This is a genomic window from Mycobacterium sp. GA-2829, from assembly GCF_001499965.1.
Classification (GTDB): domain Bacteria; phylum Actinomycetota; class Actinomycetes; order Mycobacteriales; family Mycobacteriaceae; genus Mycobacterium.
This window is the reverse complement of record NZ_LQIT01000005.1, coordinates 1-57,671: the sequence shown is the minus strand read 5'-3', so window position 1 is coordinate 57,671 and position 57,671 is coordinate 1. Positions and strand designations below refer to the sequence as shown.

Here is a 57,671-nt window from a genome sequence, read left to right as displayed (position 1 = left end):
CTGCGCGATCCCCGCGTGCAAGATCAGCGATGTATTTGCGTACGCGAAGACCCGGTCGTTCGCGGGCGTCGATAGTTTCGATCGGGAATTCTTTCGCAAGCCGAAGTAGCTGACACGCGAACTACGGGGCTAACGCCAGATGAAAACAACCCCGATAGGCATTTGCTGGCAATCGCAAGAACCTGATGTTGCCACGGCCCGTTGCCCGTCGCTGCGTGAACCGGCGCATAGCTAAATTGAGGATGCAACCATCAGCGGCGTGTCGCTGATGTCACCATCTGGAGTAACTGGTGAAGGCGTTGTCGTAGATGACCCGCCGCACTGCTCGGAACGGGCAGGCAAATCGACGCTACGAGACTTACGGAAAGGTCAAAATTTCCTGAGAAGGGGTGCGATAGTGAGCCCGCGCGCACAGCAAGAGGCGCTCTGGCAGGCATTCGAGGGGGAACTCGGGCAATGACAGCTAACGATCGCAAGGTGACAACGACCTACGCCAAGTACGTCGGACGCGTGGGTGCACTGGCCATCGCGCTCGGTGTGGGGGGCGCCGTGGCAACAACTCCGGGGGTTGCCTGGGCCGACGACACCCCGTCCGCCAGCGCGGACTCGACGAGCGCCTCGACCGACAAGGCCAAGGATCAGGCCGCGAAGGATCAGGCCGAAGCCCCCACCGGTGACGCCGGCACGACCACCGCCGAGACCGACGCCACGGGCGAGGACGACACCGAAGCCGACGAGGCCGGCGAGACGGATCTCGCCGACCAGACGGACCCCGCCGACGAGGACGACCTCGAGGGGGAGAACCCAGAGGAGATCGAGCCCGAGCCCGAGCCCGAGGACCTCGGCGTCGAGACCCCGGTCGACACCCAAGACCCCGCGCCGGTCGACGACACGCCACCGGCCACCACCGAACCCGAACCCGAACCAGAACCCGCCGAGCCGGCCGACACCCAGCCGCAGGCCGTCGAGCCCGCCGTCGTCACCGAAATCGAGGAATCAGCCCACGACGCCGTCGAGACCGAAGACATCCCTGAACAGTCTCGGTCACAGGCACTTTCGACGCAGACCGCGGAGACTTCAGTGCTGGTGTCGGCGGCCCGCACGAAGGTCGCCACCCTGCCGCCGCTGCGCCTGAACCTGCCCACGCCCGCACAGTTCATCGAGAGCATCCCCGCACCGGTGGTCACCTGCCTGTGCGGGGTCATCAACACGGTGACCCACTTCTTCGACAACGTCCTCAAGCCGATGCTCGGCGGTGTGACCGGGGGAGGGGGAGCGGGTGCGGGTGCGGGCGGTCCCGCCGCTCCCGGCGAGTCGCCGGCGCTCTGGGCGCTCGCCGCGTGGGTGCGGCGTCAGGCGACCCAGGCCATCGACGGTTTCATCGCCTCGCCGCTGGGCGCCCCGATCCGGGCCGTGATGACCGCCGCCGACAACTTCGGCGACTCCCCGGACGGCCGCGCGCTCGGTGCCGCTTTCACGAAGTTCCTCGGACAGTGCGACCCCGGAGCGAACCTGCCCGCCGAACTCGACCGCACCATCCTGGTCACCGGGCTCACGGAGCCAACGGATTTCAGGATTCTCAACAAGCATCACAAGAACGAGGTCGACCGCATCTTCATCATCGAGAAGGGCGGCTCGATCAAGATGTACGACCCGGACACCCGGGCGGTCACCACGCTGACGGTCATCTCGACCACCACCGGCGGTGAGCGCGGCCTCACCGGCATCGAGGTCCACCCCGACTTCTGGCACGAGACCGAGTACGGCTATCACACGATCTACGTCGCCTACACAGCCGGAGACACCAATAAGGACACCCTGGCGCGCCTCGTGCTCTCCGACGACATGACCTCGGTCGCGACGACGGAGATCCTCGTCGAATCCACCGAGAACGCCAACGACTTCCACCACGGCGGCGACCTCACCTTCGACAACGAGGGCAAGTACCTGTACTGGGCGGTCGGCGACAACACCCAGGGCGTGGTGAACGCCCAGAGCATGGCCAACATCCACGGAAAGGTGCTGCGGCTCAACCCCGACGGCTCGGCGCCCACCGACAACCCGTTCGCCGACGACGACTACACGACCACCAAACCGGCGGACTACATCTACGCCTACGGGTTCCGTAATCCGTTCCGGCTCAGCTTCACCCCGAACGGCAAGCTGCTCGTCGCGGACGTGGGCGAGGCGAGTTGGGAAGAACTCAACCTCGTGGTCAAGGGCGGCAACTACGGCTGGCCGGGCGCGGAGGGCGACTGCACCGGCTGTGCGTCGATCAATCCCATCTACGCGTACAAGCATTCGGCGCCGCCGGCCAACGCGGGCGCGATCACCTCGGTCACCGTGTTCGACGGCGCCGGGTTCCCGGAGGAGTACCGCAACCGGGTGTACATCGCCGACTACAGCCAGGGCTGGATCCGCGTGCTGCAGTTCGATGAGCAGTACACCAGCCTGATCAGCGCCAAGACCTTCTGGGGTAACGCCGGCGCGACGGTCAACCTGGCCCAGGGGCCCGACGCCAACCTCTACCAGCTGACCATCTATCCCGGTGAGCTGTCGATGATCTCGCCGTCCGGCGGCAACCGCACACCGACCGCGGTCATCACCGCGCCGCAGACGACGACGGCGGACAAGACGCTGATCGTGACCTTCTCCGGCCTCGACTCCCACGATCCCGACGGCGACAACCTCAGCTACAGCTGGGATTTCGGAGACGGTGGCACATCGACCTCGGCGACACCGACACACGAATTCAAGACCACGGCCGCCTACCAGACCTACACGGTCAGGCTGACGGTCACCGACGGTGAGAAGTCGCACACCACCACCGAGAAGATCACCCTGGGCAGCACCCCGCCGGTCGCGGAGATCGTGAGCTTCCCATCGTCGTACAACGCCGGTGACACCATCACTTTCCGGGGCCGCGGCACCGACGCGCAGGACCGGCCGGACGGCGGCGACCTACCGGGCTCCACGTACAAGTGGACGGTCGTGTTCCACCACAACGAGCACACCCACCCCTTCGCCGACAACATCGTCGGGGAGACCGCCACGATCACCATTCCGCGCTCCCGGGACCAGATCGACGGCACCTGGTATCGCGTGCACCTGACGGTCACCGACAGCAGCGGGCTGTCCACGACCACGTATGAGGACATCAGGCCCAACCTGGTCGATCTCACCATCGCCGCAAGCGATCCCGGCGTCCGGTTCACGATCGACGGGTTGCCCTACACCGGGTCCTACACCGAACGGGCGGTCGTGGGCGTCGACTACGTGATCAGCGCTCCCACGACGCAGACGGTCAACGGCAAGCAGCTGACGTTCGAGAGGTGGTCCGACGGCGGCGCGGCGACGCACACGATCCGCGTGCCCGGATCGGCCACCACCTACACCGCCAACTACACCGCAGGCGCGACCGCGAACCTGATCGAGGTGGTGTGACGGCCCTGCACCTCCCGGGGGACGGTGCGGGGCGTCACGCCCCGTCGTCGCCGAGTTCCTCGAGCCGGCGGGCGAGCGCGACGCGCCCGCGGACGCCGAGTTTGCGGTAGATGCGGCCGAGATTGGCCTCGACGGTCTTGATGCTGATGAACAGCGCAGCGGCGATGTCGCGGTTGCTCATCCCCGCCGAGGCCAGTTCGGCGACCCGTTGTTCCGACGGGGTGAGGGCGCGGTCGCGGCTGGGCCGGACGTTGACCCGGGTGAGTTCGTCGCGGGCGCGCTGAGCCCACAGTGTCGTGCCGATGTTCTCGAAGGTCTCGAGGGCGTCGCGCAGGGTCGCGGCGGCGGCCTCCTTGCGCCGCTGCCTGCGTTGTAGCTGCCCGAGAAGCAGTGCGGTGCGGGCCCGTTCGAACGGCATCGGCACCCGGTCGTGGTGGGTCATGGCCGTGGTGACGGCGGCGACGGCGCCGTCGAGGTCACCGCGTGCGGCGAGGTCCATACCGCGTCCGCGTCCGGCCACCGCCGACAGCCACGGCCGGTCCAGCCGCTGCCCGTCGGCGTCGAACCTTTCGATCAGCCGTTGGGCGTCGGCGTTGCGGCCGACTGCGATGAGCGCCTCGACCGCGTCGGGGACGAAGAACGATGCGAAAATCTCGTTGCCCGGCGTGCCGAGGTAGTCGTCGATCAGCGGGTCGAGCACGGTCAGCGCGTGCGGATAGTTGCCGAGTGACACTTCGATGAACGCGAGTAACCCCATGGGCCACCACATCATTCGCATCATCCCGCTGTGCCGCGCCATCTCCAGCGCCGCCTCCGCATCGGCGCGGGCGGCGCGCACCCGGCCTGCGTAGGCACTGACCATGCCGCGCACACCCAGCGCCACCAGCCGCAAGTTCTCCCCGCCGACCTGTTCGGCGCGCTCGACGGCGTCGTCGGCGTAGGTGGCGGCCTCGTCGAGCCGGCCCCGCCACAACTCGACCAGTGTGCCGCTGACCGACAGGGCGAGCAGGTCACGGTCGGCGCCCCGGTCCAGGCTGCGCGTGCGCAGCTCCTGCAGAGTGGTGTGTGCCTCGTCGAGTCGCCCGGTCCACGAGTTGAGCAGACCGGCCACCGCGCGCGCCCGGAAGTACAGCGGCACATCGGCTTCCGGATCCTCGTAGGCCAGGGCCCGCTGCAGGCCGCCGTCGGTGCCGAGGCCGAAGATGAACCGGGTGAACGCCCGGACGGTCAGGGCGTGCCCGACGAGCTGGTCGGGCCCCGTGCCCTCGGCGATTGCGACCGCACGGTCGGCGTGGCGCAGTGCGGGCAGGTGGCCGCCGGCGTTGGCGTGGGCCATGGCCAACGACAGCAGGCAGTGCACCTGCAGGGTCGGATCGGATTCGCTGTCGCCGAGCGCATCGTCGAGCAATTGCAGGCCGCGCTCGAAGTCGTTGTCGTCCATCACGATTCCGGCGAGCTGCATCGCGGCGATGGCGCGCAGCGGCCCGCGTGGCATCCGTGGCAGCGTGGCGGTGAGCAGTTCCTGGGCACGGCGGCTGTCGCCTGCGGTGAAGTAGTGCGCCGCGGCCTGCAGCCGGCGCAGGTCGGTGTCACCGCCGAGGCGCAGCGCGAACTCGAGCAGTTCGGCCGCCGCCGCGGGTGCGCCCCGGCGGCGGGCGGCGTCGGCGGCCGCGTCCAGGGCGGCCAGGGTGTCGTCGTCCTGACTGGTCGCCGCGAGCGCGAGGTGGCGGGCCTTCTGTTCGGGTTGGGCGATCGCACCGGCGAGCCGCCGGTGCATGTGCCGACGTCGCGCGGGACCTGCCTCGGAGTACACCCCGCGGGCCAGCAGCGGGTGTGCGAACCGCACTGCCGCGCCGTCGATCTCGACAAGCCCGCGATCCTCGGCCGTCTCGAGCAGTTCGAGCGTCTCCTCCGGGGTCTTCTCGGTGGCGCTGGCCACCAGGTCGACGGTGGGGGCAGCCACGCATGCGGCCGCGAGCAGGACGTCGCGCACGACCTCGTCGACGTCCTGGATGCGCCTACGCACGACGTCGGCCAGCGAGGCCGGTAGCGCGGGTTCGCCTGCGGCGGTCTGTTCGGACAGAGCCCGGGCCAGTTCGAGTGCATAGAGCGGATTGCCGCCGGAGGTCTCTGCGAGACGGATCAGGGTGGGGCGGGGGAAGGAGCGGCCGAGCCGTTCGAAGAGCAGCGCGTGCAGGCCCCCGAGCGTGAGCGGGGCGACGCGGTGGCGTCGCATCCGGTCGGGCTGGGAGAGCTGCAGCCATTCGGAGTGATGGTTGGCCGGATTCTCGGTGCGTTCGGTGAGCAGCAGCCCGACGGGGCAGTCGAGCCGGCGCGCGACGAACCCGAGCACGTCCCGGCTGCACACGTCGAGCCACTGCACATCGTCGACGGCCAGGACGACGGGTACGTCGCGGCAGAGGATTTCTGCCGTGCTCAGGACGGCCGCGGCGGCCACCCGGTGATCGGTGTCGGGGCCGTCGGCGTCGCCGCGCAGCAACAACCGGTCCAGGGCGAGGCGCTGTACGTCCGGGAGCGCGGCGGTGACACCGGCGTCGACATCGTCGAGGAGGTCGGCGATGACGGCGTAGGCCAGCGAGGCCTCCGCCTGCGCCGCCCGCGCCACCAGCACCCGGTATCCGCGCTGGCGGGCCGCCTCGACGGCGGCCAGCCACAGCCGGGTCTTGCCGATCCCGGCGTCCCCCTCGAGGACTAGACCAGCGGGGCCGTCGCCGACGGCAGCGAGGAACTCCTCGACTACCGGCCCCCCGGCCGGGGAGTTTTGGCCCTCGCCCATCCCCTCATGATCGCAAACAGCAAAGCAATCACGAAACCGACCCTAGGTATGAAACGCTCAAATGACCGTGGCCACGGCGTTTTTGACACGTGACTAGTTGCAAGCGCAATATCAAGACCTGCAAACTGTCTTTCGCGTCAGTTCGCCGCCCGCAGTTCGGGGGCGAGTGCGGCGTTGATCCGGCGGCAGTTCTCTGCCATCGCCGCGGTCTGCGGCCGGCTCAGCGGGTCGAGGTAGTGCCTGCGCACGGTCTGGCCGTAGACACCCATCGCCTTGTCGAGCAGGCTGCGCCCTTCGTCGGTGATCGTGGCCAGCACGTAGCGGCCGTCGCGGTCGCTGGAGGCGCGGTGCGCGAGGTTGCGGGCTTCGAGCCGGTCGACGCGCCGGCTGACCCGGCTCGGCGTGGACACCAGCGTCTGCGCAAGCGCACCCATGCGGACCGAGCCGGTATCGGACTTGGCGAGTTCGTGAAGCAGCCGAACGTCCTCGAGCGTCAACCGGCAGGCCTCGTTGAGGTCGTGGTTGAGCTTGGCCTGTAGGCGCAGCGCCGCGTCGAGGTAGTTCTGCCAGGACTTGAGCTCCCCGATGTCCAGGCCCGGCATGTCACTCGGGGTGCGCCCCGTAGCTGTCACTTGGAAGGTTCCCCTATTGCCGGCGCGGCGGTGTCCCCCGTCCGCGCGGTGATCGATATTCGTTCGTCGGTCCGCGACCTGCTGTAACACGTTTCTCCCCTTCATGGTCACTTGCGGACGACCGGGCGTCCCCTTCGCCAGTTCGTTGCCGCAAGTGTCGAACGCAGGGATGCGCCGAGGAATCAGGGGTTTCCCTACCGTTACCAAAATTTGCCATAACCAAACTTCTGCCGCTCGTTTGACGGAGGTGTAGATACGGATGGCGACAACTTCGGCAAAGGTGCGGTAGTTTCAGTCGACACACCGACTGGCCGCTGCCGAGGAGTACGACGGTGGACGCGACACCATTCGGGCACTACCAGCTGCAGAAGCTGATCGGCCGGGGTGGTATGGGGGAGGTCTACCGGGCCTACGACACCCATACCGACCGCGTCGTGGCGCTGAAGGTGTTGCCGCCCCATCTCGCGCAGGACACGACGTTCCAGCGGCGGTTCCGGCGCGAGTCCCAGGCGGCCGCCGGGGTGCAGGATCCGCACGTGGTGCCGATCCACAGCTACGGCGAGATCGACGGCCGGCTCTATCTCGACATGCGGCTGATCGAGGGCCGCAATCTCGGCACGATTTTGCAGGAGACGGATAAACCCCTGCTGCCGTCCTTTGCCGTGAAGGTCATCGAACAGGTCGCGACCGCGCTCGACGCCGCCCACGCCGCCGGCCTGATCCACCGGGACGTCAAACCGTCCAACGTGCTGATCACCGACCGCGACTTCGTCTACCTCATCGACTTCGGGCTGGCACGCAGCGCGGGCGAACCGGGGATGACGACGGCGGGCAGCACGCTGGGGACCCTGGCCTACATGGCCCCCGAGCGGTTCAACGGCGGCACGATCGACCCGCGCTCGGACATCTATGCGCTGACGTGCGTGCTGTACGAGTGCCTGACCGGCGTGCGACCGTATCCGGCCGACAGCCTCGAACAACAGATCGCCGGGCACATCGTGGCACCCGTGCCGAAACCCTCGGCGGTCAATCCCCGGCTGGCGGCGTTCGACGAGGTGATCGCCAAGGGGATGGCGAAGAAACCGGACCAGCGCTACCAGTCGGCCGCGGAACTGGCCGCCGCGGCACGTCGCGCGCTGACCTCGCCGATGCGATGGTCGACCCGCTCGGGCAGGCATTCGGCGCGACCGGCGCGGATCCCGCTGCGCCGCAGACTCACCCGCAGGGCTGCCACGGTGGCGGTGACGGGACTGGTCGTGGTCGTCATCTCGGGTGTGGTCACGTGGCAGTGGAGCGGATGGCCCGAACGGACCAGGGCGCCGCGTCAGGTGGTCGTCGCCGAGGACACCGCCACACCGGCGCCGCCTTCGACGCCCGGCGCGGTTCCGTCGATCGCCGCGACCGTCCCCGCCGAGGTCCGCGAGGCAGGCCGGCTGGTCATCGGGGTCAATGTGCCGTACGCGCCGAACGAGTTCCGCGACGCCTACGGGGAACTGGTCGGCTTCGACGTGGACCTCATCAAGGCGGTGTCGCGCACGCTGGGTCTGGAGCCGGAGTTCCGCGAGACCGCGTTCGAGAGCGTGCTGCCGTCGGTGCAGTCGGGCGCGTTCACGGTCGGTGTCTCCTCGATCACCGACACCCTCGACCGCGAGAAGAACGTCGACTTCGTGACCTATCTCGAGGCGGGCACGCTGTGGGCGCAGCGCGCAGGTGCCACGGTGGACCCCGACGACGCCTGCGGGTTGCGGGTCGGGGTGGCCTACAGCGTCATCCAGGAGACGGAGGAGCTGCCCGCCAAGAGCCGGGCGTGCGTCGCGGCGGGCCGTCCGCCGATCGAGAAGGTGGTGTTCACCGAACAGGACGACGTCACCTCGGCCCTCATCGCCGGCGAGCTCGACGCGATGTCGGCCGACTCGCCGGTCACCGGATTCGCGATCAAGACCTCCGGCGGCACGCTGGAACCCGCGGGGGAGGTGTTCGACTCGGCCCCCTACGGGTGGCCGGTAGCCAAGGGTTCGCCACTCGCGGACTCGCTGCGCCAGGCGTTGGAACACCTGATGAGCACCGGCGAGTACCGCACCATCGCCACCATGTGGGGTGTCGAGAAGGGCATGGTCGACCGGCCGGAGATCAACGGTGCGGTGCGCTGAACGGGACGCACGTCACCGAAAGTGATACCGCCGCTGCGTAACCTGGCCTGACATACTCGACGTCGTCAAGCGAGTAGCGAAGGATTGCGCAGGCATGGCCAAGTTGAGGACCGGCAGCGGTTTCGGCGACGTGGTGGTGACGGCGGTCGCGTCGACCACGGCACTGGCGCCCGATGCCGAGGAGACCTGGCAGCAGTTGCTGGCCGGCGGCAGCGGGATCCGGGAACTGGACTCGTGGTTCGTCGGCGACCTCGACTCGCCGGTGCGGATCGGCGGTCAGCTCCGGGAGAACTTCGACGAACACCTCAACCGCGTCGAACTGCGCAGGTTGTCCTACATGCAGAAGATGTCGACGGTGCTGGGCCGCCGGTTGTGGGAGGCCGCCGGATCCCCCGAGGTGGACACGCGGCGACTGATGGTGTCGATCGGGCTCGCGCTGGGCTCGACCGAGGAGATCCCCGCCCAGTACGACAACTGGCGGCAGAAGGGTCTGCGTGCGGTGTCGCCGCTGGCTGTGCAGATGTACATGCCGAACGCGCCCGCCGCCGCGGTCGGGCTGGACCGGCAGGCCAAGGGCGGCATCATCTCCCCGGTGATGGCCGACGCGTCCGGCGCGGCGGCGATCGCCCAGGCCTGGCGCCAGATGGTGCTCGGTGAGGTGGAGATCGCGATCTGCGGGGGAGTGGAGACCCAGATCGAGGCCGTCCCGGTCGGCGCGTTCACCCAGATGGGCGTGCTGTCCACTGACAACGACGATCCGGCGGCGGCGTGCCGTCCGTTCGACAAGGACCGCGACGGCATGGTGTTCGGTGAGGGTGGCGCACTGCTGCTCATCGAGACGGAAGAGCACGCCAAGGCGCGCGGCGCGCCGATCCTGGGCCGGCTGCTCAGCGGGGCGATGACCTCCGACGGCTACGACCTCGTCGAACCCGATCCCAGCGGCGCCCCCGCGGGCGACGCGATGGCCCACGGGATCGATCTCGCCGGCCTGGCAGCCTCGGACGTCGATCTGGTCAACGCCCACGCCACCGGCACAGCGTTCGGTGATGTGGCCGAAGCCCGGGCCATCCATCACGCGCTGGGTGCGCACCGGCCGGCGGTGTACGCGCCGAAGGCGGCGCTCGGGCACTCGCTCGGCGCCGCGGGTGCGGTGGAGGCGGTGCTCACGGTGCAGGCGCTGCGCGACGGGGTGGTGCCGCCGACGTTGAACCTGCAGCACCTTGACCCCGAGATCGACCTCGACGTGGTGGCCGGTGAGGCCCGTCGGGGTGACTACCGGTACGCGGTCAGCAATTCGTTCGCACTCGGCGGGTACAACGTCTCCCTGGTCTTCGGCGCCTACTGAGCGCGGCGTATGCGTCAAAAGCGCCGCCATAAGCGAACTTTCGCTTTACCCTCGGCCCAGTGTCGCTGATCTCCACCGCCCTGCTGCCGGTCCGTGTCGCCCGCCGCGTCGCCGGCGCGGTCATCGATGCGGTGGCCCCCGCGCCGTCCACGCCGGATCTGGTCGTGATCGACGGGATGCCCGAGGGGGTGCCGCCGGCAGCGCTGCAACGCGAACCGGCTCTGCCCGCACCCGCGGGGTGGCCGTTCGGCGAGCAGTTCCCACGCACCTGCGGCACCGGCCGCTTCGCCGGTGGCGCGCTGTTTTGGACCGACTTCATCTACGACGACCACGGCGCATCCGGTGTCCCCGTGAGCGTGCCCACCGGCGGCGCCCCGCCGCGTGGCACCTACGTCTATCCCGACGGTCCTGCCGCCCGCAACGGCGCCGACATCTTCCGGGTGGCGATCGGGCTCACCCGCACCCACACCTGGTGGCGGATCGACTGGAACACGTTGAAGGACAGATCGGTTCCGGTCGGTCTGTTCACTTTCAACACGGACCGCTCAGCGGTCGGCACCAACGAGTGGCCGGCCAACGCCGGTGTCCGTTCGACGGGTATCGACCTGGCGCTGCTGGTGTCGGGCACCGGGGCCTGGCTCATCGACCTGACCACCGGAACCCGCACCGCCGTCGAGCACCGGGTCGACATGGCGTCACGGACCTTCCTTGCCTCGGTGCCCCGGGGGCTGGTGGAGCCGCGCGGCACGTGGACGGTCCGGTTGGCCGCCGGGCTGGCCGACGAGCGGGGTGACGGATTCGCGGAGGTGCCGTTCATCCGCGGCGCCGCGCCCGGGCAGCCCAACGTCTACAACCTCGCCTTCCGCACCCGCGAACAGGAGAAGGTGCACCTGAACTTCTGGTCCGATCAGGCCCAGGCCGACGCGCTCGACGACGGGGACGTCTCACAGTTCTCCCTGGCCGTGCCGTGGGACGACCTCGCCGACCGGCGCACCGACGACGAGCAGGTGGTCACCGGCACCTCGACACGGTGGTACGTCTCGTCGCTGGAGCTGGGTCAAGGCGTCGGCCCGGGGAACATCCTCGACACCGCACCGCAGTTCCTCGGCAGGGTGCAGCCGTATTCGGTGTGTCTGCCTGCCACGTACGCACCGGGCCGGAAACTGCCGCTGACGTTGCTGCTGCACTCGCTGGCGTTGGGCCAGAACCAGTACGCCGCCTTCGATCCCAAACTGCTGCACGAGATCTGCGACGGCCGTAACTCGATCGTCGTCACGCCACTGGCGCGCGGGCCGGCGAGCTGGTACTTCGACGAGGGTGAACTCGACGTGTGGGAGGTGTTCGCCCGCGCCGTGGAGCAGCTCGGCGCCGACCCGAATCGCACTGTGGTAGCCGGCTATTCGATGGGCGGCTACGGCACCTACAAGCTGGGGTTGAGTTATCCGGAGGTGTTCGCCCAGGCCGTGGTGCTCGCCGGACCGCCGACCTGTGGGGTGCGGTTGGTGCGCGGGATCGAGGCACCCGCGGACTTCGACCCGACATCGCACTGCGCGCGGGAGGGCGACACCTTCCGGCTGCTCGGCAACGCCCGCTGGCTGCCGCTCGTGATCGCCCACGGCGGTCTGGATCAGTTCGTCCCGTTCCCCGGCATCCTGCAGCAGGTGCTCGAGCTCGACCGGCTCGGTTTCCGGTACCGGTTCGCCACCTACCCGGTCGAGGACCACGTCGCGTTCCTGCTCAAGGACGACTTCGACGATCCGATCGCCCACATGGGAACCGGTCTGCGGCAACCGGATCCGGGTCACATCACCTTCTCGTGGTATCCGCAGCTGGTGCGGGAGGATCTCGGTATCGGGCCGCACCGGGTGTGGTGGGTGTCGGAGTTGCGCGCCGCCGACGAGGTGAAGGCGGTGCGCGGGAAGCTCGCGACGGTCGACGCGCGGACCTACGCCCGACCGGACCGCACGCGCACGCTCAGGCGCCGACGCGGCGTCATCCCGGATTTCGATCCGACGCCGGGTCTGTACCGGGAGATGACGTGGCAGTTGGGCGGCGACGTGGAGGCGATGCCGTGGCTGACACTGGATCTCACGGGGGTCGCCGGGCTGGCGGTGGATCTGGTGCGGGCCGGACTGGCCCAGTTGGCCCGCTCGATGATCACGGTGTCCACCGATCATCCGGTCCGGCTGCGGCTGGCGTCGTTGCCGCCGGGTACGACGGTGGAACTCGACGGTAAGCCCGCGGGCGCGGTGGTCGATGTTCCGGTCGGGCGGTCCCAGCTCACGCTGACAGCGGCCGGGTCCCCGTAATTCTCACGTCGGCAGGGGAGGGCCGCGATCATGTTGCCCAACACCACCATCCAGGTCAGCGTGGGCAGCAGGTCGAGGATGCGGTCGTTCATCGTGCTCTCCCACGCGATGTCGAAGACGTACTGCAGCAGGGCGGCCGCGAAGGCGATGCCCGCGACACAGCCGGCGACACGCCACTCGTCTGCCCAGCCCCACAGCGAGATCGCGACCAGCACGGCCACCGCCACAGCGGCGACAACGGGCCGCAAGCCCGAGTCCACGCCGAGAGGCGGCACGAACACGTCCGACAGCGCGGTAGCGACCAAGGCCAGTACGGACGTCGCTGCGACGCCACGTCGGATGGTGCGTTTCGCGTCGGCGGAGACTCCCTCGACGGTGATCTCGCCCGACTTCTTGTCCAGCCAGCGGTACGCCGCGGACACCAGCACCGCCGCGGCGGCGAAGGCCTCGAACGGGACGGCGAGATAGCGCGTCTCACCGGAACCCCAAGGCCACCCCACATCGGCGAGGTGCCACCCGCCGACGGCGATGACCGTCATGGCCAGTAGTCCGGAGGCCGCGCGGTACCGCCCTCGGTCGGATTCGTCGAGGAGCGCCCGCCATGCCCGCCGGTTCGCGTCGTCCGGGGTGATGGTCTTCTTCAATGTGCGCCAATGCAAGTGGATCCGTATCGCACCGACGACGATGGCGATGCCCAACCCGAGGAACGCGATGCCGTAGACCACGTGAAGGGGGCGCGGACTGTCCGCGACGCCGAGCAGCGCCGCGGACAGCAGGACGGTGGCGATGCCCAGCAGTAACCGCAACGGATCGGCGATCAGCGGCAGCGGTACGGCGAACGGACGCAGCAGCGACAGTTGCGCCGCCCACTGCGCGACTTTCGCGGGCCCTCCCGCCGAGTCCCCGGGGAGCACGGCGCGGTAGAGCAGCGGGACGATCCGCGAGGCGAGGGCGAAGCGGTAGTGAGGACTCAGCGCGTCGAGAGTCTGCCCGCCGACGGTGTCCGTGACCAAGCGGCCGTCGCGAGTCACGTCTCCTAAGGCCTCGGCATCGTCGCAGATCGACTTCTGGAGAGCCGCGACGTCCGCTTTGCATTGCTCCTCACGGCTTTTCTTGGTCTCCGACGGTTTCAGACCGTAGCTCTTGTCGATGATGCGGGTGAGGGCGGCCGCGGCGTCGAGGCGGCCCCACTGCCAGTCGTTGCGGCGCCAGTCGGTGAGCAGGAAGCCGCCGAAGCGGGCCAGCACGTTGCCCGCTAGTTTGGCATCGGAGGTCACGAGCTCGTAGGGGTCCATGTCGAGGACCTCCTGTAGCCGTTCGCCCTCCTCCTTTGCCGGTGGACGCCGGACCCATCCGCGCAGAAGTGTTGCGCGCGCGGCGCGTACGAGGACACCGGTGTCGACGGCATCCGAGGTGGGTTCGAGGCTGGTGATTCGGTCGAAGGCCACGATGGACGCGGTATCGGGGATCCCGGTCTGGGTGAACAGCATGGCAAGTTCCGCGACGGGGGCGTCGCGCAGTGGGGCGTCGTAGAACCGTGCGTAGGGCGACTCCTTGAAACGGCGGATCGTGGCCGAGTCGGGCTGCGGCAGCGCGGCCACGACGGGTGCGGTGTCGTCACGGATGCGGACACGTGCGGTGCCCAGCGCGCGGGCGGCGATGTCGGCGAGTGGGGTGCCTTCCGGGAACTCGTCACCGTCGGCGAGGTACTGGTAGAAGGTCGTGTCGTCGCTGACTTCCCCGGCCGTGCAGAGCATTCGGACCAGATCGTCGCTCAGGAGCAGGCGACTCTGCCTGTCAAGGGACTTCTCCAGCCGCTGGGGCAGCGGGTAGTCGTCGAAGGGTGGGCGATCGGTGCGCAGCGGTTCGACCAGAATCTCGTCGACGGCACGGTGTCTGGCCTCGGTGAGGACGGTCAGCCACCGGTACAGCGTGAGCTTCCAACCTCCGATGGCGGCGGCGGCCTTTTGCCGTTCCGCATCGGGGTCGAGCCCTTGGAGCAGGCTCTCGACGCTTCGCACCCACGCGATCAGGATCCTCACCTGGGCGGCGAGCGCCACCACATCACAGGCCAGCCGCTCTTCCATGCCCGGTCGGTTGTACACCTGCGCGACCCCGTCCTTCAGTCGGAGCGCGAGCTGACGATCCAGCGGTAGGTAGTCACCGCCGAGGCGCGGCGGCTGGCACAGCTCCCAGGGGTTGGTCAGCAGCGTCGTGATGCGGGCCGCGTCGGTGCCGATGCGGTACTGCACATAGGCCGACCGTTCGATGAGCGGCGACCGGCACGGCGGGTTCTGTTCCAGTTGGCTGGCCAGCGTCTCCAGGGCGCCCCGGTTGGCCAGTACCGCGTTGTTGTGCTCAATGAGCAACCCCAGTTCGTCCCGCGCCGACTCGGCCCGCTGCTTGAGGCTCAACGAGCGTTTGATCACCGGCACCCAGTTGAGTGCCGAATCGCGTTGTCGGCCAATGCTCGTCGATTTGACCGACGGTGGTTCGGGGTCGAGGTAGAGCAGGAACCGCTCCGACGGGCCGCTGGCCGGGGCCTGCTTGATCGCGCGGATCGCGCGGTCGATCGGGATGTTGTCGAACAGGCCGCCGTCGACGACGTGGAAGGGTGTCTGGACGTTCGAGTCCTGATCGGCTTTCCGCGAGAACCACTGGGCGTAGGGGAAGGCCACCGACATGTTCACGCCCAGCCCGCCCACGGTCCCGTCGGGTCGCGACTCTCGCCCGGTGCCGCGATCGATGTGACCGCGTGGGCTCGGTTCGAAGTACGGCGGGACGGCGGGCCCTTCGGTCTGCGCGTCGGGTGCGCCGGGGGTGACCGAGAAGATGGCCGCGGGTTCGAACGCGCCGGGGAACGACGAGGTCGCACGGGCCGCCAGAGCCAGTCGATCCAAGGCGCTCTCGCCTGCCGGAGTGCCGGCCTCCATGCCGTTGGGAATGGTGCTCTGCCGGGAGCCGAGTGTGCCTGCACTGGTGAGGAACGAGAAGCGGGCGCGGTTGGCGCTATCGGACTCGGACTTGTCGGTCAGCAGGGTCGCGGCCAGCTCGACCGTCAGCCGCCGTGCCGCGAACGCGCCCTCGCTTTTCTTCACGATGCGGTCCAGCGCGTCGCGCATGACGACGTAGAAGCGCTCGTCGCCGCGGAGCACCGACGGCACCCGGCCGAAACCCGGCTCCCGCAACAGCTCCCACATACCGCCGTCTTCGATCCACGTGGAGTGGGCGATGTCGTCGAGCTCGGATCCGCAGGTCTGCGCCAGCCCGTACAGCACCGCGTTGAGCCCGCCCGCGCTGGCGCCGGCGAGGATGTCGATCTCGACGGCGCCGTACTTCTCCGTGCGGCGGAGCATCTTGCGGTACAACTCGGCGCGGCTACCGGGTTCGGGCGTGGGCGCGCCGCTGGTACACGCGCGCCGGAACACGTCGATCTCGGCGATGGCGCCACCGATCCACACCGCCAGGCTGACGCCGCCGCGCATCGCGAGGGCGAGCCGCAGCGTGCGCAGCGGTTTGGTCCCGGTCGTCGGCTGAGTGGACATTGATCCCCCCGGATGGCGATGCTCCGGGTGCCAGTGTTGCTCAGCGCGCGGTCGGGTGCAGGCTCATTCCGCGAGTAGACATGCGGACGGTTGCGTCCGCAACGACCTACTTGACCAGCGTGAACTGCTCGACGTAGCTGACGTTGCGGTTGAAGAAGTCCGCGCAGCCCAGCAGGTACTTCATGTACCGGTCGTAGACCTCTTCGCTCGTCACCGCGATCGCCTGCTCGCGCTGCGCCTCCAGGCTCTGTGCCCAGGTGTTGAGCGTGCGCACGTAGCTGGCCGTCAGATCGTCACGATGGGCCACGGAAAAGCCTGCGGCGGTGGAGTATTCGATGACGTCCTCGTCGCACGGCACGGAACCGCCGGGGAAGATCTCCTTGGCGATGAAGCGCATGAACCGCAGATCGGTCATGGTGATCGGCACGCCGAGTTCCGGCCACCGCTTGAGCGGGTGGCCCATGATCGTCTGCAGCACCATGCGGCCGTCGCCGGGCATGATGCGGTGGCACAGATCGAAGAACGCCTTGTAGCGCTCCTTCGGGAACGCCTCGAACGCCTCGATGCTGACGATCCGGTCGACGGGCTGTTCGAACTCCTCCCAGCCGCGCAGCATGACCTGGCGCGACCGGGAGCTGTCGAGTCCGTCGAGGATCTGCTGACCCAGTGACTGCTGATTCTTGCTGAGCGTGAGGCCGATGACGTTGACGTCGTACTTCTCGACCGCGCGCTTCATCATCGCGCCCCAGCCGCAGCCCACGTCGAGCAGCGTCATCCCCGGCTGCAGATCGAGCTTGCCGAGGGCCAGGTCGATCTTGGCCAGCTGCGCCTCTTCGAGCGTCATGTCCTCACGCTCGAAGAAAGCGCTGCTGTACGTCCGCGAAGGGTCCTGCCAGAGCCCGAAGAACTCGTTGGAGATGTCGTAGTGCGCCTGGACGTCCTCGTAGGCCACCTTCATCTTTGCCGTGGAAGTCGCCGAGTCCCCCGACTCGATGTCCGTCATCTCCGTGCTCCTCCGTTCTCGAAAACCGATCTTGAACCCTATACGCGAATGGCTAGATCGGCTAAGCGGGGGCTTTCTCGAGCGTGAACTGGGCGACGTCGGTGTAGCCCTCGCGGAACAGGTCTGCGCAGCCCTCGAGGTACTTGACGAACCGCTCGTAGATCTCCTCACCTGAGATCTCGATGGCCTCGTCCTTCTTGGCCTTGAGGTTGTCGGCCCACGTGTCGAGGGTCTTGACGTAGTGCGGTTGCAGGTGCTGCTCGCGGGTCACGGTGTAGCCGGCCTTGACCGCGTGCTCCCTGACCATGGAGGCCAGCGGCAGACGGCCGCCGGGGTAGATGTAATCCATGATGAATTTGATGAAGCGCACGCGCGACATCGTCAGCGGCAGGCCCTTGGCTTTGATCTCCTCATCCTCGGGGATGATGATCGTGTGCAGCATCTGCACACCGTCGTCGGGCAGCCAGTCGAAGGTCTTCTTGAAGTAGTCGTCGTACTTGTTGAAGCCGAAGTGCTCGAACGCGCCGATCGAGACGATCCGGTCGACCCGGCCGTCGAAGTCCTCCCACGGCTGCAGACGGACCTCCATCTTGCGGTCGGTCTTGGCGTTGGCGAACCAGTGCTCCTCGATGTGCTTCTTCTGGTTCTCCGACAGCGTCAGCCCGATCACGTTGACGTCGTACTTCTCCACCGCGCGCATGATGGTGGCGCCCCAGCCGCAGCCGATGTCGAGCAGCGTCATCCCGGGCTTGAGGCCCAGCTTGCCCAGTGACAGATCGATCTTGGCCAGCTGCGCCTGCTCGAGGGTGTAGTCATCCTTCTCGAAGTAGGCGCAGCTGTAGACCTGGTTCGGGTCCTGCCACAGCTTGAAGAATTCGTTCGAGATGTCGTAGTGGAACTGGACCTCGCCCTTGTCGGAACCGCGGGTCTGCGAAGCGGACTTCGACAGCCACTTGGACTCTGCCTTGGGGGTTGCACTCGATGTATCTGCCACTGTCCGTCCTGGTGAAATCGCTTATTCGGGCCTGAACACTCGGTGCCTACTGCTCGACACGGTGCCGAGACTACGCCTGCGGTCCATGGACCGACGCGGTACGCCGCCACTATGTCGCGCCCGATTCGGGAATGCCAATCGGGTGGCGAACGGGCAGGTCGGCGGCTTCCTGAGAGCAAATCGCACTCCGGTGCCGTGGCCTTAAGTTACTGCGGGTTCTCGGCAGAGGCGGCGCTCCAGCAAGACATGCGGAAAGCTCGGCGAACAATGCTCGATGTCGAGGATGGCGGGATGCGTGCCCGGGATGGGAGAGCTGACGGCAGCCACTTCGCGAGTGGCCAGCGCGCGCACCTCGCCGACGCCGTGGGCGTTGAGTGCGATGACCCCACCACGCGCGGTGGCCCCCAACACGATGACGGCGGCGCGCAGGCGCCGCCCGTAGCTGCCGGTAATCCCGACCAGGTACATGGCGTGCAGCATCGAGCAGTAGCCGACGAGCTCGTTGTTCTTGTGGAAGATGTGCAGACCGAAGCCGCCGCCGTCGGCCTGCCATGGTTCATCACCTAGAAGGCGATCAACCTCAGACGCCGGTCGATGGCGACCTGGGTCAGCGCCGTGGACACAGTGCGGCCAGCCCTAGGCGATGCGCCTCGGGTATCTGTCGGAGATCTTCGTCCCACAGCTTGGTCAGCAGGATGACGTCACATTCCGTCGACCAGCTGTTGCGCGTGCGGATACCGCCCACGAACTCGGCAAGCCCGTCGTCGGTGGCATCGAAGTCCGCGCGGTAACCGCTCTCGAGGAGGATGCGGGCGCGCAGCCCAGGCGCGATCCGGCTCAGGTGGGCCGGGTGAATCGGCAGGCGGCGTTCGTCGGCTAACGGCTGTGAGTCGGAGCGCCCAGCGAAAGGTGTTCCGCGTCAACGCTTCTTGTCGTCGGACAAGGCGTTGGCCGCGGACGTCTTCGCGTCCGCCTTGGCGTGCTTGGCGACACGTTTCTCCTTGAGCGTCATGCCGGACTTCTTGCTCATGGACGATCGGGGTGACTTGTCAGACATTGTCGGCCCTTTGAATTGGGGGCCTGGATGGTCCCGATCTACTGACCATACCCCGGATGGCGATCTACAGGGGGCGCGACGGTCGAGCGCCGCGCATCCCGAGGTGTAGCGTCGAAGAAGCCGGTCAGCCTTCGGCGCTGACCGCACCGAGCGTCCGCTCACGTCGGCTGCGCCGGTACACCACCGTGAGTCGGGACCTGCATGTCAGCTTCGTCTGTCGTTTTGCCGCAAGATCATTCGCGCCCGCCGAGTTTCGGTGTGCTCAGCACCTTCGCTCCGACCCCGTGCGGTGCCGCGGCGTTCAGCGAGGCGCTGTGTGACGGCTTGGGCTCCTTGGGTGCCGATGTCGGCGTGGTGCGGGTCGCCGATGGGCCGGCCTCGGACGATCCGCGGGTGATCGCCGAGATGGTCGACGGCTCGGCGGGCCGGTGTACGACGGTGCTCGACCATTACGACGTCGCGTTCGTCCAGTATCAGGACTGTCTCTACCGGGGTGCCGCCAGCGGCGATGTCCTCGACGTCCTCGAGGCACTGCGTGTGCCGTCGATCGTGTTGGCCCACACGATCCCGAAAACTCCCACCGCCCGCGAGCAGGCGGTGCTCGAAGCGATCGTCGCTGCCGCTTCTCACGTGGTGGTGATCTCCGAGGCGGCACGCGCACGGCTGCGCACGGGATACCGGGTGGACGGCGCGAAGATCAGCACTATTCCGCACGGTGTCACGCTGCCGCGCGGACCGGCACCGAAACGCGCCGGGCGCCCTACGTTGTTGACGTGGGGGCGCATCGGGCCCGGGAAGGGCATCGAGCGGGTCATCGACGCGATGCCATCGCTGCGCGACGTCGCGGGTCGGCCCCAGTACCTCGTTGTCGGACAGTCGGATCCACGCATACCCGAGGCCGATGCGTACCGGCAGTCCTGCATCGAGCGCGCACAGCGGCTCGGCGTCGCGGACTCGGTGCGGTTCGACGACTGTTACCGCAGTCAGTCGGAGCTGACGACGATGGCGCGATCGGCGGCGGCGGTTGTCCTGCCGTACGACTCGACCGATCAGGCCGCCTCAGGCGTGCTGGCGCAGGCCGTGGCCAGCGGGCGGCCCGTGGTGGCCACGGCGTTCCCGCACGCACTCGAACTGCTCGGGAGCGGAGCGGGAATCGTTGTGGACCACGATGATCCGGGCGCGATGGCGACAGCGTTGCGGCGCGTGCTGACCGAACCCCGCCTGGCCGGCGACATGGCGGGCGAGGGTCGGCGTCTGGCGCCGGCCATGGCCTGGCCGGTGGTGGCGGCGAGCTTCGTGCGACTGGCGCAGAAGGTGGTCGCCGGCCGCCCCGCGCGGGTGTGACCGGGTGCGCGTACCGTGGTCGGTACCGGGTGGCCCGATTTCGGGCGTCACAACCTGGCTATGAAGGACATTCGATGGCTTCGCCCACGTTCCGCACTCCGTACGACATCCGCGTCGATCTGGTCACAGATACGATCACCGCGCATTCCGAGCTCGATGATTCCACGGCCCGCGCGCTCGCAGTGCGCGTTCTGCACGCGCTCAACTCCATCCCCGAGAAGATGCGCTGACATGACCGTCACGGTGACGCTGCCCGGCGGTGGAAGTGACAAATACATGCGCTTCGGCGATGCGTACGTCAAACACAGCGATGGCACGCTCGACGTGGTCCGGCACGGTGCGAAGGAGTGGCACTCCTACGCCTCGGGTGACTGGGTGAACGTGGAAGGCGATGAACGCAAGCGTAAGCCGCGTGGGTTCTGGCGCTGAGACGTCAGCGGGCGAGCCGGTCGACGAGACCGGTGAACACGCCGGGAAACGCCGCGGCGGCCGGGACGACGGTGCGGCGCACGCCGGGTGTGGTGCTCGCGCGCAGGAACCCGGCGGTGAGCATCCGGTAGCGACGCGTCGACTGCCGCCACCGCCGGTCGTAGTCATCGGTGCGGCCGCTGACGATGCAGTCGATCAGCACCTCGGCCGTGGTGAACGCGATGCCCAGCCCCTCGCCCGTCAACGCGTCGATGTAGCCCGCGGCGTCGCCGACTAGCAGCACGCGACCACAGGACCGTCGGCTCACCCGCTGCCGCAGCGGACCCGCGGCCCTGTCGGTCCCGTGCGGGTGACCGTCGACCCGCGCCCGCAGTGCCGGGAACCGGTCGAGCTGACGGTCGAATCCGCCGCGGCCGGACGTGAGGATCGCGATGCCGACGCAATCGTCGGCCACCGGGGTCACGTAGGCCTCCCCGGCTTCTGGTCCGGCGGCCCAGTGCACCTCCACGCAGTCGGTCCAAGGGGCGATCCGCACATGCCGCCGGATACCCCACCGCCTACGCCCGTCCGTCGGCACCTCCAGCCCCAGGGACCTCCGGATGGGGGAGTGCAGCCCGTCGGCGGCGGCCAGGTACCGCGCGCGCACCTCGCCGATCCGTACCGACGACGAATCCTGCTGCACCTCAGTGCAATACCTCTGCACGACGGTCACCCCGGCCGCCCGCGCCGCACCGGACAGCGCCGCGTGCAGCGCTGTCCGGCGCACCCCTCGTCCCATCCCGCACCGGAACGGCGCTCCGGCGTCCCGCACGCCGTCGAGGTAACGGATCCCCCGCAGCGGGACCCCCGGCGGGTCCACGTCGAGCCGGGTCAGGTGCGCGACGGCGTGTGGCATCAGCCCCTCGCCGCACGCCTTGTCGATCGGGCTGCGGCGGCGTTCGAGGACGACGACGTCGAGTCCGGCACGCGCGCCGTGCAGTGCGGTCGCCAGTCCGGCCGGTCCGCCGCCGACGACCAGCAGGTCGATCACCGCAGCCTCGCCAGCGCGGCGTTCTCGACCCGAATCCGGTGCCGCAGCAACGCGGCGTTGCACAGCGAGAACACCAGCGCGGTGCGCCATGCGGCGTGGGCGAGTGGCAGGGCGACGCCCTCGACGACGACCGCGACGTAGTTCGGGTGCGCGAGCCACCGGTACGGCCCGGCGTGCACGCGCGGTGCCCCGGGCACGACGATGACGCGGGTATTCCATTGTCCTCCCAGCGTTTTGATGCACCACCAGCGCAACCCCTGTGCGGCGAGCACCGCGACGACCATCGGCCAGTGCAACGCCGGGATGCGCGGCCGGTGCAGCGCATGCACCTCGAGCAGGCATCCCGCGAGCAGACCGGTGTGCAGCGCCACCATCAGCGGGTAGTGGCCGGCCCCGTACTCGATGCCACCGTGGGCCCTGCTCCACGCCGAATTCCGTTTGGCGACAATTAGTTCGGCGATGCGCTCGGACGTGACCGCGGCGATCAGCGGGTACATCAGCGCCAGCGCAGCAACACGAGTTCGGAACAGAACCCCGGTCCCATGGCCATGAGCAGCCCGGGGCTGTCGGCGGGCGGGTGTTTGGCGATCGTGTCGCGCAGCACGTGCAGCACCGACGCCGACGACAGGTTCCCGACGTCGCCGAGCGACCGCCAGGTGAGTTCCAGGGCGTCGTCGGGCAGGTCGAGTGCCGCCGTGACGGCTTCCAGGATCTTCGGTCCGCCCGGATGGCTCACCCACGCACCCACGTCACCGATCGTGTAGTCGTGCGCGGCGAGGAACTCCGTCACGTCGTCGCGGAGGTAGCGCTCGATGACCGCGGGGAGGTCGGCGGACAGGACGAGCTGGAATCCGGCGGCGCTGACGTTCCAGCCCATCGTGTCCAGCGAGTCGGGGTAGAGGTGCGCCCGTGAATCGACGATGGCGGGCCCGGCGGCGTCGATCTGTTCGGCGCGGCGCGCCCCGACGACCACCACCGCGGCCGCGCCGTCGCCGAACAGCGCGCTGCCCACGAGGGTGGCGATGGTTGGGTCGGTCCGCCGGCCCAACGAGCACAACTCCACCGCGAGGAGCACCGCGACGCCGTCGGGTGCGCCGCGCAGATAGTCGTTGATGCGGGCCAGCCCGGCGGCGCCCGCGACACAACCCAGGCCGAAGATCGGCACCCGCCGGACGTCGGGCCGCAGGTCCAGGCGTGCCGCGATCCGCGCGTCCAGCGGCGGCACCGCGATGCCGGTCACCGTCGTGGTCATGATCAGGTCGACGTCGGCGCGTTCGAGGCCGGCCTCGGTCAGCGCACCGCTGATCGCCGCGCAACCCAGGTCGACCGCGTGCTCGATGAAGTGGTCGTTGGCCTCGCCGAAGTCGGTCAGCGCCGCGTAGTCGTCGATCGGCAGGACGAGATGGCGGTGGTCGACCTTCGCGCTGGCGTGCAAGCCGCGGACGAGGTCCTCATGGGGTCGCCAGCCGGGACTGTCGAGTATGGCCTCGGTGACCTCGCGCTGGCTGTAGCGGCGCGGGGGCAACTCACCCTGGACGCCGGCGATGACGCTTGTGGCGGACACACATGGGATACGAGCGGGCGCACGGATCGGTTCAACGGGTTCCCTGGGCGGTCTCGGCCATGTACGCCCGCATCCGCATCACTGCGAGTTCGGCGTCCCCGGCCAACAGGGCCTCCGCAATCCCTTCGTGCGCGGGACCGGCTGTCGCCAACGGGGTTTCGGAGATGCCAGGGTAGTCGGCGGCGAAGCGGGTGAAGAACTGCCAGCCCACGTGCATCGTGACGCCGTGTAGCAGTTGCAGCGCCCGGTTGCCGGTCAGCGCGGCCAGGACCGAGTGAAAGTCCACGCGGTGGCCGAACGCCGACGCCATGCCTTGTTCGGACTCGGCCCGCAGGGCCTGCTCGACGGCGGCGGTGTCGTGAGTGCTTTCGCGCAGCCGGGTGGTGGCTCGTTCGACGACCGCGAGTTCCAAGCCCGTGCGCAGCACGCCGATATGGCGGGTGGCAACGCCGCGACGTCGCAGATAAATCGCCATGAGGTCGACCACTGCCAAGATGTCCGGTTCGGTGACGAACAACCCGCCGCCGGGGCCACGGCGCGTCACCGCGATCCGGTGGTACTCCAGAATGCGGATCGCCTCGCGGACGACGGCACGGCTGGCGCGGTGGGCCGACATCAGCGCGGCCTCAGAGCCGATGAATGTCCCAGGTTGGGCGCCGGTCTGCACGATCTCGGTGAAGATCTGCCGTGCGAGGGCCTCGCCCCGTTTCACGCCCAGCCTCCCGGCCAGGGCGACCGCGGGGTCGACGTGCTGCACGGTCGCGGGCTGGCGCCGGATGAAGTCGGCCTCGGCGCGCAGGTGCCGCTGCATCCGCTCACGGGCCAGTCCCGCGTTGTTGGTCAGGATCGCCGTGGCGATGTCGGCGCGCGCGCGGCCCACCTCACCGTCGAAATCCGCGGGCAGAGCGTCGGCGGCGTTGAAGTGGAGTTTCGCCACCCGGGTGAGAGTCTCGACGAATAGTTCAAGGATCGGGTTCGCGGTCAGTTCTGCGAGGTGGATGTGCAGCAGGAGGAGGTTCGAGATCGTGCCCGTCGTTTCGCGCTCGAGGGTTCCGCGGATGGTGGCGATGTCGGCCTCGGTGACGCGCTGGGAGGCGATCTCGGCTGCCAGTTCCCCGAGCAGGATCATGGTGTCCAAGATCTCGTCGAGGGTGGCGCCGACACGCAGGAGGTAGATGACGGCCGATCCGACCACGGCGTCCACGTCGGGTTCGTCGATCACCAGACCGCCTCCTTTGCCGCGCCGCATGCGGGCCACCCGCTGGTGTTCGACGAGCCGGACCGCCTCCCGCAGTACTGCGCGGCTCACGCCGTACCGAGCCAGCAGTTCGCTCTCCGAGCCCAGCACCCGACCGACCGGCCAGCCCAGTTCGACGACGTCGGCGATGATCTGCTCAGCAGCGTGGCCGGCCAGTTTCGCCCGGCGCGAATCGATTTGGGGGGCGGTGCCCTCCGGGTTCACGCGATCACCGGTCGCTAGGGCGCTCAGCCAGCAGCCCATTGCCGAAGCGGGTGTAGGCCATCCCGTTCCGGAGCGCGGTCGACCTCGTCATGTCCAAAGGCTCCCATATCGCGCAGATGGCGCCCTGGCTCGCTGCCGTGTTGCGGGCGCCACAGCTGCCCCGACGCTGGTGCGGCGGTACGCCGAGGTGTAGTTCCCCGCGGGGGATCGCCGTGCCATGCTCGTGCCATGGTCTCCGCGCCGGAGACGCTGTACGCGCGGGATGGCGACAGCCACCTCGCGTATCAGGTTGTCGGCGGTGCCGACGGTTCAGGCGGGGTCGGCGGTGCCGGCCCCGACCTGCTGTTCGTGCCGACCGCGACGTTCCCGATCGACCTGCTGTGGGACGACCCGACCGTCGCCGCGCAGCTACGCCACCTGGCGTCGTTCAGCCGGCTGATCCTGACCGACCTGCTCGGCACCGGGAGTTCGGATGCGGTGCCGATTCGCGACCGGCCGGCCATGCAGTCCTGGGCCGACGGCCTGCTGACGGTGCTCGACGCCGTGGGTAGCGATGCGGCGTCGGTGTTCGGAATGTCCGAATCGGGGCTGTCGGCGATCCTGCTCGCGGCCAGCCATCCGCACCGGGTGCGGTCGCTGGTGTTGACCAACCCGTTCGCGCGGTACGTCCGCGGCCCGGATCACCCGTTCGGGATGCCGGAGCCGGCGCTGGCGCGCTACCTCGAGGCCGCCGAACGTGCGGTGGGCTCCGGTGCGCTGGTCGATCAGCTGGCGCCGAGCTGGTCGGGGGATGCGGCCAAGCGCCGTTGGTGGGCGCGCAACGAGCGGTTGGCCGGTGGACCCGCGCACTTTCGGGCGATTTTGGACCTGTTCCTGCGCACCGACATTCGGCCCGCACTCGGCAGCATCCAGGCGCCGGCGTTGCTGCTGCACCGCAGCGGCGACCGGCACATCCGGCGTCAGCACGCGGTGGACATGGCGGCGCGGATGGCGCGGGCCAAGCGCGTCGAACTCGACGGCGACGACAACGCGTGGTTCGCCGGGGATGCGGGGCGGGTGCTCGACGAGATCGAGTCGTTCATCACCGGCGGCCGGGCGGCGCCGCAGTCCAACCGGGTGCTGTCGACGGTGCTGTTCACCGACATCGTGGGGTCGACGGAGTTGGCCGCCGCGCTCGGGGACGGGGAGTGGACGGCGCTGCTCGCCGCTCATGACCGGGTGGTCGAGCGCGAGGTGACCGGTGCGCGCGGGGTTGTCGTGAAGTTCACCGGCGACGGGGCGCTCGCGACGTTCGACGGTCCCGCGCGAGCGATCCAGTGCGCCAGACGGATTCACGAAGGGGCCGCCGAACTCGGACTGACCGTTCGGACCGGGTTGCACACCGGTGAGGTGGAGATGGCCGACGGCGATGTGCACGGGATCGCGGTGCACATCGCCGCGCGGATCATGGGGCTCGCGGCGCCGGGGGAGGTGTTGGTGTCCGGGGTGGTGCCGCCGTTGGTGCTCGGCTCGCAGATCGCGTTCGCCGACCGGGGACAGCACGAACTCAAGGGTGTCCCGCAGCGCTGGCCGGTGTTCGCGGTGCGGGATTAATCCTCCAGCGCGCGGCCCACGATCAGCGGGTCCGGCTCCCCGACGACGGCGGCGTCCTTGTCGTCGTAGTCGAACTTGGACAGCAGGAACCGCATGGCGTTGAGGCGCCCGCGCTTCTTGTCGTTGGTGTTGACGACGATCCACGGCGCGTGGTCGGTGTCGGTGGCCAGGAACATGTCCTCCTTGGCGCGGGTGTAGTCGTCCCACCGCCGCGCGGCCTCGATGTCCATGTCGGAGAACTTCCAGTGCCGCAGCGGGTCGACGAGCCGGATCGCGAAGCGGGTGCGCTGTTCGGACGGGGACACCGAGAACCAGAACTTCGTCAGATGCAGTCCGTCGTCGACGAGCATCTCCTCAAAGAGCGGTGCCTGCCGCATGAACACCGCCTGCTGCTCCTCGGTCGCGAAGCCCATCACCCGCTCGACGCCTGCGCGGTTGTACCAGGACCGGTCGAACAGCACGATCTCCCCGGCGGTCGGTAGATGCCGCACATAGCGCTGGAAGTACCACTGCGACTTCTCCTGCTCGGTCGGCTTCTCGAGCGCCACCGTGCGGGCGTAACGGGGGTTGAGGTGTTCCATGAACCGCTGGATCGTGCCGCCCTTGCCGGCGGCGTCCCGGCCTTCGCAGAGGATGACGTGGCGGGCGCCGGTGCGCTTGCTCCAGCGCTGCAGCTTGAGCAGCTCGATCTGCAGTTTGCGCTTGTGCCACTCGTAGTCGGCGCGCGGCATCCGCTCGTCATACGGATAGCGCTCACGCCAGGTTTCGACCGGGTTGCCGGCGCGGTCGAGCAGCACGGGGTCGTCGTCATCGTCGTCGCGGACGGTGTAGCCGTGGTCGGGCGTCGCCAACGCGTCGAGGTCGATCTCGGTCACGTCGCTGGAGCGAGCCGGATCGCGGCGATCCCGAGACGCGTTGCCGCAGCATAAAATTCGCCTCTCGACGGGACGGTGTTGTCGCGGAACTTGATCCCCATGGTCTGCTGCGCCTTCTTGGCGCCGTAGTTGCTCGCGACCCGGTGCACGATGTCGGCGACGGTGTCGGGCTCGGTGATCAGCTCGCCCCGCATATGGGTGGTGCGTCCGTTGTGCAGGACCTCGGCGGGGGCGCCGTCGCGGAAGTTGTACTTCCACTTCGCCTCGAGGATGACGTAGAGGTCACCGTCGAGGTGGTGGGCGCTGACCGGCACCGAGAACCGGCGGCCGGTCTTGCGCCCGGTGAAGCTGACGACCATGAACTGTTTGAGCGCCGACCCCAGCGGCGTGCGCAGGGCGGTGCGGAGCACGGGGTTGACGACGGAGAGCAGTGCCTGCGGCGGGTGGGCGACATCGATGGATTCGGCCATGACACCACGGTAGGACGGTAGACGGCCGGTCGTGCGGCTTTGCGCGACCGGCCGCCGGCTCTCACAGCAGCCCGAGCAACTGCAGGTCGGAGAGGTACTTGAGGATCACCGGCGCGGTGACATGGGGGATGTCCTTGTCCGGCCCGATCTTGGCGTCCTGCACCGCGGCGCGGAAGTGGTCGGCCGGCGCCAGCGAGCCGTTCACCGGGTGTTCGGGCCGCTGGTAGTTGTGAATCAACGGCAGCAGCGACGCCTGGCGTTGCCGCTCCGGCAGCGCCCGCAGCGCGGTGTCGAACCGCTCCAACCACGCCGCGTAGCCGCCCGGCACCCGCACGATCGGGTAGCCCGCCTCGACGATCCAGTCGACGAACGTGTCCAGGCTGATCGCATCGTCGTGGGGGTTCATCACGTGGAAGGTCTCGAACCCGTCGACCACGCTCGCCCCGATCGTGGAGATCGCATCGGCGATGAACTCCACCGGCAGCCCGTCGTAGTGGGCGCGCTGGCGGCTGCCGCCCGCGTCGAGCTCGTAGAACGAGTTCGGCGCGATCCCCGTCGCGACGAGGCTGAAGAGCAGGCGGGTGAACATGTCCGGCACGTTGAGCTGTCCGGCGTAGGTGGTGTCGGCCATGATCATGTCGCAGCGGAACACCGACACCGGCAGCCCGGCCAGGTCGTGGGCCTCGCGCAGCAGCACCTCACCGGCCCACTTGCTGTTGCCGTAGCCGTTGGCGTAGCTGTCGTCGACCGCGCGGGTGGGGCTGATCTCGCGGATGTCGGCGTCCTCGACGAAGCGGCCCGGTGCGATGCCCTCGGCCACCCCGATCGTCGAGACGTACACCAACGGTTTGATCCGCGTGGTCAGCGCCAACCGGATCAGCTCCGCGGTGCCGACGACGTTGGGCCCGAACAGCTCGCGGTAGGGCAGCACGTGGTTCACCAGCGCGGCGGGGTCCACGATCAGGTCGACGGTGTCCGCCAGCCGCTGCCACGTCGCGCGGGTCAGGCCGAGGTCGGCCTCCCCCTTGTCGCCGGCCAGCACCTCGAGGTGCTCTCCGGCGAGCGCGCGGTAGTGGGCGAGCAGTTGCGGATCGGACCCGAACGTGGCGTCGAGGCGGGCGCGGGCGGCGTCGTCGTCCTTCGCGCGGACCAGTGCGATCACCTTCCCGCCGACGAGGTGCATGCGCTCGAGCCAGTGCAGCGCGAGGTAGCGGCCGAGGAAGCCGGTGGCGCCGGTGAGCAGCACCGTGCGGATCTCGCTGCTCGGGTCGGGCAGCGCTCGGGCGTTCGTCAGCGTCGCGTCGTCGAGGAACTTGTCCAGCGTCAGGTCCCGGGCGTGCACCTCGGTCGCGTCGCGGCCGTGGACGGCGTCGTAGGTCGGGCGCTTCGCGGTGCCGGTGCGCTGGTTCTCGATGTAGGCGGCGATGGTCGCGAGGTCGCTGGCCGGGCTGACGATCACCCCGACCGGCACGTCGACACCGAAGATGTCGCGCAGCAGGTTGCCGAACGTCAACGCGGACAACGAGTCTCCGCCTAGGTCGGTGAACGCGGTGTCCGGGGCCGCCGCGGTGGTGCCGAGCAGCGCTTCCGCGGCGCGGACGACGGTCTGCAGGGCGGGGCCGTCGGCGCCGGTGGTCCGCAGTTCGCGCAGCACGTCGGCCTGCCCCTCGGCGAGGTCGGCGTAGAGCTGTTCGAGCGCGGGCCCGTAGTGCTGTTTGAGTTGCGGGCGGGCCAGTTTCCGGATGCCGGTGAGCAATCCGTTCTCCAGCGTGAACGGCTCGGTCTCGACGAGGAAGTCCCGCGGGATCTCGAAGGACTGCAGCCCAGCGTCTTTGGCCACGCTCTGCAACGCCTCGGCCAAGTGTGTCTTGCTCGCGGAGACGTCGGTCGGCACGATGACGGCCAGCACGTAGGAGCGGGCGCTGTTGCCGTAGACGAAGATCTGCCGGATCGCCGGATGTCCCCCGTAGGCCGCCTCCAGCCTCGACACGGTGACGAACTCACCCTGCGACAGCTTGAGCACGTTGTTGCGGCGGTCGACGTACTCGAGTCGGTCGGGGCCGATCTGGGCCATCACGTCGCCGGTGTGGTACCAGCCGTCGGCGTCGAACAGCTCGGCGGTGACCTCGGGCCGCTTGTAGTAGCCGGGGATGAGATTGGTTGACTTGATGAACAATTCGCCGCGTGGGTGGGGCCGGTCGGTGGTGAAGTAGCCAAGGTCGGGCACGTCGACCAGCTTGTAGTCGCTCACGGCGGGCCGCTGGACCTCGCCGTCGATCAGGAGGATGCCGCCCTCGGTCGAGCCGTACCCGTCGACCACGTGTACGCCGGTGAAGTCCTCGGCCCACTGCCGTAGCTCGGGCGAGGTCGGCGCGGATCCGGTCATCGCGAACAGCTGCCGGCCCCCGAGGAGGTCGTCGCCCGTCCCGCCGCGGCTCTGCACCTCCTGGAACAACATCTCCCAGATGCGAGGCACGAAGTCCAGGCGCGTCGGGCGGACCAGCGCGAGGTCGTCGAGCAGCGTCGACAGGTCGCTGCGCGCGGTGAAGTAGGCGGTGCCGCCGGAGCCCAGGGTGCCGTAGAGGACGACGCGGCCCATCACGTGGCTCAGCGGCATGAAGACGAGGCTGATCGCCGGGAGCACGCCGTCGAGGTCGCGGTCGGCGGCGAACCAGCCGCGCCATGTGTTGACCATCAGCCGGTCGGGGTACATCGCGCCCTTCGGGGCGCCGGTGCTGCCGGAGGTGTAGACCAGCAGGCGTAGGTCCTCGAGGTGGCCAGCGTCGGGCTCCCGCTCGTCGAGGAGTTGGGCGCCTTGGGCGATGACGTCGTCAAGGGTTTCGAGCGGGATGCCGTGGAGGCGTTCGGCGGCTGCGGTGAACGCGTCGCGGTGGTCGTCGATCTGCGGGTGGTAGTCGAACACGATCACGCGTTCCGGGGCGTGCGCCTTGAGGGCGAGTTCGGTCGCGTCGGCGAGGTCGTCGATGCTCGACAGGATCACCACGGGGGCGGATTCGACCACGATGGGGTGCAGTTGCGTCAGGGGTGCGCTGGTCTGCAGCGGCACCGCGACGGCACCGGCGAGGGCGACGGCCATGTCGATGACGGCGTAGTCGGCGCTGGTGAAGCCGAGCGTCGCGACCCGGTCGCCGGGCCGGACGGGGTGGTCGATCAGTGCGTGCGCCAGCGACCGCACCCGCGTCCAGGTCTCGGCGTAGGTGAGGGTGTCGAAGCGGGGCTGCAGATCGGCGACGGTGCGACCGGAGGCGTCGGTGACGAACTCGACGGCGCGGTGGCCCAGCGCGGGCCGGTCGGCGTACTCGGTCATGACGGTGCGCATGACATCGACCAGCCGCGCATCGGGCCGGCTGATGGCGTCGGTGACGTTCGGATCCGGTTGCGCGGCAATCAGTTGTGCGTCGGTGGCGGTCAACTGCTCGAGGCGGCGGACAAGCTGCTCGTTGTCTGGAGTGGACATGGTGTCTCCCGAGGACGTTCGGTGCGGCGGCGTGGGCGCGCTGCCACCAGGAGTAACGGGCGTCTTCAGACGGTCAGTCCTGGGAAAGTGCTGTGGGAGGCCTTGATTCGCGCTGTGCGCTGGTCTGACGTGCTCGTATGTCGGAGGTCGGCTTCCGTTCGGTGAGCGAGATCACTCCTCTACCGACGCAGGGGTGCGGCGGCTTCGAAGGTCGCTTTCTTGCCGGCGGACTGCCACTCCAGCCAGCGCTCCCACCTGGCGAGGTTGGCTTCCTGCCACCGGCAGTCGATCGCCGGGCTGACGCGGCGGGCCAGTTCGAGGGCGGCGATCATCGGGGCCTTCGCGAGCAGCAACGCGATACCGGGCAGCGCGGACGGCAGCCGGTAGCGGCGCCGGTTCCACGGCAACATGTAGAGGCCGAGGTAGCCGGCCTGGACGCGGTAGTGGTACTCGGCTCTTAAGCGTTGCAGGCCGCGGTGTGTGGGTGTGGGTTCGAAGGCGGGGACGAAGGATTCGACGAGTTCGGTTCCGCAGCTTGCACTGTCGTAGCTGCGGGCGGAGTCGGCGAGGAACAGGATGCGCCAGGCGTCGGCGACCGTTTCGGGGAAGTAGCCGTCGCAGCGGACACCGACGAGGTGCCCGCAGTAGCGGTTGAAGTGCAGCACGGCGCGCATCTCGTGTGGGGAGGTGAGGTGTCCGAGGCCGAACAGGCCGAGGGCGGGGGCGACGCTGCCGCCGAGCAGGGTGAGCAGCATGGCGGACTGGCTGATCGGCAGGCCCCAGCGCTCGGCATCCCACTCGGGGTGCTGTTTGACGCGGTCGCGGACGCTCACGTGCATGATCCGTACGTGCAGAGAGATGTTGCGGGCGGGGGAGTTCGGCGTGAGCAGCGCAGCGGGGCGGCACACCTCGATCCACCACCGCGAGGTCTCGAGGTAGCGGTGCAGCGCCCGGTCGCCGGCGTACCCGCCGGACAGGGATAGCGGGACGGCGAGCCAGCCCTCGGTGTAGGTGTCGTTGGTGCCGGCGTTGCCGAGCGCGCCGAGGGCGTAGGCCCAGCGCCGCCACACGGCGGCGCCCTGTTCGAGGAGGTCGGGGTCGAGCCAGTCGGGTCGTTGCTCGAACTCCTCGAAGAGTGCGCGCATGGAGGCCGGGGCGTCGTCGATGGTGTCGATGCCGTCGCGCTGCGCCTTCTCGACGAGTTCGCGGGCCTTCCGGGCGCCGAGCTCGCCATGGTAGGTCTCGGCGACGAAGCGTTCGGCGGTGGGATCGCCGTGCTCGAGGCCGTCGATGAACCTCTGCGCCGTCACCGCATCCGGCAGCAGGTCGATGCCGAGCTTCCGCGCGCTCCCGACCAGTCGGGCGCGGCGGCCGGTGGGCGGGTAGCGGAAGGCGGTGGGCATCCTCCTGTCTTAGCGCACCGGACCGGGCGAATTCATCCGAACGTGTGACATCCCGGGTGCGCGGGCTGTGGAAGTATCCGCCGCGTGGGTTTCAATCCGCCACCCGGATGGCCGATGCCGCGGGGGTGGGACCCCCCGGCGGACTGGACGCCGGATCCGGCTTGGCCCCCCGCACCCGCCGGCTGGCAATTCTGGGTCGACGACACTACGCCGACCCCGTCGCCGAGATTGGTTGACCGACAACGGCAATCGAAGGTAGCGGGACGCGGGTCGAAGGCCGTCGCCGTGGTCACCGTCTGCGCCGTGGCCGTCGCCGCGCTTCTGGGCGCGGGTTACTTCTTTCTCACGGGTCGGAGCCACCACGATGCGGGCCGTGCCGTGGCCGGGCAACTCCGCAACACCTTCCCGGACCTCCCGTCCACCGGCTGGCGGGTGAACTCCGCCGCGATCTTCGAGGGTGCGGCGTTCGTCCGCCCCGACGCCACGTCGTATCAGTACCTGCGCCCCGGGTTCATCGATCTCGGCGACACGTTGATCACCGCCGCGGTGCTGCCGCAGACCGACCGGGGTGCGACGCTCGTCGCGATCGACGCGGAATCCGGGGACGTCAACTGGACCGCCGACGCAGGGTTCCATCCGGTGTGCGCCGCCGCGGCGGTCGACGGTCTTTTGCCCTGCCTGGGCCAGGAGTCGCACTTCGGCCCCCCGGGGCTGGGTGCTCCGCCCTACGTCCACTTTCTTCGGATCTCGGACGGCGCAGTCACGCATAGGATCGCGGTCGCGGAGGAGACGCGTGCCGTCGAGGTGCACGACTCCGCGGTGTACACGATGAGTTACGACTACTCCGCCGATGTCCGGTCGATGACGCGCGGGACGACGGACGCGCTGGACGCCGGCTGGCGCCGGAGCTATCCGGTCGGCGACGGCTCACAGTCCTGTCCGGGCTCCGGGGACACCACCTACGACGGGGTCGACCACGACGTGGTCTATTCAGGCAACGACGGCGGCATGGTGGTGGCAGACGCCGCCGACGGGGAGCGGCTGTTGCCCGGTGAGGTCACTGAGCTGAAAGTGTTTCCCGGGCAGGGGTTCACCGCTCGCCTCTGTCGCGGCGGCGACCCCGACTCTGTCGACACGGCCATCGTCGACACGCAGGGCAACGTCCTGCGGGAGGTCGCCGGAGCGGTGGCCAGACCATGGCTGGTCGACCAGACAGCGAATGTGCCTTACATCGTCGATCGCACCGCCTACGACTTCGCCACCGGGCGCGAGCTGTGGACCGCGTCCGGCGGGGTGCCGGAGTTGCACACCATCGTCGGCGACACCGTGCTCGGCGGTGGCGGCCGCGGCGAGGGGCCGCTCACCGCGTTCGACCTGGCCACCGGCCGGCAGCTGTGGACGAGCCGGGTCGACGTCGGCGACTTGGAGTTGTCCGACGGACGTCGCGTCATGGGAGTGACCGCCGACGGCCTGGTGGCGGTTGATCTGGCGACCGGGGAGGAGGCTTGGTCGATGGCCGGGACCGGCGGTCGGATGTTCCTCGGGCGTGCCGGCACCGGATTCGCCTCCGCCGCAGCTGAGGTGATCACGTTCTACCCGCCCACCGGAGGACCGGCAGGCAGCCCCGGGCGCGGCGGCGGTGACGAAGCCGCGGACGCTTCGGTGGCGATGGTCACCAAGTGTGGTCGCACGCCGGAGCTGCGTCCCGTCGAATACCGGGCCGAGAACGGCGCGCTCGTCGTCGTGATGGAGGTCAAGGCGCGTTGTCCGGGCGGGGACGTCGTGTCGACGAACCGGCTGCGGGTGACCATCAGGGACGAACGCGGGCTCATCTGCTCCGCGACGTTCGACTTCTCCCGGGATCCGCTCGTCCTGGGGCCGGAGGACTCCGGACCGGTCCTCGTCGAGCTCACCTTCGGCAGCGGCACGTATTCACGGCATCCGAACACCCTCGGCGACAACGCAGGTCGGCAGTCGGGTGGCGAGATCGTCACGCAAGCAGGAGCTTCCGGCGACGAAGTGGTGGAGTGCGAGGACGAAGGCACCACCGGCGGTGTCGAAAGCGCCCCGGGGCCGGCCGTCAACGGTCCCCAGCGTTCGGCAAGTTCCGATCCGCCAGGCACACAGATTTCGTGCGGCAGCGACGCCGACACCATGGCCGCCCTGAGAGCTCAGGTCGACGCGGACCGGCCGTATGTGCAGTCCTCCCTCGCTGACCGGTGGGTGGCCCAGTTGTCCTCCAAGCAACCGGGTCTAATCGCACCTGACGTCGACGGCCGGGTGGTGACCTGGACGCCGTGCGAAATCCTGCAGCAGCACCTGCGGATGCGCGGGCAGTATCCCGAGGTGCGCCTGGTTTGGAGCGACGAGTGGCGGACCTTCGACTTACGCGGCTGGTGGGTGACCATCGCCGGCGTGACATTCCCCGACGCGGGCGCCGCCAACGGGTGGTGTGACGCGCGGACGATCCCCATCGACGAGTGCTACGCGAAGGTGATCAGCAATTCCCGGGATTCGCGCGGCACCACGGACTACCGCCGCTGACGCCCGCTGGATTGGTTGCTCGTCTCCGGGCTCCGGGTCGCCCGATCGCCACGTCGCGTGCGATCGGCAACAACCGCGGTGGTCTGCGAGGGAGGCCAAGGGTGGACCCCACCGGGTGCAATGATCGTGCACCGACCACGATGGTCCTGCCGGGGCCCTAATTGACGCCCTGGCAGGCAATTCGCCGCCATTCACCTGCTGATTTGCTGCTAGGCGTGCGAAGCGCGGCGTTGTTGGTTAAGGTCTCCGGCATGCGCGGGGGCGTGCAACGGGAGTGTCACCGGTGGGTGGCGATGCGCAGAGGTGCCGGGGGGAGCCTTGATGATTGACCAGTTGACTGCTGAGGGGGTGGCGGTGCAGGTCGCCGACGACGAACGGCGACCGGTCAGCGTCGTCATCATCGACGATCACGACGTCGTCCACGCGGGAGTTCAGGCCTGGTGCGCGGAGGCCGACCCACCGATTCGCTTCGTCGGGAACTTCCTCGAACCACAGGAATTCGTCGACCGGTACCCGGTCGCGTCACCCGACGTCGACGTGGTGCTGTTCGACCTGCAGATCGACGGCAACAGACCCTCGTTCGACACGTTGCGTGCGCTGTGTGAATCCGGGCACCGGGTCGTCGTGTACTCCCACATCACCGCTGACGAGATCATCCTCAGCTGCCTGGATCTGGGGGCCATCACCTACCTGGCTAAGTCCGAGGGCCGGGCCCACCTCATCGAGGCCATCCATGCGGCGTCCTCGAACACCCCGTACATGGGCCCGCGGATGGCGCGGGCGCTGCTCAACGACAACGCCGCCGGACGGCCCAACCTGTCGGAGCGCGAGAAAGAGGTGCTCGTCGCCTGGTTCCAGACCGAGAGCAAGGAGCTGGTGGGCAAGCGCCTCTACATCGCGCCCAGCACGGTTCGCACCCATCTGCAGCGAGCCAGGGCCAAGTACGCCGCGGTCGGCCGGCCGGCGCCGACGAAGTCGGCCCTGCTCGCCCGCGCCATCGAAGACGGCATTCTGAGCCTCGCCGACCTCGTCTAGAGGCGAGAAGTGCAGCGCGAAACGCGTATTCGGCGCGGGCGTGCTTCCGGTGTCGACCGATCGAGCGACAGACGCACGCCGCCGTGATCCGTAACGTTCCGGATGAACGAAAGTCGGACGATCGGAGCGTCGATGACTGCCCACTCCGCCGAACAGGGCGCGAGCTTCCGGGCGCAGACATGCATCGAGCCGGACCGCATCGCTCATCTCGCCCGTGATGCCAGCGAAGAGGTGCAGGGCGGGTTCCGGTTCATCAGATTCGAGGGTGCGGCGCCGGGACGGCTGTCCTTCTCCGTGCGTACTCGATTCGCGCAGGCCGCCCTGATGTCGTTCGACGTCGCGATCGCCCAGCTCGACGACGGTTCCACCAGCTTGAGTGCCTATGTGTCTGACCCATTGGCCGGCAACGGTATTGCGGCTTGGACCCCGGCCGCGAGGTGGTCACTGGGCCACGAGACCTACAAACGGTACGTGTGGGAACTGGCGGGTGCGTTGTCCCGGTTCGACCCCATGAGCACGGCCGTGCTGCTCGACAGGGTGGGGCGGCCATGACGACGACGGCACTCAGTTGGGCGCTGCTCGGTCTCGGCATCGTCGGCAGCACCGTATGGGGCAACATCGAATTCTGCCGCCGGCGCAACGGTGTGCACACCGATCACATTGTCCGACACGATATGTCGGCATTCAGCGCGACCATCCACGAAGTGGATACTCGGCCTCTGGTAGAACTCAACCGCCTCCGGATGTCGCGACGGAACCGCTGACCGAGGTCACGGTGCGCGGGAACACTCGACGATCAACCACACCGTGTCCTCGGTGACGACGACGTCACCACCCTGAACCGCCACCGCGGCCGCCAAGGCGGGCGGATCGACGACACCGCGGCACACCACGCTGAGGCTCACCGAGTCCCCCGCGACGCCCAACACCACGTGGGCGCTGGAGATGTCGGCGGACAGCAACGTGCCCAATGGCGCGGCAAGGGCGGCGGCCGCCACACCGTCCAGCGGCGGTAGATCGCTGCCGGTGTCGACGGTCACGTCGACACCCCGGGCCTCGGCGTCGTCGATCACCGGGCGCAGCTGCCGCATCACCGGATGAGCAAGAGTCTTCGACTGGTCGAACACCGCTCGCAGCCTTCGTGATTCGGCGCGAGCCTCGCGCTGGATGGATTCGGTGACCGGCTCACCGTCACCCAGGCGCTGTAGCAACGGAACGACATTGGCGATGAGCGTGGCGTACCGGCGCCGGTTGTCCTCGGCCACGGTGCGGGCCACGCGGTCGGCGACGAGGAGCCGGCGGTGGGCCGCGACATCGGCGTGCACATCGGCGGCGGCGTCGCGCATCAGTCCGTCGAACATCAACGCAAACAGCTGCACACCCAGGATGCTCGCGGTCCCCAGACCGACGTTGACCAGGGCGTCGGCGGTGGGATGGCGCCAGATCTCCACGGCGGCCGCCGCCAGCCAGAAGCCGGTGAGGATCACCACCCCGTGTCGGGTGCGCATCGGCAGCACCTGCAACAGCACACACCAGCCGACCCCGCCCTGCACCCAGTCGGCCTGGGTGCCGATCTTCTCTGGTGCCAGCACGGTCAGCTGGGTGAGCATGACACCGGCCAGCGCGGCGAGATTCAGCCACACCGGAATCCACGGACGGCCACGCAGCGCGGGAAGGGCGAGCAGCGCACAGATCCCGGCGACGATGCCCAGTGCGGTCTGGACCGTGGGATGACCGGCCTGGGCCACCCCGTACGGCACGGTCGTGGCGAGATTCGCGATCGCGTACGCCGTCAGTGCCGTGCCGTAGATCAGCCGGACGCGGTCGATGAGACCATCGGGGTCCGCGACCGGCGGCGGTGCCTGCGCGTCGGGCAGCGGAGACCAACTCAGCACGACGCGGGTGCCCGCGCCCGGCGCGGACCGAACCGATGCCGATCCCCCCGCCCGTGTCATGCGCGCCGACACCGACTCCGCGAGACCGTGCCCGCGGGCCGCGCGGTTCTGATCGAACCCCACGCCGTCGTCGAGCACCGACACGGAGTCGTCACCGATCACGATGCGCGCCTCGGTGGCGCGGGCGTGGCGGTCGACGTTGTTCAACGCCTCCCTGGTCGCCGCGACGACCGCCTGCGCCACCTCACCGTCGACCAGAAGTTGTTGGCGCCCTTCGAGATGGGTCGGCGTACGGGCGTGGGCGAGCACCGAGCGCAGGGCTCCGACGACGTCCACGCGCGCCGCAGTGTGAGGCCATGGTCCCTGACGCAGGACATCCAGGTCACGGCGCGCCTGCGCGGCCAGCCGCTCGGGTGGCAGGTCGGCGCCCTGGCCGACCATCAGCAGCGTCGACGCGGCGGTGTCGTGCAACAGCGCCAGTTGCTCGCGCTCGAACGCTCGCACCGCCTCGTCGACCTCGCGCGCCAGCTGAGCGGACTCCCGGGCCCGACGGGCGCTGTCGACCGTGCCGGCCACGTGCAGCAGCATCGCCCGGATCAACGACGCAGTGACCCACTGCAGCGCGAAGTAGTACACCGCGAGCACCGACCACACCTGTTCGGGTCCGACGACTGCAGCCGTGCCTGCGGCATACGTCGCGGCGACGGCGACGGTCATCGGCAAGGTGACCGTCGCCGGCAGGGACACCGCGAAGCTGACCACCGCGGTGCCTGCGATGGCCTGAGGAGCGCTGTTGGTCAGGTAGAAGCCGGGATCGGAGACCTGCAGCGGGATTCCGGCGCAGACGGCCAGGGTGACGCCGAAGTCAATCGAGGTGACGACGCGGGTCTGGGAGCGGGTCACGACCCGCAGCAGGGACCACAGCAGCACACCGATCAACAGCCACCGCCCGGCCGGTGCCACACCGGAGGCGGGTTCGGCGAGTGCGATCGCGGCGACGCCGGCGTTCACGCAGTGCCGCATGAGCAGGCCGACGGTGGCGGCGCGTCGCATGAGGTGCTGCCGTGACACGTCGTCGACGCCGGAAGAGCCGTCGACGGTGGAAAGCATGATGACCACACCTGCCTTCGACGGGCGGCGGATACGAGTCTGCGACGCAACCGGCGCGCGCACAAGCGGTTTGCCCCGATACCGTGCAGGAGTCTAGGGCGTGCGGCGCGCGGGTCCAAGGGTGTCGCTGTCGGTCGATCGGGGGAAATCCCCGCCTGTCATCACCGAAGGCCGCGCACACCGCCGCGCTTGGGTTTAACTTTGCCGTGAGCGCACCGCCGGTGAGTGCCGCGGTCGGCATCGTGGATTACTGGGGTGACTAGCCAGCGTGAATACCGCGCTTCGGATCGGGGGAATCGGTCCGGCCCGCCGTCACCTCTCCCGTCGCGTCGGGTTGGTGTGCCTGCTCGTCCGGCACACCACCGGCCTGGTGGTCGCCGTGCTCGCCGCGGTGGCCGACGGCGCCGTCGCCGCGCACCCGTCCGGGCGGCTGCTTCTGATCCTGCTCGGGCTGTGGTCGGTCTACCGGTTGGCGACCCGGTCACAACTGTGGCAGTTCACTGTCGCGGATTTCTGCTGGATCGTCGCCGTGGGATGCAGCGTCGGGATGATCGTCGGTGGCGCCGCCGCATTCGATACCTACAACGCCGCCGAGACGATCGTCGGCGTCGCGGTGGCGACGTTCGTCATCGGGATCCGCCCAGGTCTGGCGACACCGATGACGGTGGTGATCGTGTCCGCCTACGCATGGGGGACGGCGCAGGTCATCGGGTGGGACGGCGTCGGCCGGGTGGTCGATCTCTACTCCCTGGTTGTCGGATGGGCGGCGACGACCGTGATCCGCATGATGTCGTGGCGGATCGCGGGTGCGGTTGACCGGGCCCACGACGAGCGGCAGGCGGCCGAGATCGCCCGCAGTGTCTCGGCGGCACGACGCAACTACGACCGGGAACAGCTTGCGCTGCTTCATGACACGGCGGCGGCGACCCTGCTGATGGTCGGGCAGGGCGCCCAGGTCGCCGACGAGCGGCTCGCGGCCCAGGCGCGTCGTGACCTCGAACTGCTGGAGGACCCGCCCTGGACCTCGCCTGCGGTCACCGTCGACATCGTCGAGGCGCTGCGCACCGAGACCGCGTATCTACGGACGACGGTGCAGTTCACGGGTCGTCGGCAGCTGTGGTTGCGGGGCGACCTCGCAGGCGCGATCGTGTCGGCGGCGCGCGAGGTGACCAACAACGTCGACCGGCACGCCAACGCGAACACGATCCGGATCGATGTGGCGGAGGACCGGGTCACCATCGCCGACGACGGCGTCGGCTTCGCGCCGGGCGCGGGCCTTTCCGGCCACGGCATCCGCGCATCCGTTGTGGGCCGGATGAACCGTGCCGGCGGCAGCGGGTCGGTACGCTCGGCGCCCGCCCAGGGCACCATTGCCGAACTGTCGTGGCCGGCCGATCGGCCCATCTCGGCGTCGGTCGACGCGGCCACCGGCGCCGACCGTCTCATCGGCAGGCTGCGCGCGGCGTACACCTTGGCGCTGACCGCCTACGCGATCGTGGGCCTCGCCACCGCGGTCCCACCCATCGCGTCGTACGAACGACACGGCGACGCCCAGATCGGGCTCATCGTGCTCGCGGGCCTGTGCGCACTGTCGTCGGTGCCCGCCGTCTTCTACCGTGAGCGGCGCCCCGCGTGGGTCGCGGCGGGCGTCTTGGCGGTCATCGCGTTCCTGCAGCCGGCGCTGCTGACCACCCCGGAGCTGACCACCCACGCCAACTGGGCGCCCGCAGCGGTCGGCTTCTGCCTACTGCCGCTGCTGCTGAGGTGGGACACCCGGCGGGCTGCGGGCACACTGCTGGCTTATTGGTGCGGCCCGGCGATCATCGCGTTCGTCCGTGACCCCGGCAAGCCCATGCTGGTCTTCCTCGGTCTCAGCCTCGCCGGGACGTTGATCCCGCAGATGTTCGCGACGCTGTTCAGCTCGTGGGCCGCCAGCGCCGCCCGCGACGCGCGGGCCGAACGCGACAACCTGCTCCAGGTCGTGACCGCCGAGAAGGTCGCGAGCGCGCTGCAGGCCGACCACCTCAAGCGGTACGCCGACATCATGGCCGGTGTCATCCCGCTGCTGCGCGCGCTGAGCCGCGGCGAGCCGGTGACCTCGGAGATGCGTCGGCAGGCCAGAGCCGAATCCCGGCGCCTGCGAACGCTGTTCGACCGGCTCCGGGCGGATCACCCGTTGCTGTTCGAGATCCGCTCGCTGATCGAGGCCGCCGAAGACCGCGGTGTCGAGGTCACCGTGCATTTCGACGGTGAGCTCCCGCCGTACGACCCCGTTGACGTCGACCGGATCGTGCGCGGGGTCGAGCGGGTGATCGCGCTGGCCACGGTATCCGCGCGCGTCGTCGTCACCGCCGCGGTCGACGAAATCACCGTAAGCGTCGTCTGTGAGGTGGCCCCCGGCGATGCGGGCCGCGACATCGACGTCGACGGTGCCGAGCTGATGTGGTCGGGCAGGACGGCGTGGCTGACGATCCGGCAGCGCGCCGAGACCGGCGCCCAGAACTAGTCGGTCGACCGAACAGCCGGTCACTCCCTACGCTCCGGTCATGCGCCCGGACACGGACACGGCGGGGCCGGTCGGCAGCGGTCCCGGGCGGCTTCGACAGTACTGACGACGCGACCGTCATCCGCGTGCGCGCGAGCACACTGACCGTGCGGCGGCTGGCGGAACCGGTGTCCGTGGAGCCGATTCTCGAGTACCAGAGGCGTTAGCCGCGCCAGATCGACGGTGGAGTGCCCGGCCGCGGATGCTGTGCGGGCGGCGTCGGACGTGCGGGCGGCCGGGGCCGCGTGGCGACGGGTGGCTGCGCCGGCGGGGCGGTTGTTTCGCGGGGCGGGGCAGCCTGTGCCGCGCGCGGTGTCGATATCAGTTGCTGGATCAGGCTTTCCGCCTCGAGCATGTGCGGGTACTCGGCCTTGTCGACATCGACGCGCAAGGCTCCGCCGCCGCTGTGGGTGACGATGAGCGCGAGACCGCGCGCCATCCACAACTGGAACGCCGCGAACCCGAGCAGGCCGAACGCGACGAGTAGTAGCAGCGGGCCGAGCGGGCCCATCCCCATCATGCCCAAGCTCGACGTCAACATCATGAACCCCGTCAAACCGGCGACGGCGGCGGACAGCACCCGTCGCTGCGACAGTTGACGGCCGACGGTCGTGCTGGACACGTGGCGCAGCGGCGTGCTCGACTCCGTGTGTCCGACCCGGATCACGAACAGCAGGTACTGCGGATGCCGGACGATGACACGCTCACCTGTGATGACCAGACCGGTCTTGATGTGGCGCAACAACGGTGACGGCGTGAAATCGCCTGCGAACAACGAGTCCTCACCGGGCAGCAGGGCGATGTTCTGATGCTCAGAGGTGCCGGTAGTGCCCGCGATCGGCCGGGCGTTCGAGGGCGGGATGCCTGTGCCGAAGTGCTGCTCGGCCTGGCGAAGGTAGTCGGCGTGTCCGTTCGGGTTCATCGGTTCCTGCTCTCTGGACGGTCGGGCGGGATGTTCATCACCGCGGGATCGGGCAGCGGCACGGACGTCCCGCCGAGGTCGATGACGCCACCGGCGCGCCGGATGGTCTGCCGGCCGGTGTCGGCGTCGGTGAGGGTGAATTCGGCTGCCGCGCCAGGATTGTCGAGGGCGGCGTACTTGACGGCGACGACGGTCTGGGAGCTGAACGCGCGCCATTGCTCGCCGTCGAGGCGGTAGTGGGTCAGCGTGTCGTTGTCCGGCGGAGCCAGTGGGGCGCCGGACGCGCACCGCACCCGCGGGACTCCGAGCGGGTCGATCAGTACGGCGCTACCTGCCTGCAGCACAGCCTGTTTCGGATCGGGGACACCATCTCCGGGCGTGTGGGTGGTGACCCAGGTGTCGGAGAGCAGGACGACCGCGGTCAGCGTGTTGAGGTAGTGCGGGATCTGCTGCGGGGTGATCCCGAGCGCCAGCCCCCAGACCCGCGCCGTGCCGGGGTCGGCGTCGAGGTCGTTGGCCAAGGTGACGGCATCGCAGGGAGGCGTCTGGCCGGTCGCCCCGTAGAGCCCCGCCTGGCGGCCGGAGACCACCCGCACTCCGCGGTCGGCGCGGACCGGGGCCTGCTCGAGTAGCTCGACGGTCTTGGCGGCGGTCTGATCCGAGATCGTGACGGGCGCAACGAGGATGGATCGGGTGAAGGTATCGACGGTGGGCGTGTTCGCGGCGATCAGCACGGCCTCGCCGGCGGTCTTGTCCGAATCGTCGCCGGCGGAGAACAGCACGACCCCGACCAGGGTCGCGACCACCAGCGCCGTCAGCACCGCCCCGGACACCGCGAGGATGACCGTGGTGCGCGGGTTGTGGGGATCCGGCGGATCGGGATCCGCCCAGCCGGTCTGCGGGTGGGTCACCGCTTGACGGTCCCCTTGTCGGTGCCGGGAGACCCTTCCGTTGTTCTGGTCACGGTGCCCTCGAACTTGTCCATGACGGCCTTCTGGCTGGCGAACTTCGGATCGGTCGACTTGTCGAAGTCGGCGCCGACATCTGTGTAGACGGCCGAGTGCCCGTGGTTGCCGGTCACCACAGCCTCTAAGGGGTTGTTCCAGTCGAGGGCGGTCCCGGAGTCGGAGACGAAGAGGTTCTTCGACTCGCCGGACAGCGGGTCGAGCAGGGGCACCCGATCGCCTGCGCCGTTGATCACATCGCCGCGCAACAACGCCGCGCCGACCAAGTCGCGCCGCGCGAGCGCCAACGCCTGTGCGGGAAGGTTCGGAGTGTTGTCGCCCTCGGCACGAAGATGGACGGTGCTCACACCGTTGACATCGGCGTGGACAAGCGGCGACCCATAGGTGACCAGCGCGGTCGCGTTGTAGCGTCCGGAGGCCACCAGGTTTTGGGCCTCCATACCGCCCTGGCTGAACCCGACGAACATCATCTCCGGTTGCGTGGACCGGTCTGCGGGGTCATATCCCGCGGCGCGTAACGCCCGGTCGATCTTGGCAGTCGTCTCGTCGTCGGTCCAGTTCGCGGCCAACTTCAAATTCCGCACCGGATCGCGCTTGCTGTCCTCGAGATCGGTTCCGGCGAGGTATACGACGAGACGGGTTTTGCCATCCGGTCCGACGACCTCCTGGATCATCACTCCGTCATGGCTCTTATCGAGCGTGCGAATCTGCTTGTAGAGCGCAGATGCGCCCTCGGGAGCTTCGTGTCTCGAACTCGAACCCGAACCAGTGCCACCACCGCCACCGTCTGCGCGGCTGGCGTTCTCCTGCTCATCGGCGTTGCGGCGCAACACCTCTGCACCGGATCGCAACGCGCTGATCGCGGCGTTGAGCGCGAACACCGATTGGCCGTTCCACTCGGAACGGAACCGCTCCGAGTCCGGGCCGCGCCAGATCGCCGCGTTGGACACGAAACCGTTGAGCCCCTTCATCGAACTCTGCAGCCGGTCCGCCGCCTGAATGAATTGGCCTGCGGTGGTGCGGAGTTGGTCGGGATCGGCACCGGCGACGGTCATGTTCCCTCCTCGGGAAGAAGCGTGTTGCTCGTGCGCGGCCGGTAGCCGCGCACGAGCACCGGGCTTCGTGGGTCGTGCCTAGACGCTGGCCTGCTGCTGCTCGGTGGCGTTGCGGTTGGCGTTCTGCGACGCGTTCTGCAGTGCGGTGACAACCTGGCGCAGCTGCGGTACGTGCTGGCCCTGCCAGTCCGCCTTGAAGCGTTCGGCGTCGGGGCCCATCCACTGCACCGAGTTCACCGCCGACGTCAGCTGCGCGATGACGCCCTCGATGTCACCGGCCTTCGCGTTGAGCTGTGTCGCCAGCTGACGTACCTGATCGATGTCCTGCCCGAAAAGTGCCATGTCTTCCTCCTGTGGTGTCGTTCTTCGTTGTCGTGCTGTGTGGTCAGATCGCGGGTTGCGCCACCTGCATCCACACCCCCTTACCGCGCTCGATGAGCACGCCCCGCCCGGGCGGGAAGTCGCTGCGGCGTACCACGCCGATCGAGGTGTTGAACAAGCTGTCAGACTCGACACCGCTGGGCCACAACAGCATTCCGCGCCTGGCCGCCTTGAAGGGCTGTGCCAGCAGCCACGCCTGGCCCCAACCCGACACCTCGGATTCGCCGACGATGAACGCGGTGTCGCCGAGCGTCTTCATCAGGCGCGCCAGTTCGTTCTCCGCGGCGGTGCCGCCGAAGTCGGCGATGCCCTCGATGACGACCATCAGCTCGCCTGCGTCCCGCGGCGGCGCGCCGAGTGTCAGCCGGTTCACCAGGTCGATGACCGGGTCCTGTCCGGCCGCCGTGGCCGACCAGACGTCGAGCCCGGCGATGGTCGACACGGATGGGGCGACGTGGACGATCTGCGCCGACGGGTGCTGGCGGCGGACGGCCTGCGCCAGGGTGACCAGCGCGGTGGAGCGGCCGCTGCCGGGCGGTCCGGTCACCATGAAGACCCCGGCAGGGTTGATACCCAGCGGGGCAAGCGATTCGTCGGCCACGCCGATCACCGCCGCGCCCGCCGACGTGCTGACCGGCAGCGCTTCGAACTCGATGCGGTCGGAGAGCCGCTCCACCGGTTCGGGCGCGGCGAAGCGGTCGCGCCGCATCTGCTCGGCCAACCGCTCGATCGCCCGGGCCTGCACCGCGACGTTGGCGTCGCCGCCGAACACGGCGACCTGCAGTTCGCGTCCGTCGAGGATGGCCCTTCCCTGCGGTGAGGTGGCCGACAGGATGTCGCCGCCCACCCCTGCGAGCACGTAGTCGTCGTCGGAGGCCAGCCGCAGCACCAGACGGCGCTGGATCGTCGACGCCAGCGACGACGGAATCGCCGCCGGGCGGTCGGCGGTGATGACGACGTGGATGCCCAGCATCCGGCCGTCGGAGGCGAGCTGGCTGAGCATCGCGAAGAACGTTGTGTGCGAGACGTGTTCGTACTGGTCGCGGAACGGGCCGATGGCGTCGACGAGCAGCAGCACCCGGGGCTCGTCGGGGTCGGCAAGCCTGCGGTATTCGGTGAGCGTGGAGGCGTTGACGCGGGCGAACCGACGGGCTCGGCTCTCCAGCAGCGCGGTGAGGCGGCGCAGCACTCTGCCGATGCGTTCCTCGTCGTCGGCGCCGACCACGGCCGCCACATGCGGCAGCGCCTCGAGCATCTTCAGGCTGCCGGAGGCGAAGTCGAGCCCGTAGACGTGGGCGGGCCCGTCGTGCGGGTTGAGCGCCGCCGAGATCGCCAAGGTGCGCAGTGCGGTCGACTTGCCGGCGCCGCCGGTACCGATGATCGCCATGTTGCCGGCGTCGTCGGGGGAGAACGTCTCGACGGTCTGGGCCTGTTCGGTCGGGACGTCGCACGTGCCGAGCACCAGCGCGGGGCCGCCGGACTGTGTGACGAGATCCTCGAGCGCATAGGTGGACTCCAGCGGCGGCAGCCACGGTTTGCGCGGCAACGGGATCCGCAGGTGCTGCGCCGCGGCGCGGACGGTGCCGACCATCCGGGTGATGTCGGTGGGGCCGTTCGGCCGGACCGCACCTTTGGCGGCTGGGGTGATCCATGGCCGGCGGCGGCCGAAGACGAATTCGGAGATCTCGATCGGAGCCTGCTCGGGCTGCTCGCTGGTCCAGCCGCCGACGTAGGCGGCCTGGAACGTGGTCAGCCGTCCCGGGCCGGTCCGGGCGACCGCCCGGCCGGGGATCTCCGGCGGGAAGGACGCGGCGAGCGGGTCATCGATGACGTCGAGAGAATCGTCGACATCGTTGAGGCGCAACGCGATCCGCAGATTGGTGTTGGCCCGCAGGTTCTCGCGGATCACCCCGGCGGGGCGCTGGGTCGCCAGCACCAGATGCAGTCCGAGTGAGCGGCCGCGCTGTGCGACGTCGATGACCCCGTCGACGAACTCCGGCACCTCGGAGGCCAGCGCGGCGAACTCGTCGACGATGATGACCAGGCTCGGCGGCGTGTCGGGATCACCGGTCTGTTCGAGGGAGATCAGGTCCTTGGCGCGTTTGACGTTCAGGAGTTGCTCCCGACGGCGAATCTCGGCGCCGAGCGAGGTCAATGCCCGGCGCACCAGGTGCGGGGTGAGGTCGGTGACCAGGCCGACGGTGTGCGGCAGCCCGACGCAGTCCGCGAACGCGGTGCCGCCCTTGTAGTCGACGAGCAGGAAGCTCACCCGGTCCGGGCTGTGCGCGGCGGCCATACCCATGATCCACGACTGCAGGAACTCGCTCTTGCCGGATCCGGTGGTCCCGCCGACGAGGGCGTGCGGACCGTGTTCCCGCAGGTCGAGGTGGAGTTCGCCGGCGCCGGTGGACCCCACCAACGCCCGCAGACCGGCGGGCTGACCGGACGGCGGACGGGGTCTGCCGTTGCGGGTGAGTACGGACTCGTTGGTAATCCACTGTGCCGCAACGGCTGCCGGGTCGGAGGCCATGCGAGTGCCGGCCATCGTCAGATACGACACCGCGCGCGGCAGGTCGGTCGCGTCCTCGACGGCCGCGCCCACGTCGACCACCGGCGCCAGCAGCAGCGCGACCTGCCGGGCGTCGGCGACCTCGATGCTCTCGCAGGCCACCGGGAAGGTGTGCCGGCCGTGGCGGACGTGGCCCACGGTGGCGCCTTCGGACTCGTTCTCGACGAGCACGAAGGTGCGGCACGCGGCGGGCAGGCTCTCGACCTGCGTGGCCACCCACACCACGTACACACCGACCGGCCCGCCCCGTTCGGCCAGCCGGGTCAACCGAGACCGATCGATGGGGGCGGTGTCCTCCACGAGCACGATCACCGCCGGGACGATCACGGTGTCGTCGCCGCTGAGCGTTTCGCGGGCGGTGCGTTGTTCGACCAGGTCCTCGAGACGCGACAGCAGCGCCTGGCCGCCGTTGGCGCTGTCGGTCAGGTGGTTGCCCGACAGCGGGCTGTGGACCGAGCCGGTGTGCGGCAGCCATTCCAGCCACTGCCACGAGGCCCGGGACTGCGGGGAGCTGAACGCGGTGATGGCCAGGTCGGCCGGGGAGTGCAGGCCGGCCAGCTGCAACACGATGCCGCGCGCGACTCCGTCGACCACACCGCGCGGCCCGCAGATGCCGAGCGCACCGGACTCGCGCAGGTCGGCCACGATCGGCACGTCCTCGATGGTGCTGAACCGGCTCTGCAGGTCCTTGAGTTGGGCGGTGTGGGCAGCCTCGGCGGTGTCGGTGTCCGACAACCGGATTCGGCAGCGGGACGCCGCATCACCGAGTCCGAGCCGCACGGTGAGGAACCCGGGGTGTTCGGGGCGGTGGGTCCACAGCAGCGGGCCGAGCCGGTGGATCGCCTCGACGACCTGGCTCAGCGCCGGGGCTTCGGCCAGCCGCACGGCACGCTCGACCCGCTGGGTTTCGGTGAGGTCGGCGGCCAGGGCGCGCAGCGCGTCGGTGAACCGTTTCGCCTCGTGTTCGTGGCGCTTGCGCGTCTGCAGTTTCGTGTCGATGTACATGCCCACCATCAGCAGCGGGCTCAGCGCGATGAACACCACGGCGAGCATGCTGCGGCTCACCGCGAACAGGATCAGCCCCATGATCAGTGGCGCGAGCACCGAGATGATCGGGAAGCGCGCCGGTTCGGGTGACTGGGGAGGTTTGGGTGCGGTGAACTCCTGTTCGTCGAACCGGGCCACCACCCGGGGGGAGCGGTTGAACTCGATGGCCACGCTGTCGGTCTGGGTGGTGCCGGGCCGGACGGTGGGCAGGATCGCCAGGGAGGTGGTGGCCAGCTGCACGATGTCACCGGCCCCCACGATCGCGCGTTGCACCGGCTGGCCGCCGATGCAGACCCCCGACGGTCCGGCCAGGTTGACGATCTCGATGCTCTCCCCGACCGTGATCGCCGCGTGGACGTCGGTGACCCCGTGGTCGGTGAGCGTGACGTCGTTGGTGAGGCCCGTGCCCACCGACGAATTACCCTGCGGCAGCGGAAACTCCACCCCCGCATCGGGCCCGTCGAGGATGCGGGCGACCGCTGCGGTGCGGCCGCGCCGGCGGCGCCGGGCCATCGTGGTCGCCGCGGCGAGGCTGACCGTCGACCCGGACTGCAGACCTGAATCGATGAGGCTGCGCGCCGGATCCAGGAGTCGGCCGGCCGCGCCGCGGTCGAAGGCGCTGTCTTCCACCTTCAGAGTGAGCCCGGCGCCCGGTGGCCGTTGACGCTGATCGGGGTCGCCGGCGGCAAGCGCCTGAGCCAGTTCGGCCACCGTCGCGGTGGCGTCGGCGGTGACGGCGAGCTGGGCTCGGCTGTCGTCCGGACGGCGGAGGATGATCTTGGCCTGCATCTACCCGCGTCTCCCTGACACGGGTACCGGTGACACGACCCGGTTGAGCCCCCGGTCCGGGGCTCGGCGCAGCGTGCGCTGTTGGCGTTGCCCCAACGGGTTCGCTCCGGTCGTCACGTCGAGCACGGTGAGCCCGCTGATCCGGTCGTGCCATGCGGCGCGGGGCCGAGAGCTGAGCAGCACCGGCAGCCCGGCCAGGCCGACGGTGGCGACGAACGCCAGGCCGCGCAGTACCGTGGCGCCCACTCCCGGCGGCCGGTGGTCGGCGGCGCGAACCAGTCGCAGCCCCAGCAGCGCCTTGCCGAAGGTGTTGCCCGTCAGGCCCTGCCAGATCTGTAGCCAGAGCCACACCGCGACGAACGCCACCGGAACGACGACGAAGACCACCTCCGCCACCCCGAGGACGGCGCCCGCGGTGGACAGCGGCATGGCCGGGCTGATCATGGCGGCCAGATCGAGAAGCGATGCGGCACATCGAGTCCCGCCGCTCGCAGGCGTCACGGTGGCCGGTCGTATGGGCGGTTCGTCGACGGGCGCGGTACGGATCCGTTGGCGGGGGACGACGATACGACCGCTCAGGGTGTGACCGCACGTCCCGCAGAACCGGGCGTGCGGCGGCAGGCCGGAGCCACACTGCGGGCACGCAAGCGCCGCACTGTCTGGCTGTCCCCGCACCAGCTGACTCCGTTCCGCACCGAACTCGACGTACAACAGCCGTGATCTGGCCGTGATGGGTGAAACTCGCGCAGTCGCCCGGTGGGCAGATGCGCGGTCGTGACGAGATTAGTCTTTGCCGGGCGGATCGGGCGGGAATTGCTGTCGCCCGATCGTACGATTGCCTCCACCTGAGAGCAACATGAGAAACTCTGTTCTGGCAAACCCGTACGACCGTCAGGAGGCATGCGCGGTGGCTGATCCGACGCTGCCGCCCGGCAAGTTCGGCGCGGGTTACGTCGCCGGCGGCGCCAAGGGGGGTCCGGCGGCCGTATTCACCGCGCCGACGGTGTCGCCGGCACCGCCGCTCAACCGGCTGGCGGTCGCCACCTTCGTCACGACGCTGGTGTTCGGATTGGTCGCAGCGCTGTTCACGCTCCCGCTGTCGTATGTGGCGCACCGTCAGATCGAGGCCTCGGGTGAAAGCGGGTCGGGTCTGGCCCGGGCCGCGATGGTCATCAGTGGGCTGTACCTGTTGATCGGTTTCGTGGTCGTCGGCCTCTACCTCTATCTGCCGGTGCAGGGGGCGGTGCGCTAAGTGTTCGCATTCGCAAATACACAGCGCGTCCACCGAACGACCGATACCTGGACCGATGGTGCAACTGCCAGGATGAGTCGCGACCGCGATGACTGGTTTGCTCACATCGCAACTAACGAGGCTCTACAGTCTCGGTGCATTGCCGGGGACACGGTCAGAGGTATTTCGCAGCGTTATAGAGAGATGGGGAACTCGGGATGGACGTGACGCTCGGAGTTGCGCTCGACAAGGCCGAGGCGCGGATCGCGCTACTCGACGCGGCCGCCCCGTATGCGGTCATCGACCAGTCACTGATCGATCTGACGGACCAGCCCGTCGACACCGTGGTGTCGGCGCTGACGTCGACCGATCGCATGTTGACCGAATCCGGGCACCGTCTCGTGGGCACCAGTGTCTGCAGCGCGGACCCCGCTGTGGCAGCCGGCGTGCGCGATGCCCTGCTCGACGCCGACCTGACCAACGTGACGGTGGTGTCGGGCTCCGATGCGGTCACCGAGGTGACCCGGACCCTGGTCGGCGGCGAGACCACCGCGACGTTGACCAGCGACGCGGACACCGCCGCACTGTCGATCGTCGACGCGGCCGCCGACACCACCTCCCTGATCGCGGTCGAACCGGTGACGGGCGGTGACCGGGGCGCGGCCTACCGGACGCTGTTGGAGCGCTTCGGTGAGGAACCCGGCGGGGCGACCAGCGTGATCGTGCTCGGCGCACCGGTTGACGAGGCGTTGACCGCCGAGCTGCAGGCGGCCTCGCCGGTTCCGCTGCAGTTCGTGGACGAGCCGGAGTACGCCATCGCGCGCGGCGCGGCGCTGGCGGGTTTCCTGCGCCCGACGAATCCCGTTGCGGCACAGGCTCCGATCGGTTCCATGGACTGGGACGCCACCATGCTGAGCCCCGAGGCGCAGCAGTTGGCGTACTCGCAGGTCGACGACGCGCAGGATGACAGCATCGCCGGCGCGGCCGTGCCCATGCAGACCCCGATGCCGCCGTTGAGCGCCGCGGACCCGCAGGACTACGAGGTCGAGGAGACCGCGGACGACGCGGCCGCTCCGGCGGACCGGCCGCGGGCACTACTGCTGGGCAGCACGGTGGCCGCGGTGGTGGTCGTCGGCTTCGCGGCGCTGGCGGTCACGGTCGCGCTCAACATCCGTCCCGACGTGCGGGAGCAGGCGATCCGGCTCACCGACGATGCGTTGGCGGGCAAGTACTTCCCGGTGGCGCCCGGGCAGGGCGTGACCCCGGACGGCCCGGGCTGGACGATGATCGAAGAGGTGCCGCCGCCCGGTGTCGAGCCCGAGGCCCGCACCTTCCGGCCGCAGACGCTCAACGCCTTGCGCGGTACCGGGGACACCGGCGCCGAGGTCATCAAGCTCTACCGGGACGGGACGGTCGGCGTGGTGCCGGACGCCGCGCAGCTCACCGCCGCGATCCAGCCGCAAGGCATCGTGCCGCCCGGCGGTGTCCCCGATGCCGCCGGGTACGTGACCCGGTTGATTCCGGATTTCACGCGGTGGAGTCCCTGTCAGGTGCTGGCCCTGGTCGGCAACATGCGGCTGATGACCGAAACCGCGATCGACGCGGTCGCGAACACCACCAGTGCGGGACTGAACGCGGTCAACTCCGTCGCCGGAAATTCCGGCGACTTCCCGGATCTGAGCGATCTCGGTCAAGTAGCCGTCGTCCCCGCCACCAAGGGGGAGTTGTTCGCCGTCGGTGACACCCCCGCGGGCACCTCGACGGACATCAATGCGATACCACCTCAGATCTTCAAGACCGGCGCCGTGGACACCGTGGTCGAGGAGGTGTTGCCGGTGGACACCAAGATCGTCGACACGTCGGCCCTGGAGGGGCTCACCCCGACGGGCAAGGCGGGCGAGGGGACGCCGATGCCGATTTTCGGCGATATCCTGCCGCCGGAGGTCGGCGAATCGCTGCCCGGCACGAAGGGAACGCGTCCGGTCATCGACGCCGGGACCGTATCCGAAGGCCTGGCCCCCGGTTCGGGGGTGGATCTGCCGGAGACGGGGATCGACGTCTCGAGCGTTCTCCCCGGGGACGGCCCGCCATCCGGATCGACGCCGGATCTGGACATCCCGGGCACCGGCCTGGTGCCGGACGGCCCCGGGACGCGACTGAATCCAGGTGTCACCGCACCCGAGGCGGGTCTGCCCAAGCTCGATGAGGGCCTCCCGAAGCCGGCGGTGGAGCTGCCCAAGCTCGACGAGGGCTTCCCGAAGCCGGCCGTGGAGTTGCCCAAGCCGCCCGTCGATCTGCCGGACCCGGTAGTGGAGCTGCCCAAGCCGTCGCCGAAGATTCCGGAGCGGGTGTTGGAGTTGCCCGAGCCCCCGGTAGTGGCCCCGCAGCCCAAGTTCGAGATCCCCGTTCCGGACGTTCCGGAGGTTCCGGTGTACGAACCGCCCTCGCCGCCCGTGCAGCAGCCCTCGCTGCCGTCGTTCGAATTGCCGAAGCTGGAGATCCCGACGTTCGCCCCGGAGCCCGAGGCGCCGTCCGCCCCGTCGGTGCCGGATCTGCCGTCGGTGCCGGATCTGCCGTCGTTCGAGCTGCCCGAATTGCCGTTCGGCGGTGGGCTGTTCGGATCCGGAAGCAACTAGCGGTATCGGAGATCGGTGATGAGCAACGTAATCGAAGACCGGACCGAGGTGCCGCAGCGGCTGCACCGGGCCAACGTCATCCGTGACGCGGTCGCCGCGGTGCTGGTGACGCTGGCGGTCCTGCTGCCGTGGAACATCGCTACCGGGATCACCATCGCCGGCACCCCCGGCTGGGTGACGGGCCTGCTGATCGTGGCGGCGCTGACGTCGCTGGCCGCGCTGGTACTGACCCACGTGGGACGCGGAATCAACAGGGAAAGCGATGATCTCACGACGCTGAACCGGCTGCGGATCACGTTGAACTGCCCGATGCTGGCCATGGCGTTCGCATTCCTGGTCTATGCCGTGGTCCAGGCGGTGCGGAGGGGCGGAACCGCGGAGGTCCCACCGGGAATGGGCCCGGGCGCATGGCTCGCGGTCGGTGGTGCGCTCCTCGGCGCAGCGCCGGTGATCGCGCCCGTCGGCGATGACCGTTCGGGTAGCAAGGCCTGCCGGATCATCGGCGTCGTCTCGCTGGTTCTCGCCTTCGCGGCGGTCGCGTTCAACCTGTACTGGCGCACCCGTTTTGTCCTCCCGGAGATCGGCAACGCCGAGACCGGGACGCAGAACCTCGTGGTCACCGTCGCCGCGGTGCTCTACGCCGTCGTCGCGCTGCTGCCGGTGTTGATCACCAGCCGGTGGCTCATGTCGACGAACCGGGAGACGCGGCTGGCCACGGTTCTGCTCGCGGGTGCGGCACTGGTCGCCGGCGTGTTCACGTGGGTGCTGCCCGTCGGGCGCGACCTCGACGCCTTCCACGGGATCGCGCAGAACACCTCGACCGCGGGTGTCGGGTTCGAGGGTTACCTGGCGTGGGTGGCCGGAACCGGCGTCATCGCGACGGTGACCGTGCTGGCCGCGCTCAACCGGAACGCGGTCGACGCCTGGCGGTCGGCTGCGCGAAAGTGCCTGGTGCTCATCGCCGTATGGTGCAGCGGGTCGGCGGTGCTGCGGATCGTGGATCTGATGATGGCGTCGGCGCTGGCCCTGCCTGCCCCGCCGTACTACGCGACCACCTTGATGGCCTTCGACCTGGTCGCGGCCGTCGTGGCGGTCTGGTTACTCCTCAACAGCTCGGGCAAGGTGGCGCCGCGGATGCTGCTGACGGTGGGATACGGCGCGCTGTTCGCGCTGGCGGTGTGTCGGGTCATCGTGGGCGTGGCGCTGGTGCCGCGGGTGCCGCCGCTGAACCCGGACGCGATCACCGAGGTGTACGGCAACACGCTGGGTCAACAGATCACCAGCACCTTCGATGTGGCGTTGTGTGTGCTCGGCGCCGCCCTGGTCGTGATCGCGTTCGTGACCAGCACGGCGGAACGGTCGGCCGGCTCCACTGTCGCACCGAAAGCCGCTGCGCCGGAGCCGGAGTCGGCCCCCACGACGACGATCACCACGTACTCGTGGGCACCGCCGACGATCGCCATCCCGCGCGCACAGGAGGCCGCCCCCGCGACGGCCAAGATCTTCCGCCCCGACCCCGCACCCGGCACCGACCGGGTGGCCAAGGTACTGGCGGAGTCGACGCAACGCTTCGCGGCCGGCACCACCTACGGTGGCGGGGACACCGAACGGCACTGACATTCCGCGTCATTCGGTGCGACGCGTGCGCCCGTCGATGAGAGGATCTCCCGGACGGGTGGTCAGGTCGAGACGGGGAGTCGGCGATGTCTGAGTGGGGCTGGCAGGTCGCGCTGAACGATGCGAACCCCGACCCCCGCGTCGCCTGCGTCGTACTGGCCGACGTGTCGGGATCTATGCAGGGCGAGCCGATCGCCGCGCTGGAGCGCGGTTTCGCGGCGTTCACCCGCTATCTGCAGAACGAGGTGCTGGCCAGCAAGCGGGTCGAGGTGGCCGTGGTGACGTTCGGGACGGTGGCCACCGTGCTGGTGCCCATGCAGGAGGCCCGCACGTTGCAGCCCGTCGCGTTCACGGCGTCGGGGACCACGAACATGGCCGCCGGTATCCACCTCGCGCTCGACATCCTCGAGGACCGCAAGCACGCCTACAAGGCCGCTGGGCTGCAGTATTACCGGCCGTGGATTCTCATCCTCACCGACGGCAAGCCGAACCTGGACGGCTTCGACGAGGCCGTCGCGCGGCTCAACGCCGTCGAATCCGCGCGCGGGGTCACGGTTTTCGCAGTCGGCGCCGGTCCGCGGGTGGACTACCGGCAGCTCGGGCGGCTGTCGCTGCAGCGCAGCCCCGCGCCGCTGGAGGGCCTCAAGTACGAGGAGCTCTTCGAGTGGTTGTCGGCCTCGTTGAGCAACGTGTCGAACAGCTCCGAGTTCGCCCGCGACGATCAGACCCACGAGGCGATGAACGGCCGGGTGCCGCTGCCCTCGGCCGCCGGCTGGACCAGCGCGTGAGACCCGGGTGCCCCGACGGGGCGCCGCGATGGGCCGTGTGCGGTGCGTCGGTGACCGGGCAGGAGCATGAGCGCCGCGGACTGGGCTGCGACGACGCCTACAGTTACGGCGTCGCAAATGATTACGTGGTCGCTGCCGTCGCCGATGGTGCCGGCGCGGTCACCGGAACCTCCGCGTGGGGTGCGTATGCCGCCTGCCAGAGCGTGCTGACCGACGGGCTGCGGCCGGCGTTCGTCGAGAACTTCCGCAGCGGCGACGCCGAACAATTGATGCGGTGGCTGTTCGACAACGCGCTCACCCGGGTCACCCGGCAGGCCGCCGCGCTCGGAGTGGAGCCGATGCGGCTGTCGACGACGCTGTGCGTGGCCGTCGCGGACCGCGGCAGGGCGGTCTTCGGCCAGATCGGCGACGGGGTGATCGCCGCCGAACTCCACGACGGCCGGATCGGGTCCCTGCTGATCGAGGCGAAGGACGGCTACGCGAACACCACGTCATTTCTACAGTCCGACCGAGCATTCGAGGTGTCGTTCCGCACGGTGTCGCTGAACGAAGTCACGGCGTTCGCGCTCAGCACCGACGGGATGAGCTACAAGATCACCGACATCGGGACGGGGGAGGCCTACGAGCCGTTCTTCCGCGACTCCTGGAAACATGTGCGCGCCGGGGCGCGGGCCGATCAGTTCGCGGCGCTGCTGCGGGGGATCACCGACGACCAGACCGGCGACGACAAGACGATGGTGCTGGCGGCGGTGTCCGAGTCGGCGGTCGGCGCGGTGACGGACAGTTCGCCCGCGCCGGGAGCGTCGGTCGCCGAGCTCGAGACGGTGCCGTTGGCGCGAGGCGCACGGCGTCGTGGGATGTGGCGGCGTCGGCGGTGAGCGGCACCGACGTCCGTCTCGCTACCGGTGAGCGACTGACGCTGGCGCCGGTGCTCGCCCGCGCCGGCGAGGGCACCGTCTACGGTGTCGCGGAGCGACCGGATCTGGCGGCCAAAGTGTTTCACCCGGACCTCACGGGACTGGCTGCGAAGTTGGACAAAGTCGCGGCGATGGTGCAGTCCCCACCCCCGGGGCGGGTGCAGCCCAACGGTTTCGTGGTGCTGACGTGGCCGTCGGGAATGCTGCTCGACGGGGACCGGCCGGTCGGGTTCGTCATGCCGCGCGTGGACACCGCCACCGCGGTGGAGATCCACACGATCAGCAACCCGTCGAACCGGGAGGACCCGCTGCCGGGCGGTCCGCAGTGGACCCGGCGCGCGACGTGGGAGCATCTGGTCAGTACGGCGGCCAACCTGTGCCTGGCGGTGCAGGTGGTCCATCGCGTCGACGCGGTGATCGGCGACTTCCAGGAGCGCAACATCCTGGTCTCCGACACCACCGAGGTGACGCTGGTGGACTGCGACTCCATGCAGTTCACCGACGCGGCGGGCCGCCGATACCTGTGCAGTGTCGGCAGACCGGAGTTCACCGCCCCCGAGCTCGTCGCCGTCGACCTGCGGCTGTACCCGCGGGAGAAGCCGTCAGATCTCTTCGCGCTTGCCGTACACATCCATCTCCTGCTGATGGCGGGCAACCACCCGTTCATGCGGGGGATTTGGCCCGGCGGCGCGCGGCAGCCC

39 protein-coding genes and 2 pseudogenes are annotated in these 57,671 nt (G+C 69.2%); 20 read left to right on the top strand and 21 right to left on the bottom strand.

The features are described 5' to 3' along the window. Positions 1–477: 477 nt before the first annotated feature. Positions 478–3,444 carry a PQQ-dependent sugar dehydrogenase gene (locus AU194_RS04445; protein WP_231743163.1) on the top strand — a complete coding sequence of 989 codons (2,967 nt, stop codon included), beginning with the start codon at positions 478–480 and terminating at the stop codon, positions 3,442–3,444. Between the two features lie 34 nt (positions 3,445–3,478). On the opposite strand, the gene AU194_RS04440 is transcribed toward AU194_RS04445, so the two are convergent. Further along, complete coding sequence (locus AU194_RS04440) at positions 3,479–6,241, bottom strand: LuxR family transcriptional regulator (protein ID WP_059088025.1); 2,763 nt, start codon at positions 6,239–6,241, stop codon at positions 3,479–3,481. A 137-nt stretch (positions 6,242–6,378) separates the two neighbouring features. After that, the gene (locus AU194_RS04435) at positions 6,379–6,963 is read right to left on the bottom strand and encodes a MarR family winged helix-turn-helix transcriptional regulator (RefSeq protein WP_082698477.1); all 585 of its coding nucleotides are present in this window, start codon (positions 6,961–6,963) and stop codon (positions 6,379–6,381) included. 242 nt (positions 6,964–7,205) lie between these two features. On the opposite strand from AU194_RS04435, the gene AU194_RS04430 reads away from it, so the two are divergent. From AU194_RS04430 to AU194_RS32470, 3 genes are all read left to right on the top strand, one after another. Then, positions 7,206–9,023, top strand: a complete 1,818-nt coding sequence (locus AU194_RS04430) for a bifunctional serine/threonine-protein kinase/transporter substrate-binding domain-containing protein (RefSeq protein ID WP_059088023.1) — start codon at positions 7,206–7,208, stop codon at positions 9,021–9,023. A 94-nt stretch (positions 9,024–9,117) separates the two neighbouring features. Further along, positions 9,118–10,368, top strand: a complete 1,251-nt coding sequence (locus AU194_RS04425; protein WP_059088022.1) for a KasA/KasB family beta-ketoacyl-ACP synthase — start codon at positions 9,118–9,120, stop codon at positions 10,366–10,368. Between the two features lie 59 nt (positions 10,369–10,427). Next, entirely contained in the window at positions 10,428–12,677 is a 2,250-nt protein-coding gene (locus tag AU194_RS32470) for a peptidase (RefSeq protein WP_082698470.1), read from the top strand. A 1,160-nt stretch (positions 12,678–13,837) separates the two neighbouring features. On the opposite strand, the pseudogene AU194_RS32465 reads toward AU194_RS32470, so the two are convergent. The 4 genes and pseudogenes from AU194_RS32465 to AU194_RS32950 form a co-directional block, all read right to left on the bottom strand. Beyond that, positions 13,838–16,162 (bottom strand): annotated as a pseudogene (locus tag AU194_RS32465) (DUF3376 domain-containing protein); the annotation flags it as partial. Between the two features lie 166 nt (positions 16,163–16,328). Next, positions 16,329–17,225 carry a cyclopropane mycolic acid synthase family methyltransferase gene (locus tag AU194_RS04400; RefSeq protein WP_082698469.1) on the bottom strand — a complete coding sequence of 299 codons (897 nt, stop codon included), beginning with the start codon at positions 17,223–17,225 and terminating at the stop codon, positions 16,329–16,331. 61 nt (positions 17,226–17,286) lie between these two features. Continuing rightward, complete coding sequence (locus AU194_RS04395) at positions 17,287–18,219, bottom strand: cyclopropane mycolic acid synthase family methyltransferase (RefSeq protein ID WP_059088017.1); 933 nt, start codon at positions 18,217–18,219, stop codon at positions 17,287–17,289. 201 nt (positions 18,220–18,420) lie between these two features. Then, complete coding sequence (locus AU194_RS32950; RefSeq protein ID WP_369804023.1) at positions 18,421–18,699, bottom strand: hypothetical protein; 279 nt, start codon at positions 18,697–18,699, stop codon at positions 18,421–18,423. A gap of 163 nt (positions 18,700–18,862) precedes the next feature. Between AU194_RS32950 and AU194_RS32945 the strand changes: the two genes are divergently transcribed. From AU194_RS32945 to AU194_RS04380, 4 genes are all read left to right on the top strand, one after another. Continuing rightward, positions 18,863–19,099, top strand: a complete 237-nt coding sequence (locus tag AU194_RS32945; protein ID WP_369804022.1) for a hypothetical protein — start codon at positions 18,863–18,865, stop codon at positions 19,097–19,099. A gap of 378 nt (positions 19,100–19,477) precedes the next feature. After that, positions 19,478–20,620 carry a glycosyltransferase gene (locus AU194_RS04385; RefSeq protein ID WP_059088016.1) on the top strand — a complete coding sequence of 381 codons (1,143 nt, stop codon included), beginning with the start codon at positions 19,478–19,480 and terminating at the stop codon, positions 20,618–20,620. A 74-nt stretch (positions 20,621–20,694) separates the two neighbouring features. Next, positions 20,695–20,850: a DUF6307 family protein gene (locus AU194_RS32120; RefSeq protein WP_197417509.1), complete on the top strand. Its 156-nt coding sequence runs from the start codon at positions 20,695–20,697 to the stop codon at positions 20,848–20,850. Between the two features lies 1 nt (position 20,851). Beyond that, a complete protein-coding gene (locus AU194_RS04380; RefSeq protein WP_059088015.1) occupies positions 20,852–21,049 on the top strand; it encodes a hypothetical protein in 198 nt (65 codons plus the stop codon). 4 nt (positions 21,050–21,053) lie between these two features. Here AU194_RS04380 and AU194_RS04375 read toward each other — a convergent pair whose 3' ends face one another. From AU194_RS04375 to AU194_RS04360, 4 genes are read right to left on the bottom strand one after another with little or no spacing between them, the layout of a single operon-like run. Beyond that, positions 21,054–22,079: an NAD(P)/FAD-dependent oxidoreductase gene (locus AU194_RS04375; protein ID WP_059088014.1), complete on the bottom strand. Its 1,026-nt coding sequence runs from the start codon at positions 22,077–22,079 to the stop codon at positions 21,054–21,056. Continuing rightward, entirely contained in the window at positions 22,076–22,576 is a 501-nt protein-coding gene (locus tag AU194_RS04370) for an isoprenylcysteine carboxyl methyltransferase family protein (protein WP_059088013.1), read from the bottom strand. The genes AU194_RS04375 and AU194_RS04370 overlap by 4 nt, the downstream gene beginning before the upstream one ends. After that, the gene (locus AU194_RS04365) at positions 22,576–23,643 is read right to left on the bottom strand and encodes a type III polyketide synthase (protein WP_059088012.1); all 1,068 of its coding nucleotides are present in this window, start codon (positions 23,641–23,643) and stop codon (positions 22,576–22,578) included. Before AU194_RS04365 ends, AU194_RS04370 begins: the two co-directional genes overlap by 1 nt. Positions 23,644–23,674: 31 nt before the next feature. Continuing rightward, positions 23,675–25,105: a FadR/GntR family transcriptional regulator gene (locus tag AU194_RS04360; protein WP_059088011.1), complete on the bottom strand. Its 1,431-nt coding sequence runs from the start codon at positions 25,103–25,105 to the stop codon at positions 23,675–23,677. 228 nt (positions 25,106–25,333) lie between these two features. Between AU194_RS04360 and AU194_RS04355 the strand changes: the two genes are divergently transcribed. Continuing rightward, the gene (locus AU194_RS04355) at positions 25,334–26,698 is read left to right on the top strand and encodes an adenylate/guanylate cyclase domain-containing protein (protein WP_059088010.1); all 1,365 of its coding nucleotides are present in this window, start codon (positions 25,334–25,336) and stop codon (positions 26,696–26,698) included. Here AU194_RS04355 and ppk2 read toward each other — a convergent pair. The 4 genes from ppk2 to AU194_RS04335 form a co-directional block, all read right to left on the bottom strand. After that, a complete protein-coding gene (gene ppk2 / locus AU194_RS04350; protein ID WP_059088009.1) occupies positions 26,695–27,573 on the bottom strand; it encodes a polyphosphate kinase 2 in 879 nt (292 codons plus the stop codon). The genes AU194_RS04355 and ppk2 overlap by 4 nt on opposite strands. After that, positions 27,570–28,043, bottom strand: coding sequence for a hypothetical protein (locus AU194_RS04345; protein WP_059088008.1), 474 nt, complete (start codon positions 28,041–28,043; stop codon positions 27,570–27,572). Before AU194_RS04345 ends, ppk2 begins: the two co-directional genes overlap by 4 nt. A 61-nt stretch (positions 28,044–28,104) precedes the next feature. Then, on the bottom strand, positions 28,105–31,521 hold the full coding sequence (car, locus tag AU194_RS04340; RefSeq protein ID WP_059088007.1) for a carboxylic acid reductase: 3,417 nt from the start codon (positions 31,519–31,521) through the stop codon (positions 28,105–28,107). Between the two features lie 179 nt (positions 31,522–31,700). Next, the gene (locus AU194_RS04335) at positions 31,701–32,924 is read right to left on the bottom strand and encodes an oxygenase MpaB family protein (protein WP_059088006.1); all 1,224 of its coding nucleotides are present in this window, start codon (positions 32,922–32,924) and stop codon (positions 31,701–31,703) included. Between the two features lie 303 nt (positions 32,925–33,227). Between AU194_RS04335 and AU194_RS04330 the strand changes: the two genes are divergently transcribed. The 4 genes from AU194_RS04330 to AU194_RS04315 all read left to right on the top strand — a co-directional run bounded on the left by AU194_RS04330 (position 33,228) and on the right by AU194_RS04315 (position 37,267). Beyond that, the gene (locus tag AU194_RS04330; RefSeq protein WP_197417508.1) at positions 33,228–35,468 is read left to right on the top strand and encodes a PQQ-binding-like beta-propeller repeat protein; all 2,241 of its coding nucleotides are present in this window, start codon (positions 33,228–33,230) and stop codon (positions 35,466–35,468) included. 321 nt (positions 35,469–35,789) lie between these two features. Next, positions 35,790–36,503: a response regulator transcription factor gene (locus AU194_RS04325; RefSeq protein ID WP_059088004.1), complete on the top strand. Its 714-nt coding sequence runs from the start codon at positions 35,790–35,792 to the stop codon at positions 36,501–36,503. Positions 36,504–36,635: 132 nt separating this feature from the next. After that, positions 36,636–37,055, top strand: a complete 420-nt coding sequence (locus AU194_RS04320; RefSeq protein WP_157575893.1) for a hypothetical protein — start codon at positions 36,636–36,638, stop codon at positions 37,053–37,055. Further along, positions 37,052–37,267, top strand: coding sequence for a hypothetical protein (locus tag AU194_RS04315; protein ID WP_059088002.1), 216 nt, complete (start codon positions 37,052–37,054; stop codon positions 37,265–37,267). The genes AU194_RS04320 and AU194_RS04315 overlap by 4 nt, the downstream gene beginning before the upstream one ends. Positions 37,268–37,273: 6 nt before the next feature. On the opposite strand, the gene AU194_RS04310 is transcribed toward AU194_RS04315, so the two are convergent. Beyond that, on the bottom strand, positions 37,274–39,508 hold the full coding sequence (locus AU194_RS04310; protein ID WP_231743162.1) for an ATP-binding protein: 2,235 nt from the start codon (positions 39,506–39,508) through the stop codon (positions 37,274–37,276). 268 nt (positions 39,509–39,776) lie between these two features. Here AU194_RS04310 and AU194_RS04305 point away from each other — a divergent pair, with 268 nt between their 5' ends. Continuing rightward, positions 39,777–42,014 (top strand): sensor histidine kinase, encoded by a 2,238-nt coding sequence (locus tag AU194_RS04305; protein ID WP_157575892.1) that lies wholly within the window; start codon positions 39,777–39,779, stop codon positions 42,012–42,014. A gap of 202 nt (positions 42,015–42,216) precedes the next feature. Here AU194_RS04305 and AU194_RS04300 read toward each other — a convergent pair whose 3' ends face one another. The 6 genes from AU194_RS04300 to AU194_RS04275 all read right to left on the bottom strand — a co-directional run bounded on the left by AU194_RS04300 (position 42,217) and on the right by AU194_RS04275 (position 50,282). After that, a complete protein-coding gene (locus AU194_RS04300) occupies positions 42,217–42,975 on the bottom strand; it encodes a hypothetical protein (protein ID WP_059087999.1) in 759 nt (252 codons plus the stop codon). Further along, complete coding sequence (locus tag AU194_RS04295) at positions 42,972–43,886, bottom strand: DUF6777 domain-containing protein (RefSeq protein ID WP_059087998.1); 915 nt, start codon at positions 43,884–43,886, stop codon at positions 42,972–42,974. The genes AU194_RS04300 and AU194_RS04295 overlap by 4 nt, the downstream gene beginning before the upstream one ends. Further along, complete coding sequence (locus AU194_RS04290) at positions 43,883–44,995, bottom strand: WXG100 family type VII secretion target (RefSeq protein WP_059087997.1); 1,113 nt, start codon at positions 44,993–44,995, stop codon at positions 43,883–43,885. The genes AU194_RS04295 and AU194_RS04290 overlap by 4 nt, the downstream gene beginning before the upstream one ends. Positions 44,996–45,073: 78 nt before the next feature. Continuing rightward, a complete protein-coding gene (locus AU194_RS04285; protein WP_011854623.1) occupies positions 45,074–45,337 on the bottom strand; it encodes a WXG100 family type VII secretion target in 264 nt (87 codons plus the stop codon). A 43-nt stretch (positions 45,338–45,380) separates the two neighbouring features. Further along, entirely contained in the window at positions 45,381–49,781 is a 4,401-nt protein-coding gene (locus AU194_RS04280) for an FtsK/SpoIIIE domain-containing protein (protein ID WP_059087996.1), read from the bottom strand. Next, positions 49,782–50,282, bottom strand: coding sequence for an RDD family protein (locus AU194_RS04275; RefSeq protein WP_231743161.1), 501 nt, complete (start codon positions 50,280–50,282; stop codon positions 49,782–49,784). A gap of 406 nt (positions 50,283–50,688) precedes the next feature. Here AU194_RS04275 and AU194_RS04270 point away from each other — a divergent pair, with 406 nt between their 5' ends. The 6 genes and pseudogenes from AU194_RS04270 to AU194_RS04245 all read left to right on the top strand — a co-directional run. After that, positions 50,689–51,033: a DUF4190 domain-containing protein gene (locus tag AU194_RS04270; RefSeq protein WP_059087995.1), complete on the top strand. Its 345-nt coding sequence runs from the start codon at positions 50,689–50,691 to the stop codon at positions 51,031–51,033. Between the two features lie 197 nt (positions 51,034–51,230). Continuing rightward, positions 51,231–53,648 (top strand): hypothetical protein, encoded by a 2,418-nt coding sequence (locus AU194_RS04265; RefSeq protein WP_059087994.1) that lies wholly within the window; start codon positions 51,231–51,233, stop codon positions 53,646–53,648. 18 nt (positions 53,649–53,666) lie between these two features. Further along, positions 53,667–55,265, top strand: a complete 1,599-nt coding sequence (locus AU194_RS04260; RefSeq protein ID WP_059087993.1) for a hypothetical protein — start codon at positions 53,667–53,669, stop codon at positions 55,263–55,265. Positions 55,266–55,351: 86 nt separating this feature from the next. Continuing rightward, positions 55,352–56,053, top strand: coding sequence for a VWA domain-containing protein (locus tag AU194_RS04255; protein WP_082698467.1), 702 nt, complete (start codon positions 55,352–55,354; stop codon positions 56,051–56,053). A 50-nt stretch (positions 56,054–56,103) separates the two neighbouring features. Beyond that, entirely contained in the window at positions 56,104–56,931 is an 828-nt protein-coding gene (locus AU194_RS04250; RefSeq protein ID WP_231743160.1) for a PP2C family serine/threonine-protein phosphatase, read from the top strand. Next, positions 56,928–57,671: pseudogene (locus tag AU194_RS04245) on the top strand (hypothetical protein); the annotation flags it as partial. The gene AU194_RS04250 and the pseudogene AU194_RS04245, both read left to right, overlap by 4 nt.

Bases quoted from the DNA above. Each gene is read 5' to 3' on its own strand.
- AU194_RS04370 (WP_059088013.1), bottom strand. From the start codon at position 22,576: ATGTACCCGCTGATCGCCGCGGTCACGTCCGAGCGCATCGCCGAACTA.
- AU194_RS32945 (WP_369804022.1), top strand. From the start codon at position 18,863: ATGCGCCTCGGGTATCTGTCGGAGATCTTCGTCCCACAGCTTGGTCAG.
- AU194_RS04355 (WP_059088010.1), top strand. From the start codon at position 25,334: ATGGTCTCCGCGCCGGAGACGCTGTACGCGCGGGATGGCGACAGCCAC.
- AU194_RS04380 (WP_059088015.1), top strand. From the start codon at position 20,852: ATGACCGTCACGGTGACGCTGCCCGGCGGTGGAAGTGACAAATACATG.
- AU194_RS04320 (WP_157575893.1), top strand. From the start codon at position 36,636: ATGACTGCCCACTCCGCCGAACAGGGCGCGAGCTTCCGGGCGCAGACA.
- AU194_RS04285 (WP_011854623.1), bottom strand. From the start codon at position 45,337: ATGGCACTTTTCGGGCAGGACATCGATCAGGTACGTCAGCTGGCGACA.
- AU194_RS04385 (WP_059088016.1), top strand. From the start codon at position 19,478: ATGTCAGCTTCGTCTGTCGTTTTGCCGCAAGATCATTCGCGCCCGCCG.
- AU194_RS04440 (WP_059088025.1), bottom strand. From the start codon at position 6,241: ATGGGCGAGGGCCAAAACTCCCCGGCCGGGGGGCCGGTAGTCGAGGAG.
- AU194_RS04280 (WP_059087996.1), bottom strand. From the start codon at position 49,781: ATGCAGGCCAAGATCATCCTCCGCCGTCCGGACGACAGCCGAGCCCAG.
- AU194_RS04425 (WP_059088022.1), top strand. From the start codon at position 9,118: ATGGCCAAGTTGAGGACCGGCAGCGGTTTCGGCGACGTGGTGGTGACG.
- AU194_RS04300 (WP_059087999.1), bottom strand. From the start codon at position 42,975: ATGAACCCGAACGGACACGCCGACTACCTTCGCCAGGCCGAGCAGCAC.
- AU194_RS32120 (WP_197417509.1), top strand. From the start codon at position 20,695: ATGGCTTCGCCCACGTTCCGCACTCCGTACGACATCCGCGTCGATCTG.
- AU194_RS04335 (WP_059088006.1), bottom strand. From the start codon at position 32,924: ATGCCCACCGCCTTCCGCTACCCGCCCACCGGCCGCCGCGCCCGACTG.
- AU194_RS32950 (WP_369804023.1), bottom strand. From the start codon at position 18,699: ATGCTGCACGCCATGTACCTGGTCGGGATTACCGGCAGCTACGGGCGG.
- AU194_RS04325 (WP_059088004.1), top strand. From the start codon at position 35,790: ATGATTGACCAGTTGACTGCTGAGGGGGTGGCGGTGCAGGTCGCCGAC.
- AU194_RS04290 (WP_059087997.1), bottom strand. From the start codon at position 44,995: ATGACCGTCGCCGGTGCCGATCCCGACCAACTCCGCACCACCGCAGGC.
- AU194_RS04265 (WP_059087994.1), top strand. From the start codon at position 51,231: ATGGACGTGACGCTCGGAGTTGCGCTCGACAAGGCCGAGGCGCGGATC.
- AU194_RS04255 (WP_082698467.1), top strand. From the start codon at position 55,352: ATGTCTGAGTGGGGCTGGCAGGTCGCGCTGAACGATGCGAACCCCGAC.
- AU194_RS04315 (WP_059088002.1), top strand. From the start codon at position 37,052: ATGACGACGACGGCACTCAGTTGGGCGCTGCTCGGTCTCGGCATCGTC.
- car (WP_059088007.1), bottom strand. From the start codon at position 31,521: ATGTCCACTCCAGACAACGAGCAGCTTGTCCGCCGCCTCGAGCAGTTG.
- AU194_RS04310 (WP_231743162.1), bottom strand. From the start codon at position 39,508: ATGCTTTCCACCGTCGACGGCTCTTCCGGCGTCGACGACGTGTCACGG.
- AU194_RS04400 (WP_082698469.1), bottom strand. From the start codon at position 17,225: ATGACGGACATCGAGTCGGGGGACTCGGCGACTTCCACGGCAAAGATG.
- AU194_RS04345 (WP_059088008.1), bottom strand. From the start codon at position 28,043: ATGGCCGAATCCATCGATGTCGCCCACCCGCCGCAGGCACTGCTCTCC.
- AU194_RS04260 (WP_059087993.1), top strand. From the start codon at position 53,667: ATGAGCAACGTAATCGAAGACCGGACCGAGGTGCCGCAGCGGCTGCAC.